The following is a 56,347-nucleotide window of genomic DNA, read 5'->3' as shown; positions in this document are numbered from 1 at the left end:
CCACCAGGACGGCTCGGTCCTGGTCGAGCCCGAGTTGCAGGGTGTGCCGGTCGCGCCAGAGGCGACTGAGCCCGGGGAGCAGGGTGGGACGGGGGGAAGGCGGAGAAGGCGGCATGGGTACGAACAGTGACCGAATCCCTGCGTTGCGTCGATCGTTGTCCACAGGTGGCCAGGGTCAGATCCAGGGCTGTCCACAGGATTTGCCGAGATATCCACAACCGGCGGGTAGCTACAGTCGGTCCTCCGACAGTCACCCACACAGACGAACGGGGGGTGGCCGCTCGGCCACCCCCCGTTCGTCGGGTGCGTACGTCAGACCTTGGCCTTGCCCAGGATGCGGTTCACTGTTGTGCCGCACACCGGACACTTGCCCTTGGCCATGTTCATGCCGGTCTTCGAGACCTCCACGCGGCCCTCGAAATCCCGCTTCTCCTTGCACTTGACGCAGTAACCGTTGTAGCTCTGGGCCTGGTCGGCCACGGTGCCCTCCTCGTCTCGTCCGCCGGTCGATACCGGTCCGGCGGGTTTCCGGCGGCGGTCGCGTACGGCGTCCGGCGCTGGTCTTTGCCGCGGTCACCCACGTGACCGCTGGTTGGCGGACCCTACCCAGGTGTGGGCGGTTCCATGTCAGCTGCGCTTTGCCACTGTGAGCAAGGCGACGTCGAGAGTGTGCACGCCAAATCGGGCCAGATCAGCCAGTTTCGCGGGGACACGCCGACTGGGAGCCCGCAATTGCGCTGGTGGTGCCAGTTGTGGCGGACCCGGGTACCCCCGCTGGGCCGGGACCATGCGATGATCACTCAGCCTGGGCGGGCGGCGACATTACCGCTCAGTCCACCACGAAGCGTGATCGCGACACATGCCCCCGAGTCCGGGCAATTTTTTTTCGGGACTCCTGCCGACCAATCACCATTTTTCGGACGCGTGTCGCGGGTTGACCCTTGCGGACCCCTGGTCACAACGCATTAGCTTGCCTTCGTGACAGCAAACCGAGGCTGCGCGGTCCACTGATGGCTGGGCCGCGGAAGCCGGTCGTCGAGGTACGGCGCAGCCAGCGCCGGCGACGCACGGTGTCCGCCTACCGCGACGGTGAGCGCGTCGTCGTCCTCATCCCGGACCAGTTCTCCCGGGCCGAGGAGAGCGAGTGGGTCGACCGGATGCTCGCCCGGCTCGCCGCCCGGGAGGGCCGCCTGGCCCGCTCCGACGGGGAACTGCTGGCCCGAGCCGACCGGCTGATCAATCTCTATCTGACGGAGTACGGCAGCCAGGCCCTGCCGGCCAGTGTCCGGTGGGTGAGCAACCAGAACGGCCGTTGGGGCTCCTGCACCCCGGCGGACCGGTCCATCCGGTTGTCCCACCGACTCCAGGACATGCCGGACTGGGTCCTCGACTACGTGCTGCTGCACGAACTCGTGCACCTCATCGTGCCCAGCCACAACGCTGACTTCTGGGCCCTGGTCGGCAGGTACGCCAAGACCGAACGCGCCCGAGGCTATCTGGAGGGCGTGGCGGCCGTCTCCGGCGTTCCCTGACACCGGCGGGCACCCCGTTCGGCCCTCGGCGTAGGGTCGGGGAATGCCCCGACGTGTGGTGGTGGCCCTGCTGGCGCCGGTCACCTGGGCGCCGCCCGGCCTCGACCCGACCCAGTGGCGTACGGCCCTCGCCGAGGACGTGGTGGACCTGCTGGCCACCCTCAACGAGGTGGACACCGCAGTGGCGGTCACCCCGGCGGACCGCTGGCTCGCCGACGCGGTGATCTGGCCGGGTACCCGCGTCTACGAGGTCCCCGAACCCACCCCGAACGCAGTCTTCGCCGCCCTGACCGGCACAACCGCGCCACCCGACCCCGCCGACCCGGTCGAGGGTGCTGGGCGGGTCGGTGATGCTGGAGCGGGGGAGGGTTACGAGCGGTCGACGGGCCGGTACGAACAGGTGGCCGTGATCGCCGGGGACGCTCCCGACCTGCCGGGGTTGACCATCGGCAAGCTGTTGCGTCCACTGACCAGCCGACCGGTCGCGGTAGCCCCGGCCGAGGGTGGCGCCGGGCTGCTGGGCGTGGCGGCCCGGCTACCCGTACCGCCCTGGTTGCCGCCGTTGGACCTGGACGCCACCGTGCCCGCGGCCGTGCGCGCGGCGGCGCCCCGCCCAGGCGACCTGGCGGTCACCCCCTCCTGGCACCGGCTGCGCGGTCCGGCGGACCTGGCCCGCCTCGACCCCGCCCTCAGCGGTTGGGAGAACACCCGCGCTCTCCTGGCCGACGCTGGCAAACCCTGACCAACTCGCGCAGCAAGGCGTCCGCCTGACGCGGTGTGAATCCACTCGATGTGGGATCGCGTGGCCTCAGAGTCACGCGAAGCCACTCGATCCCAGATCGAGCGTGATCTTGCCCAGCGGCGGGGAGCGGGAGCGGGACAGCCCACGAGATCCCGTGCAGGGTCAGTGGGGCGGGGGTGGTGCCTGTGGTCAGGAGGGGGTGTCGCCGCCCTTGGGGTCGTCGTCTCGGCGGTTCTGCTCGCCGGGGGCCTTCTCCTCCGGGCCGCCGGGGGCGGTGAAGTCGAAGCTCTCCAGCTCGGCCATCAGGTCGACATCGGCCATGGCGAAGGCCACCGGGTCGGCGAAGTCGTCGTCGGAGGGCAGCAGGTCCGGGTGCCCCCACAGGGCGTCCCGGCCGCCGATGCCCCGGTGCTCGGTGAGCGCCGCCCACAGCGCCGCGGCCTCCCGCAGTCGGCGGGGTCGCAGCTCCAGCCCGACCAGGGCGGCGAAGGTCTGCTCGGCCGGCCCACCGGCGGCCCGGCGCCGACGGAAGGCCTCGCCCAGCGCCACCACGTTCGGCAACCGGCCGGCGGCCGCGCCGTCGACCACGTGGCAGACCCAGCCCTCGACCAGGGCCAGGGCGGTCTCCAGCCGGGCCAGTGACGCCTTCTGAGTGGGACTGTCCTCCGGGGTGAAGATGCCTTCCAACGCGATGGCCTGCATCGACTCCGGATCGGTCGGGTCGACCCGGCCCATCGCCTCTTCGATCGCCTCCCGGTTGACCCGGATGCCGGCGGCGTACGTCTCGACGGCGTTGAGGACATGCCCGCGCAGCCACGGCACATGCTCGAACAGCCGCTGGTGTGCCGCCTCGCGTAGAGCCACGTAGAGGCGTACCTCGTCCTCGGGTAGCTCCAGGCCCTCGCCGTAGCTGCGGATGTTGGCCGGGATCAGGGCGGCCGTGCCGGCCGGGCCGAGGGGCAGGCCGATGTCACCGACGGAGAGCACCTCCGCGGCGAGCGAGCCGAGGGCCTGGCCCAGCTGGCCGCCGAAGAGGGCGCCGCCCAGGGTGGCGACCATCGACTGCATCGGGCCCAGTTGGGCGCGGGCCTCCGGCGGCACCAGGTCACCCATCGCGCCGACCATGCGGCTGGCCACCGGGTCGCACAGCTTGCGCCAGACATCGAGGGTCTTGAAGATCCATTCGTTGCGGTTCCAGGCCACCACGGTCCGGATGCCCGAGGGCAGCGCGGAGGCCGGCTCCAGCCAGAGGTCGGCGATGCGCAGCGCCTCCTCTACGGCGTTGCGTTCGTACGGCGAGACCGCCGGGTCGCCCGACGCGGCCAGTTGGCTGGCCGCGACCTGGCGGGCCAGGTCCCAGTTGACCGGCCCGCTTCCCGGCGCGGAGAGCAGGTGCTGCAACTGCGACATGAACTGCTGCATCTGCGCGGGGTCGTTGGGGTCGGGCGGCTGCCCACCTGGTAGCGCGAAACCGAACGGAATATCAGGCACGACGTCTACGGTACGCGTGCCGCGCCCCAGGTGACCCGCGCCGCTGTTGCGCTGAGGGCGAAGTCGCCCTCATGCCGCCGGACGCCATGGCCCGGATCGGTACGCTCTGCCGCATGAGACGTCGAGGCGTGACCGTCCTGCTCGGTGCTCTGCTCACCGCTCTACTCAGCATCGGGGTGCTCGGTGCGCCCGTCCCGTACGTGGTGCTCGGTCCCGGTCCGACCGTGGACACCCTCGGGCAGGAGGACGGCAAGGAGGTCATCCAGGTTTCCGGACGGGAGACCTCCACCTCGACCGGTCAACTCCGGCTGACCACGGTGGGGGTGCAGCCCAGCGTCAAGCTGCGGACCGCCATCCAGGGGTGGCTGGACGACGATCAGGCGGTGGTGCCGCGCGAGCTGGTCTACCCGCCGGGGGAGAGCCGGGAGCAGGTCGAGCAGCGCAACGCCGAGGACTTCCAGGTCTCCCAGACCAGTGCGGAGACCGCCGCGCTGCGCAAGCTCGGCTACGAGGTCCAGGTCGTCGTCCGGGGGGTCTCCGCCGACGGTCCGGCGGTCGGGTTGCTCCAGGAGGGTGACGTGATCACCTCCGTGGACGGCGAGGCGGTGCCGCTGGCCTCCCGGCTGACCGAACTGATCAGGGCCAAGCCGGCCGGCACCCCGCTGCGGATCGGCTTCACCCGCGAGGGGGTGGCCGACACCGCCACGATCGCCACCCGGGAGATCGACGGTCGCCCCCGCATCGGGGTGGACATCGGGCAGCAGCAGCCGCATCCGTTCACCCTCTCCTTCGACCTCAAGGACATCGGGGGTCCCAGCGCGGGCCTGATGTTCGCCCTGGGGATCATCGACAAGTTGACCCCGGAGGATCTGACCGGCGGCCGGATCATCGCCGGCACCGGCACCATCGACGACTCCGGGCGGGTCGGTCCGATCGGCGGCATCCCGCAGAAGCTGGTCGGGGCCAAGGAGGCCGGTGCCACCGCCTTCCTGGTGCCGGCGGCCAACTGTGCCGAGGCGGTACGCAACCGGCAGCCCGACCTGCCGTTGGTCAAAGTGGGTTCGCTCGATGAGGCCCTGGCGGCGCTGGAGACCCTGCGGGCCGGCGGCGAGCCGACCCACTGCTGAATCCTGCGCTGACCGCACCGCCCGCCTCCGGCCGGTCATCCCGCCTCTGAGCAGGGCGAACGCGCGGGAGGTGGCGATCCGCGAGGGCCGCCGCAGGCGGCTGCCCCGCGACCTTGCTCGGATGCTTCCAGCCACACCCCGTACTCTGGGTGCCTGGTCGGTGCCGATCATATCGAGCGTGCGGAGCCAACAGTGGTCATGCGTAGCAGCAGCCCCCTGCCGAGGATGAGCCGACGTGGACGCGTCACGGTCGGCGTATTGATCGGGGTGTTCGTCCTGTTCACCCTGCTGGGCTGGGGGGTGCAGGCCTGGACAGACTGGCTCTGGTTCTCCGAGGTCGACTACACCCAGGTCTTCACCGGGGTCCTGCTCACCCGGCTGGTGCTCTTCCTGGCCGGCGCGGCAGCGATGGCGGCCATCGTCGGGGGGAACCTCTGGCTGGCCCAACGGCTGCGGCCCCGCAACCGGCCGCATTCGCCGGAACAGGCCACCCTTGAGCGTTACCGGATGCTGCTCGGCCCCCGGCTGGGGATGTGGATCGCGCTGGCCGCGGCGATCGTGGGTCTGTTCGCCGGGCTGTCCGCGCAGAGCCGCTGGAACCAGTGGCTGCTCTTCCGCAACGGCGGCGACTTCGGCGTCAACGATCCCGAGTTCGGTACGGACATCGGCTTCTACATCTTCCAGTTGCCGTTCTGGCGCTTCCTGCTCGGCCTGGGCTTCACCGCCGTGGTGCTGGCCCTGATCGGCTCGCTGGCGGTGCACTACCTGTTCGGCGGGGTGCGGCTGCAGGGCGTGGGCGACCGGATGACCAACGCCGCCCGGGCTCACCTGAGTTCCCTGGTGGCGGTCTTCGTCCTGCTCAAGGCGGTCGCCTACGTGCTGGACCGGCGTTCCATGCTGCTGGAGTACAACGACGGGGTGGGGGTCTACGGCGCCGGGTACGCCGACATCAACGCCCTGCTGCCGGCCAAGGAGATCCTCGCCTACATCTCCGTGGTGGTGGCGATCGCGATCATCGTGTTCTCCAACGCCTGGATGCGCAACCTGGTCTGGCCGGGCATCTCCCTGGCCCTGCTCGGGGTCTCCGCGGTGGCGATCGGCGGCATCTACCCCTGGGCGGTGCAGACCTTCGAGGTCAAGCCGAGCGCCCGGGACAAGGAGGCGCCCTACATCGAGCGCAGCATCCAGGCCACCCGGGCCTCCTTCGGGTTGGACATCGCCCAGCACACCCCGTACGCGGCCAGCAATTTGACCCCACCGGAGAGCCTGGCCACCGACACCTCGGTGGTGTCGAACGTCCGGTTGCTCGACCCGCAACTGGTCAGCGAGACCTACACCCAGTTGCAGCAGGTCCGTGGCTTCTACGACTTCGGCCCGAAGCTGGACATCGACCGGTACACCGTCGAGAACCAGACCCAGGACTACGTGGTCGGCGTACGCGAGATCAACTACGGCGAGCTGACCGCCCAGCAGAGCAACTGGATCAACCGGCACACGGTCTACACCCACGGGTACGGGGTGGTGGCCGCTCCCGCCAACCGGGTGGTCTGCGGTGGTCAGCCGTACTTCGTCTCCGGCTTCCTCGGCGACCGGGCGCAGGAGTCCTGCTCCTCGCCCACCGACCTGATCCCGGCCAGCCAGCCCCGGATCTACTACGGCGAGCGGATGCAGGGCAGCGACTACGCCATCGTCGGCAAGCCCAACCCGGACGCCAACCCGGCCGAGTTCGACCGGCCGGCCGGCGAGACCGGTGAGGGTCGCGAGTCGTACTACACCTACACCGGTTCCGGCGGCGTCGAGATCGGTTCGTTCACCCGGCGCCTGCTCTACGCCATCAAGGAGCAGGAGGCGAACTTCCTGCTCTCCGAGGCGGTCAACGAGAACTCCAAGCTGCTCTACGTGCGTAACGCCCGGGACCGGGTGGAGAAGGTAGCCCCCTTCCTGACCCTGGACGGCGACCCCTACCCGGCGATCGTCGACGGCCGGGTGCAGTGGATCGTGGACGGTTACACCACCGCGGCCACCTACCCGTACGCGGAGCGGGTCAACCTCCAGCAGGAGACCACGGACGAGTTGACCGGCCGGGGCACCATCCAGCTGGCCCGGGAGAACGTCAACTACATCCGCAACTCCGTGAAGGCGACCGTCGACGCGTACGACGGCACGGTCACCCTCTACGAGTTCGACGAGAACGACCCCGTGCTCAAGGCGTGGAACAAGGCCTTCGGCGGTGACCTGATCAAGCCGCGCGCCGAGATCCCGGAGTCCCTGGCGGCCCACTTCCGCTACCCCGCGGACCTGTTCAAGGTGCAGCGCAACCTGCTCACCCGGTTCCATGTCACCACCCCGGGCGACTTCTACTCCGGGCAGGACTTCTGGCAGGTGCCGAACGTGCCGGACGCGCCGGACAGCGAGGTCAAGCAGCCGCCGTACTACCTCTACACCCAGTTCCCCGAGCAGGACGCGCCGACCTTCCAGCTGACCAGCGCGGTCACTCCGAACGGCCGGCAGAACCTGGCGGCGTTGATCTCCGGGTCGTACCAGGACGGGAAGCCCAGGTTGCAGGTGCTGGAGTTGCCCGACCAGACCCGGGTCTCCGGCCCGGTGCAGGTGCACCAGCAGATGACCAACAACGCCAACATCCGGCAGCAGTTGAACCTGCTCTCCTCCAACCAGGCCCAGGTGCAGTACGGCAACCTGCTCTCCCTGCCCTTCGGCAACGGGATGCTGTACGTCGAGCCGGTGTACGTCAAGAGCAACCAGACCGACGCGTACCCGCTGCTGCAGAAGGTGTTGATGTCCTACGGTGACGGCGGTTCCTTCGTGGTCCTGGCCGACAACCCGAGCGACGGCATCAAGCAGTTGGTCGAGCAGGGCAAGCGGGCCGCCGCCGGTAACCCGCCACCGGCCACCGAGCCGCCGGCCGGGGACGAGGAGCCTGGGGCCACCCCGTCGCCGACTCCCTCGGCCACCCCGCCGGCCGGTGACGCGCCGCCGATGACCGGCGACCTGGCGACGGCCGCCAACCGGGTGCAGGCCGCGATCACGGAGGTGCGGGCCGCGCAGACCTCGGGCGACTTCGAGCGGTACGGCCGCGCGTTGAAGGAGTTGGACGAGGCCCTCACCGCCTTCCAGCAGGCCCAACAGACGGCCAATGGGGGCGGGGCCCCCGCGAGCACCCCGTCACCGACCGGCTGATCTGAGTCGAAAAGGGGCCTGCCGTCGGTGATCCGGCGGCAGGCCCCTTTCTGCTGGTGCCGTGCCTACGGCCCGGCGGTTACGGGGTCGTTTTGCGGCGGCCGGGGGTGGTGCGCTACGGTGGATCTAGCGACGCGGGGTGGAGCAGCTCGGTAGCTCGCTGGGCTCATAACCCAGAGGTCGCAGGTTCAAATCCTGTCCCCGCTACTGCCCGACCACGGCCCCGGACTTCAGTCCGGGGCCGTAGTCCTTTTCCGCGCTGCGTCAGGCCCGCTCTGCCGGCTCGTCGGGATTGTGGCGGTGTTCGCGCCGATGGCGGGGGTGGGTGATCGGTGCGGTCACGGGTGCGGTAGGCTGAATCTACCGACGCGGGGTGGAGCAGCTCGGTAGCTCGCTGGGCTCATAACCCAGAGGTCGCAGGTTCAAATCCTGTCCCCGCTACTACCTGGCAACGGCCCCGGACTTCAGTCCGGGGCCGTTGTCGTTGTCCGGGACATCCTCCGGGCCGCTGTGCCGCTCGGCGTCGAGGTCGACACGCAGGTATTGGTCGACGGTGGTTGCGCCCGTCAACGAGGATGACGACATGTCTTCGTTGAGCAAATGGTGGGGCCGGCTCGGCACCCTCGTGAGCGTGGTCGTGCTGTCGGTGTTCGTCCCGGTCGCCGCCTGGGCCTCTACCGGGACCGGGGAACTGGTCGTCGAGGCCGCCCGGCGGCGGCGGGGTGGCGGCTTCATCGGCTTCCTGGGTCTGCTCTGCTGCCTGGTCGTGGTGGTCGTGATCGTGCTGCTGGTGCTCCGGATGACCCGCCGACGGCGCTGACCCGGCCCCGGCCGCACCCCGGCCCGACCCTCCTCGGGGCCCTTGCCTGTCGGCGGCGTGCCCGGCACATGGTCTACTTGTCGCCGTGGAACTTCTGCATTCGGGCAAGGTGAGGGACGTCTACGCCGACGGCGACGACCTGATTCTGGTCGCCTCGGACCGCATCTCCGTCTATGACGTGGTGCTGCCGACCCCCATTCCGGACAAGGGCAAGCTGCTCACCGCACTGTCGCTGTGGTGGTTCGAGCAACTGGCCGACCTGGTGCCCAACCACGTCATCTCGGCCACCGAGGTACCGGCGGAGTTCGCCGGCCGGGCGATCCGGTGTCGTCGGCTGGAGATGGTGCCCATCGAGTGCGTGGCCCGAGGCTTCCTGACCGGTGGGGGTCTGAAGGAGTACGAGCGCACCGGCGCGGTCTCCGGTGTCGAGTTGCCGCGCGGGCTGGTCGAGGCATCCGTCCTGCCCGAGCCGATCTTCACCCCGTCGACGAAGGCGCCGGTGGGTGAGCACGACCAGCCGATGACCTTCGCCGAGGTGGTCGACAAGGTAGGGGCCCAGACCGCCGAACGGTTGCGTCAGTTGACCATCGACGTCTACTGCCGAGGCACCGAGCTGGCCGCGGAGCGGGGCATCCTGGTCGCCGACACCAAGATCGAGCTGGGTTGGGCGGCGGACGGCACCCTGGTCCTCGGCGACGAGGTGCTCACCCCGGATTCCTCCCGGTTCTGGCCGGCCGAGTCGTACCAGCCCGGCCGGACCCAGTTCTCCTACGACAAGCAGTACGTCCGGGACTGGGCCGCCGGTAGCGGTTGGAACAAGCAGGCCCCGGCGCCGGAGGTGCCGCCCGAGGTGGTCGAGGCCACCCGTGCCCGCTATGTGGACGTCTACGAGACCCTCACCGGCAAGCGCTGGGAGTAGCTCACTCCAGCCGGTGCCGTCCGGTGTGCTGCTCGGTGACCGCAGTGGCGGTGATGATGCGTACCGTGGTGCCGGCCGGGCCGGTAGCGACCTCCATGGCGTCGGTCAGCTCGCGGGCCAGCCACAGGCCCCAGCCCCCGGCGGTGTCGGGAGCCGGCCGGTTGCGGTTGTCCAGCCGCTGAACGCTGATGCCCTGGCCGTGGTCGGAGACCTCGCAGAGGATCAGCCCGGGCTCCGCCCACATCCGCAGCCAGCCCCGGCCTCCGCCGTGCCGCACGGCGTTGGTGATCAGCTCGTTGACGGCGAGCACGAAGTCGTCCAGGCGCTCCTCGCGCAGGCCGGCGGCGTGCGCACAGGAGGCGACCGAGTGTCGAAGCTCGGTCACCTGCGCCTGGTCGAAGGCATCGGCGATCAGGAGGGCATGTTCGATGGGCACCACCGTACGCGGTGTAGGCGGTTCTGCGTTTGTCATGGCCCTGTCCCGACAGAAGATCGCGGAGCTTTACGCGGCATTTACCACCGTACGTCAGGGTTCATTCGGTCGCAGCGGCCGAAGTGGGAACCGATCACCTGTGGCATGGTGACCCACGTGCCCACGCCCGGTGGTTTCGAGATCCCACTCTGGCGTGCCGTCGCGGTCTTCCGGGTGGCATCGCTGGCGTACGTCTGTGTGATCGTTGCCCGCGACGCGGACCGGTACGCCCACCCGTTCGCCGCCGGTGCGCTGGTGCTGGCGATGGCGGCCTGGACCCTCGCCACCGCGATCGGCTACGCGGCGCCCAGCCGGCGCGGCTGGCCGTTGCTCCTCGCCGACCTGGGCGTCATCGTGGCCATTCTGCTGGTCACCCCCTGGGTGATGGGCCGGGAGGCGATTGAGGCCGGGCTGCCGACCCTGGCGGTCGCCTGGTTGAGCGGGCCGGTGTTGGCCTGGGCGGTCTCCGGTGGACGGCGTCGTGGGGTGACCGCCGCCCTGGTCATCGGCGGCACCGACCTGCTGACCCGGGGCATGGTCACCCCTACCGCGATCAACGGCGCCATCCTGATGCTGCTGGCCGGGGTGGTGGTCGGGTATGTCGCCCGGCTGGCGGTCCGGGCCGAGCAGCGGTTGCAACAGGCCGTGGAACTGGAGGCGGCCACCCGGGAACGGGAGCGACTGGCCCGCGACATCCACGACTCCGTGCTCCAGGTGCTGGCCCTGGTGTCCCGCCGAGGGGAGCGACTCGACGGGGAGGCCGGTGAGCTCGCCCGGTTGGCCGGCGAGCAGGAGGCGGCCCTGCGGGCGTTGATCTCCGATGCGGGTCCGCGCGTCACCGACGGGCCGATGGACCTGCGGGAACTGCTCGGCCGGTACGCCTCGGCCAGCGTTTCGCTGTCCACCCCGGCCACCCCGGTGCTGCTTGCCCCGCCGGTGGCGCGGGAACTGGCCGCCGCCACCGGGGCCGCTCTGGACAATGTGGCCCGGCACGGCGGGGGACGGGCCTGGGTGCTGGTCGAGGATGAGGGTGCGACCGTGACCGTGTCGATCCGGGACGAGGGGCCGGGTTTCCCTCCGCAGCGGCTCACCGAGGCCGCCGCCCAGGGCCGGCTGGGGGTGGCTCAGGCCATCCGGGGTCGACTGGCCGACCTGGGTGGGACCGCCACGATCAGTTCCGTGCCGGGCAGTGGTACCGAGGTCGAACTCACCGTGTCGAGGAGGAGACCGTGAGCGGAGTACGGGTGATGGTGGTCGACGACCACCCGATGTGGCGCGAAGGGGTGGCCCGGGATCTGGCCGAGGCAGGCCACGAGGTGGTGGCCAGTTGCGGCGAGGGACGCCAGGCGGTCCGGGTGGTGGCCGCCGCCCGCCCCGACGTGGTGGTGCTGGATCTGCAACTGCCGGACATCTCCGGGGTGGAGGTGATCCGTGGGGTCCGTGCGGCCTGGCCGTCGGCCCGGGTGCTGATGCTCTCCGCCAGCGGCGAGCAGCAGGGGGTGCTGGACGCGGTGAAGGCCGGGGCCACCGGCTATCTGCTGAAGTCCGCCGGGCACGCCGAGTTCCTCGACGCGGTACGGCGCACCGCCGCGGGGGAGCCGGTCTTCACCCCCGGTCTGGCCGGGCTGGTGCTCGGCGAGTACCGCCGGTTGGCGGTTGCCGGTGGGCCTCAGTCGCAGCAGGACGACGGCACCCCCCGGCTCACCGAACGGGAGACCGAGGTGCTCCGGCTGGTGGCCAAGGGGATGTCCTACAAGCAGATCGCCGGCCGGCTGGGCCTGTCCCACCGCACAGTCCAGAACCACGTGCAGAACACCCTGGGCAAGTTGCAACTGCACAACCGGGTGGAGCTGACCCGCTACGCGATCGAGCGGGGCCTGGACGACTAGGCGTGCGCCGTTTCGCCGAAACGGCGGGGTCCGGCTCGACGGGATATCGCCACTTCGGCGAAGCGGCGCCAGCCACCGGACGGAGTCAGACCGCCCGGGGCGGCCGGGTCTCGTTGACGGCCAACTCCTCGGCGCTGGCGCCGCCGCCGGCGGCTCCCGCGTCGTACGCGATCGAGTCGGCTTCCTGATCGGTGTGGGTGCCCTCGTCCGGCTGGACCAAGCGGCCCACGTCGTCCTCCGTGGTGCCCAGTTGCCCGTGGTCGTAGAGGGAGACCGGGGAGTTCGGGTCGGAGGTCGGACCGGGCTCCATCACGTCGGCGTCGAGCTGCGCCTGCGCGGCCTGCTCCCGACTGTCCGCCTCGGCCGCGATGTCCGGGTCCACCGGGGCGGCCAGGGGGTCGTCCACCGGCAGCTCGAACTGCTCCCGGCTCAGCTTGTAGTCCAGCGACTCACCGTCGAGCTGCTCGTCGGCGGTGACCCCGAACTCGTCGACGGCCACCGGTACGCGGTCACCGGGCAACTGGGCGGGCGCCGGGCCGTCCGCTTCCCGTCCGGTCAAGACGTCGTCCCCGGCCGTCGAGTCGTCATCGGCGGTGTCGGGCAGACCGTCGGCCTCGGGGTCGGACAGCGGGGCGGGGTACTCGTCTTCGCGCATACCTGCTCCACTACCCGCTGCCGGCGGTGCCGTAACCGGCCGGGCCGGTGCCGATCGGCGGATGGTCCAGGCCCTCAGCGCACCTCACGACGCTGGCGGGCGAACGCCGCCACGGTGTCGACCGCGCTGCGGGCGGCGGCCAGGCCCAGGGCGGCGGTCATCCGGATCAGCTGACGGCGGCGGCCCTGCCAACCACCGACCGGGATGCCCTCCCCGGCCGGGCGGAAGACATTGCCCGCGCTGGGTGGGCGGACGGCCAGGCCCAACTGGGTGCGCCCGGCGTACCAGGCTAGGGCGCGTTCGGCCAACGCCGGGGCCAGCCGCCACTGGAGGCCGATCAACCGGGCCGCGCCCCCGGCGTACGCCTCCCGGCGCGGACGGCGCAGCAGCCGCACGATCGTCTCCGCGACCAGCTCCGGAGGGTAGACCGGTGGCGGCGGGGCCAGGATCCGGCCGGTGTGGTTGGCGGCGTGCCGGAAGAAGGGGGTGTCGATGGCGGCCGGCAGCACCGTGCAGATCGAGATGGCACCCCGACCGGTCAGCCGCAGTTCCTGGCGTACCGTGTCGGTCAGGCCCCGGATGCCGTGTTTGGCGGCGTTGTAGGCGGACTGGTACGGCATGGCCACCTCGGCCAGCACAGAGGCGTTGTTGACCACCACACCCCCGCCGGCCGCGGCCAGGTGCGGCAGGGCGGCCCGCATACCGTAGGCGGTGCCGAGCAGATCCACCTCCAGCACCCGGCGGAACTCCGTCACCGGGATCTCGTCGAAGAGTCCGACCACCCCTACCGCCGCGTTGTTGACCCAGGCGTCGATGCGGCCGAACCGGGCCACCGCGCTGGCGGCCAACCGCTCGACCGCCGCCGGGTCGGTGATGTCCGTCGGTACGACCAGGGCCTGCGCGCCCAGCTCGGCGCAGCCCTGGGCCACCCGCTGCAACGCCGGCTCGGTGCGGGCGGCCAGCACCACCCGGCACCCGCTGCGCGCCAGGGCGTACGCGGTTGCCGTGCCGATGCCGCTGGAGGCGCCGGTGATCACCACCGTGCTGTCGCGGAGCGGTCGGGCCAGAGGCATTTGACACCGATACCCCACCCGGGGACCGGTCATGCCGCCGCTCACATCCCGATCTGCCAGGTTTCGGCTCGTAGAAGGCCGGTTAATGGGACGCTCTGACCGGAGGACCACCGCCTAATCCGCATGGAGGTGACCCATGCGCGTCGGCCTTGTCTGTGCCCACGCCGCTGCGCCGACCTCCGGCGACGGAACCGTCGTCGGCACCTACCAGCACATCGCACGGGTGGCCGCTGAACTTGCCGGTCGAGGGCACGACGTGCGGGTCTACACCCGCCGGGACGATCCGGACCTGGCCGACAGCGACAGCGTGGACGGTTACCGCATCGAACGGGCCCCCATCGGACCGGTGACCCCGATTCCCACCGCCGAACTGGTGCCGTACGTGTCGGAGTTCGGCAGGTGGCTGGCCGACCGGTGGGCGGCCGACTGGGCCCCGGAGGTGGTGCACGGTCACTACTGGATCGGTGGGCTGGCCGCCGCGCACGCGGTCCGGGAGACCGACATCCCGGTGGTGCAGACCTTCCACTCGCTCGGCATGGAGCAACTGCGTCACCTGGGCCCGCAGTACGACGGCCCGGGCACCCGCATCCCCCTGGAGCGGGCGTTGACCCGGGCGGTGGACATCGCGGTGGCCCAGTGCAACGACGAGGTGGAGGAACTGACCCGGATGGGTCTGCAACGGATGTCCGTGGCGATGGTGCCGACCGGAGTGGACACCGGCCGGTTCCACCCCGACGGGGAGGCCGCCCCCCGCGACCAGCGTCCCCGGATCCTCTCGGTGGGCGGACTGGCCCCCGGTCACGGTCAGGAGGACCTGATCCGGGCCATGCGGCTGGTCGGGGAGGCGGAACTGGTGATCGCCGGTGGCCCGCCGGCCAGTCAGTTGGCCGGGCACGCCGAGGCCCGTCGGCTGCGTGAGATGGCCGAGCGGGTGGGGGTGGGGGACCAGGTGCACCTGGTGGGTGCGGTGCCGCACGAGCAGATGCCCACCTGGTACCGCTCGGCCGACGTGGTGGCCTGTACCCCGCACTACTCCTCCGCCGGCCGGGTGTCCCTGGAGGCGATGGCCTGCGGTGTCCCGGTGGTCGGGTACGCCATGGGGGGCATCGCCGACGCCGTGGTCGACGAGGTCACCGGCAAGCTGGTGCCGCCGGGGGACGTCCGCACCCTGGGCATGACCCTGCGCCGGCTGCTCACCGACAACGCGGGCCGGTTCGCGTACGGGCACGCCGCCGTGGACCGGGTCCGGTGCAGCTACACCTGGGAACGGACCGCCACCGCCCTGGAACGGCTCTACGAGCGGGTGATCGGGCGACGTAGACCGGTCGAGGCGGCCTGAGTCGACAGTGGACCCTCCGCCACCCTGGGCGACAGCCTGGGGGTCTGCCGGGGGGCCGGGGCGGGATCCCGTACGGCCCGCGCGGTCTCCTGGGCCACCGCGTGATGATGTTGCGGCTCGGCGTACCGGGTCAGCCCGATGACAGCCGCCAGGGTGACCAGGAAACCCAGACCGGCCAGCCATTCCCGGCCCGGCCAGATCTTGTCGTTGAGCAGCACCAGCCCGATGATCGCGGCGGGCACCGCACCGGCGGCGTCCATCGCGGCCACCGCGGCCGTGGTGGAGCCCCGCTGCATCGCCAGCCCCAGCAGCAGTTGGCCGACGATGGAGTGGCCGATCAGCAGGTAGAGCAGGGGGTCGGCGAGGAAGGCGCTCCAGGTAGAGGCGGAGGCGAGCGGCCGGGCGGCCACCGCGGCGGCGGAGAAGCCCAGGCCGGCCAGGGCACCCAGGGCCACCGAGCCGGGTACGCCCTGCAACCGGGCTGCGGGAACGCCCAGCACCGCGATCGCCCCCAGCGCCCCCAGCAGGGCGATCACCCCCGCCATGCCCAGGGGCTTGGAGGGGGCCGGCTGCGCGGAGAGCACCAGCGCGGTGATCCCGCCGACCAGCAGGAACAGCAGGACCACCTCGGCCACCGGCAGCCGCCACTTCAACAGGATCACCCCGAGTACGGCGGTGACCCCCAGCCCGGCGGCCACACTGGCCTGCACCAGGAACAGGGGCAGGTCCCGGCGGGCCAGGAAGGCCAGCACGAATCCGGCTACCTGACAGCCCAGACCGATCAGGTAGGTGCGGTGTCCGGCCAGGCGCCACAGCAGCCCGGGATCGAAGGTGTGCTGCACGGTGGTGCGAGCGGCGGCGACCGATTGCAACAGGTTGGCGATGCCGTACGCGACGATCATCGCCGCCAGAAAACACCAACTAGCGGTAGCCACCTGGCGAGGATAGAGGCATCCCGGCGTCAGCGCGCGGTCGGCCGACCCAGCCTCCGCAGGATGTTCGAGTGCAGCATGTTGTTGCTGGCCACGGCGCTGGTCTCGGTCCCGGCGGGGGCCGCAGCACCCTCCAGATCGGTCATGATCCCCCCGGCCTCGGTGACGATGGGCACCAATGCGGCCACGTCCCACAGCGACAACTCGGGCTCGATCATGACGTCGAGTGCACCCTCGGCCAACAGCATGTATCCGTAGAAGTCGCCGTAGGCCCGGCTGCGCCAGGTGTCCCGCATCAACTGGAGCACCGGCTCCAGTCGACCGGACTCTTCCCAACCACTCAGCGAGGAGTAGCAGAGGCTGGCGTCGGCCAGTTCGCGTACCTGGGAGACCCGGATGGGCTCGCCACTGTCGACGTCCGGGCCGGCGTACGCCCCGGCACCCTGCGCCGCCCACCAGCGGCGACCCAGCGCCGGTGCGGAGACCACCCCGACGACCGGGCGGCCGTCCTCCAGCAGCGCGATCAGGGTGGCCCAGATGGGTACCCCTCGAACGAAGTTCTTGGTGCCGTCGATCGGGTCCACCACCCACTGTCGGGCCCCGACGGCGGGGGTGACGCCGTACTCCTCGCCGAGCAGGCCGTCCTCGGGTCGCTGCTGCGCCAGCAGGGCGCGGATCTCGCGTTCCACCGCGGTGTCCGCGTCAGAGACCGGGGTCAGGTCCGGCTTGGACTCCACCCGCAGGTCCAGGGCGCGGAACCGGGCCATGGAGATGGCGTCGGCGGCGTCGGCGAGACGGTGGGCCAGAGCTAGGTCCTCGGCGTACCCGGTCATGGGTTGCACCGTAGCGAGGCTCCCGGTGGCCTGCTGGAGCGGGGCCGACCTGGGCTCATTCCGGGCGTCCACGCGGATCGTGCTCGACCTCGTCGCGGGGATTGGTGGCCCCGCGCGGGTCGGTCTCACCGGCCCGGGAGGCCAGCAACCGGTGGTACGAGGCCAGCCGGCGCGGGTCGGCCCGGCCCTCGGCCACCCAGGCGGCCAGGGCGCAGTCGGCCTCCTCGGCGGTGTGGGTGCAGTTCACCGGGCAGTCGACCGTGGCCTCCACCAGATCCGAGAAGCCGTGCAGCAGGCTCTCGGCGGACACATGGGCCAACCCGAAGCTGCGTACCCCCGGGGTGTCCACGATCCACCCCGGGTCCTCCGGTGCCCCGGGGACATGGGGTAGCCGCAGGGCCACCGCACTGGTCGAGGTGTGTCGGCCCCGGCCGATCGCGCTGACCGTGCCGACCGCCCGGGCCGCCTCCGGTACGAGGCGGTTCACCAGGGTCGACTTGCCGACCCCGGAGTGCCCGACCAGGACGGAGACCCGGCCGGCCAGCAGGCTGCGCAGCGCGTCAAGTGTGGAGTCCGGCCGGATCAGCACGTACGGCAGTTCCAGCTCGGTGTAGTAGTCGAGCACGGTCTCCGGGCCGGCCAGGTCGGCCTTGGTCAGGCAGAGCAGCGGCTCGATGTCGGCGTCGTACGCGGCCACCAGGCACCGGTCGATGAAGCCGGTACGCGGTGGCGGATCGGCCAACGCGCTGACGATCACGAGTTGGTCGGCGTTGGCCACCACCACCCGTTCCAGCCGCCCCTCCGCGGTGCTGGCGTCGTCCTCGGCGGTCCGGCGCAGCACCGACCGGCGTGGCTCGATCCGGACGATGCGGGCCAGCGCCCCCGGGGCCCCGGAGGTGTCGCCGACCAGGCCCACCCGGTCACCGACGACGACCGACTTGCGACCCAGTTCACGGGCCCGCATCGCGGTGACCGTGGGGGCCTCCGGGGCGGCTGCGGCCAGCACACAGGTGTACCGCCCCCGGTCCACCGCGATCACGAACCCGTTCAGCGCGTCCGTGTGCTGGGGTCGGGTGCGGGTACGCGGACGGGAGGACTTGCCGGGCCGGACCCGTACGTCGTCCTCGTCGTACTCGCGTCGCTTGGTCGCCAGGACCGCTCCTGTCTGTCCGCTCAGCTCTTGCCGGTCACCATCGCCGACCACAGGGCCGGGAACTCCGGCATGGTCTTGGAGGTGCACGCCACATCGTCCAGCACGATGCCGGGCACGGCCAGGCCGGCCACCGCGGCGGCGTGTGCCATCCGATGGTCATCGTAGGTGCGGAACACCCCACCCCGCAGCGGCCGGGGTCGGATCTCCAGCCCCTCGGCCGACTCGGTGATGTCCGCGCCCAGGGCGGCGAACTCCCGGGCCAGGGCGGCCAGCCGGTCGGTTTCGTGGCCCCGGATGTGGCCCACCCCGGTGAACACCGAGGGGGAGTCCGCCAGCATGGCCAGCCCGGTGAAGGCGGGGGTCAACTCGCTGACGTCGGACAGGTCGGCGTGCAGTCCGCGTACCGTCCCGGTGCCCCGCACGGTGAGTCCCTCCGTGGTCAGGGCCACCTCCGCACCCATCTGGGTCAACAGGGAGCGCAGCCGCTCGACCGGCTGGGCGCTGCTGCGTGGCCAGCCCTGGAGGGTCACCTCGCCGCCGGTGACCAGGGCGGCGGCGAAGAAGGGCACCGCCCCGGACAGGTCGGGCTCGATCTCCCAGCCCCGGCCGGTCAGCGGACCGGGCTCGACCACCCAGACGTCCGGGGTGCTGTCGTCGACGGCCGCTCCGGCGGCCCGCAGCATCCGTACGGTCATCCGCAGGTGGGGTGCCGAGGGCACGGGCGGGCCGACATGCCGGACCACCAGCCCACGGTCGAACCGGGGGGCGGCCAGCAGCAGCCCGGAGACCAGTTGGCTGGAGGCGGAGGCGTCGATCACGACCTCCCCGCCGGTGACCTGGCCGGTGCCCTGCACGGCCAGAGGCAGGCTGCCGGTCGGCGGGGTGTCCACCCGTACCCCCAGCGAGCGCAGCGCCTCGATGAGGGGCCCGAGCGGGCGGGTACGGGCGGCCGGGTCGCCGTCGAAGGTGACCCGCCCCACGGCCAGCCCGGCCACCGGGGGCACGAAACGCATGATCGTGCCGGCCAGCCCGACATCGACATGCGCCGGGCCGACCAGCCGGTGCGGCCGGACCAGCCAGCGCTCGTCGTCGGTGATCGACACATGGGCGCCCAGGGCCCGCAGCCCACCGGCCATCAACTCGGTGTCCCTGGCCCGCAGCGGCTTGGCCAGGGTCGAGGGGCCGGTGGCCAGCGCGCTGAGCACCAGGGCGCGGTTGGTCATGGATTTGGATCCGGGCAGCCGTAGCGAGGCCGTGACCGGATCGGTGGCGGTCGGGGCGGTCCACGGCTGTAGCGGCCGGGTCGCGGTCGGGTTCCCCACGGTTACATTCTGCCGTGTCTCGGGCGGGGGGTCCGTCGGCCGTCGCGGTCGCTCCCGGTGGACGGGACGTCGTAACCGCCGCCGACGCGCTAGCGTGTGCGGCATGTGCGGGAGGTACGCCACGACCCGGAGCTCCGGTGACCTGAGCGGAATCTTCGAGGCCGTCGACGAGACCGCAGGTGACCTGGTGGCCGACTACAACGTCGCGCCGACCGACCGGGTGCCCCTGGTCCGGCTAGACCCGCAGGGGCATCGGGCGCTCTCGGCGGGGCGCTGGGGGTTTCTGCCCGCCTGGTCCCGGTCGCCCGCCAACGCCGCCCGCATGATCAACGCCAGGGCCGAGACGGTGGCCACCAGCCGGGCGTACGCCCCGGCCTTCGCCCGCCGCCGGTGTCTGGTCCCGGCCGACGGCTGGTACGAGTGGGTCCGCCGGCCGGGTGGAGCCAAGCAGCCCTACTACATGACCTCGGTCCAGGAGCCCGTGCTGGCCTTCGCCGGCATCTGGTCGACCTGGGAGGCCCCGAGTGGTCCCCTGCTGACCTTCAGCGTGCTCACCACGGCCGCCCTGGGCGAGCTGGCCGAGGTGCACGACCGGATGCCCCTGTTGCTGCCGCCGCAGCGGTGGGCCACCTGGCTGGGCTCCTCCGAGGAGCCGACCAGCCTGCTGGCCCCACCGCCGCTGGACTGGCTCGCCGGCATCGAGATCCGACCGGTGGGGACGGCCGTGGGCAATGTGCGAAACGACGGCCCGGAGCTGATCGCCCGGGTGCCGTCGGCAAGGGTCGATGACTCCGCCGAGGTCAGGTTGTTCTGAGCGGAGCCCCCGCGCATTGTCGGGTGTGATTTGCCGCGATTACGGGTGAAAGGTCAGCCGATCGTTTAGGCAACTTTCCGGCGAACTCTTGTCTCGATGTCCACAAATGCGATACAACACAGCGCCGGTGATGGCTATCGCTCCCGTCCAGGTGAGTGGTATTCATCGATGTTGCTGGTCCCACGGGGGAGGTGGGTGGATGACCAGGGCGCGTATGCCCCGTCCACATGAGGTAGCCGCTGCGCGGCGTGATCCGCGACTGTTGCGGGCCCTGCGCGAGCGTCGACAGGATGAAGCCTGGCGCACCAGGGGCACCTGTCAGAGTGTTGATCCGGAAACGTTCTTCCCGGCGCCGAACGAGCCGGCGGACGCCGCGGTGGCCCTGTGCCGCTCCTGCGACGTGCAGGGCTCCTGCCTGGCCTGGGCCCTGGAGGTCGGCGACTGCCACGGGGTGTGGGGTGGCACCACCCCGCGGGAGCGGCGGGCGATGCTGGTGGCCTGGCGCGACGAGGTGCAGCCGGATCCCGATGTCGCCAGCGAGGCGGGGCCTCCCGTCCGCGATCGACTACTCACACTCGTCACCTCCCGCTGAGGTGACCGTGGCCGGCGGCGCAGGAGTCTGCTCCGCTTGACGGCGGCGGCCCGCAGAATGAGGCCGTGCCGCAGGAAGACATCATCCAGACACCACGAGGCCCGGCCCGGGTGGACATCGACATCCCCGAGAGGGCGCCCCGGGCGCTGCTGGCCCTGGGCCACGGTGCCGGCGGCGGGGTGGACGCCCCGGATCTGCTGGGGCTGCGCGAGGCCCTGGTGACCGCCGGGGTGATCGTCGCTCGGGTGACCCAGCCGTACCGGGTGGCCGGTCGGCGTGCGCCCGCACCGGCCGGGCACCTCGACGAGGCCTGGCGGGTGGTGCTGGCCGCGCTGCGGGACCGCTGGCCGGGGGTACCCCTGCTGGTGGGTGGCCGGTCCAGCGGAGCCCGGGTGGCCTGTCGTACGGCCGGTGAGGTCGGGGCCGTGGGGGTGGTGGCCCTCGCCTTCCCGCTGCATCCGCCCGGACGGCCGGAGCGCAGCCGGGCGGGGGAGTTGGCGACCGGCCTGCCCACCCTGGTGGTCAACGGCGACCGGGACCCCTTCGGGGTGCCCGAACCCGGTCCGGGGGTGCAGGTGGTGGTGCGGCCAGGGCAGCGGCACGACCTGCGGGTCGATCCCGCCGGAACGGCCGCGGTGGTGCTCGACTGGCTGCGCGGACAGGGCTGGGCCCAGGGCTGACCGGGCCCGGAGCCGATTCGGGTCGGCGGGGCGACGCCGGTCGGGAGGTCTGGCCCGCCGTTTCCGGCTGCCGCGCCGGGTCGTTGCACCCGATGGTGTCGCCTGGATCACGGGCGGTGCCGGGCTCCCAGGCCCTTCCTGGTCCCGGCCGTGGTGCCTGCAGCCACGGTCGGGACCAGGATCGGGAGGAGTCGAGGCGGAATGCCCGGACCTGCGACGGATGTTGCACCCCACGGACGAACACCGTGCGGAGGGGGTGAGTGGTGCCGATCCAGTGCCGGGACCGGGAGCGTGACGAGCGGGAGGCCAAGCAGCTCAGGCAGCTGTTGGCCGGTCCGCAGTGGCCCGCGGCGATGCCGCCGGCTGAGGTGGCGACGGGCACACCCGTCGGAACCCGAACTCCCGGTAGGTCTGGGCGCGTATTCTCGGCGGGGAAGCATCCGACCCGAGGGGATGTGCGGTTGACCACCGAGAAGACGGACGAGCGCAGGGCCCGGTTCGAACGGGACGCGATGCCATTCGTCGACCAGTTGTACGCGGCGGGCCTGCGGATGACCCGCAACCCGGCGGATGCCGAGGATCTGGTCCAGGAGACCTACCTGAAGGCGTACGCGGCTTTCCACCAGTTCGAGCAGGGCACGAACCTGAAGGCCTGGCTGTACCGGATCCTGACCAACACCTACATCAACACCTACCGCAAGCGGCAGCGGCAGCCGGTGCAGGCGCCGACCGACGAGATCACCGACTGGCAGCTGGCCGAGGCGGAGTCGCACACCTCCAGTGGTCTGCGGTCCGCGGAGACCGAGGCGCTGGACCGGTTGCCGGACACCGACGTCAAGGAGGCCCTCCAGCAGTTGCCGGAGGAGTTCCGGCTGGCGGTCTACCTCACCGATGTCGAGGGGTTCTCCTACAAGGAGGTCGCCGACATCATGGGCACCCCGATCGGTACCGTGATGTCACGGTTGCACCGCGGTCGTCGTAATCTGCGCAAGCTGCTTGAGGGCTACGCCGCGGAGCGCGGCTTCTCCGCCGCGCCGTCGGCCCGGAGTTCGGCCGCTGCCAGTGGCCGGGAGGTGTGACGTGAGCTGTGGAGATCCGCACGAGACGGATTGCCGTGAGGTGCTCGCCGAGGTCTACCTCTACCTCGATCTGGAGTGCGCGCAGGAACGCCGGGCGCTGATCCGGCACCACCTGGACGAGTGCGGCCCCTGCCTGCGGGAGTACGGCATCGAGCAGGAGGTCAAGGCGCTGGTGGCCCGTTGCTGCGGCAACGAGTCCGCGCCGGACGAACTGCGCGAGCGGCTGCGGATCCGACTGAGCGAGCTGGTCATCTTCGAGACCACGGAATCGCGCGAACTGGCCGACTGAAGTTTTCGCCCGACACGCCGACGCCGGTGGCCCGACCTGGGCCACCGGCGTTCGTGTGTCCGATCCGCGGTGCGGACCAGCTCAGGAGTTGGGGCGCTTGCCGTGGTTGGCGGCGCTCTTCTTACGGGCCTTCTTCTTACGGGCCTTCTTCGCCATGCTGACCTCCTAGTGATGGTCGGATCGCCTGCGTACGACTTCGGCGCCGATGCACGCACCGGTCCGCGCCGGCGTCCGGGTCCGACCCGTTGATGTTAGAGCCCGTCTCCGAGGGAGGTGGGCGGGGCTGCTGCGGCCCGGGGAAACCGGGCACATGATTGGATACGTCACAGGCAGCCGCGAGGAAGGGGCCCGAACATGGCCGAGGAGATCCGCGCCGAGATGGTGGCGAACGTCTGGAAGGTGGTCGCGTCTACCGGGGACACCGTCTCCGAGGGCGACACCCTGGTGATCCTGGAGTCGATGAAGATGGAGATTCCGGTGGTCGCCGAGTCCGACGGTGTGGTGCAGCAGCTCGCGGTGAACGAGGGCGACGTGGTGCAGGACGGTGACCTGATCGCGGTGATCGGTTGACCGGCACTTCGATCCGTACGGCCGAGCCGGCGGAGTTCCCGGCCGTGGCCCGGCTCACCGTGGCGGCGTACGAGGCGGACGGTCAGCTCAAGGGCGAGACCGGGTACGCCGAGGTGCTGGCCGATGTGGCCGGCCGGGCCGCCCACGGTGAGGTCCTGGTCGCCGTGGACCCGGCCACCGGTCAGCTGCTCGGCTCGGTCACCTTCGTCCTGCCCGGCAGCCCGTACGCCGAGGTGTCCGGCCCGGGGGAGGCCGAGTTCCGGATGCTGGCGGTGGACCCGGCGGCGCAGGGCCGCCGGGTGGGTGCCGCACTGGTCCAGGCCTGCGTCGACCGGGCCACCGGGCGGGGCTGCACCGCCCTGGCCATCTGCGTACGCGAGGGCTACGCCGAATCCGCCCAGCGGCTCTACCGCCGCCGGGGCTTCATCCGCACCCCCGAGCTGGACTGGTCCCCCCTGCCCGGGGTCCACCTGTTGGCCCTGCGCCTGTCCCTGACCCCACCCGCCTAGGCGGGCGGGGAGGGCAGGCGGGGGCGGAAGGGGCGCAGCAGCCGGGCCAGCAGCCCGCGCAGCGGGCCCCGACCGGGCTGGGCGGGGACGCCGGCCAACATGCGGGCCAGGGCGGCGCACTCCGGGTCGAGGTCCGGGGTGGCCAGCGCCAGATGGGCCAGGGAGACGGTCACCGGTAACGGAGCCCTCTGATCACCGGTCGCCGCCGCCAGCCGCTGGGTGACCAGTCGTGCCACATCCGGCCGGACCGAGGGGTCCACCCAGGCGGCCGTCATCAGCGCGAACAGGGCCGCCTCGGTGACCTCGGCCGCCTGCGCCAACTCGACCAGCACCTGGCGTCGGGTGGAGGTGGCCCAGGGTTCGTCGGTGCGGTGGTGCAGCAGACCCAGGCAGGTCCACACCTGCACGCACCGGACCCACAGCGCCGGGTCCTGACCCGAGAGCACCCGTCCCAGCGCGTTGTCCGGGGTCTGGGGAGGATGGGCCAGCAGGCCGAGCAGATCGGTCAGGTCGAGGGTGGCCAGGGCCACCGCGGTGTCGTACGCCGCGGGCGGGTGGGGCCAGGCCAGGTGGGCAACCTGGCGCAGCCGTCGGGCCGCCTCCGTCGAGGGGGGCGGGGTCGACTCGGGCCCGGTCAGGGGCAACGGCGCAGGGCGTACCGTCAGGCTGGTCGTCGGTGGGGTCAACTGCCCCAGCCAGGGACGGCCCCGACAGCACTCGGCCAGATCGGAGTGCTCGTGCGAGTCGTCCGGGTTGTCGCGGATGTAGTCGGCCAGCGCCACCAGGTGGCGTACGTCGCCGTCGCGTTGGAACCGCAGCCGGTGGGCGGTGTGCACCGCGCAGTCGAAGGAGGGGTTGCGCACCAGGGCCTGCTCGATCCAGCTCAGCGCCTCGTCCAGCCGTCCGTGGTCGGCCAGGGTGCCGGCGATGTCGGCGTACACCGCCAGGTCCTCCGGGTCGTGGTCGACCGCCCGTCGGAGCGCGGCCAGGCCCTCCCGGGTCCGGCCGGCGCTGCGCAGGGCGTACCCCAGCCACACCTCGCCCATCTTTGAGGGGGCGGCACGTACCCCCCGGCTGGCCCAGCGGACCGCCAGCGGCACCTCACCGGCCCGCCGGGCCAGCGCGGACGCCGTGCCCAGCAGCAGCGCGTGCTCGGGGTGGACGGTGATGGCGTTGCGGGCCAGGGTCAGGTACGGCGCCAGGGCGGCCCGGTCGGGTCGGGGCACCGGATCGGGGGCGGCGGCGCAGACCTGCATCAGCACCCGAGCCACCCGGTCCGGCCCCAGCTGTTCGACCAACTCGGGTGAGGTGACCCAGGGCACCCCCGCCCAGTCTGTGCGGGGGGCGTGCGCGGCGGCGGCGACCAGCAGGTCCAGACCCTCGGCCGGGCGGCCGGCCGCAGCCAACAGGTGTGCCCGGGCGACCACCGCCCCGACGAAGGTGTGATGGTGCAGCGGGAAGAGGTCCAGTCCGCCGGAACCGCTGGCCGCGGCCAGTCGGGCCAGGGTCTCGTGCACCTCCGGCAGGGTGGGTGCCCGGGCCAGGGCACCCGCGACATGGTCGGCGGCGTGCGTCAGGTCGCCGGCGGCCAGGGCTTCCCGGGCCAGAGCCAGTTCCTCCGTCGCCGGCAACGCCCGATCGTCGGTTCCCTCGGCCACGTCGTCCTCTCACTGGTCGGTACCGGTTGGCGGTGCGGCCGGGTCAGCGTAGGCGACGGCATCGACTTTTGGTGATCGACTGCGCAAACCTGCTCACTAAATTGCCTGTGAGCGTCCAAAGGTGCAAGACTGAACAGGAATCGCGCGGGGATCGCGCACGGGAGGAGTTTTCGTGACACGTCCAGGAAGCGGCATGGCGGCCGACATCGACGAGCAGCCGGCGGGTTACGAACGACTGCTGAGCGCCGAGTACGCCACCCCCATCGCCCGGGTCGCGGCAGCCATCGCCGAACGCCGCCCGCGGCACGTGGTCTTCACCGCCCGGGGCACCTCCGACCACGCCGCCCTGTACGGCGCCTACCTGGCCGAGATCCGGCTGGGCCTGCCGGCCGGTCTGGCCTCCCCGAGCGCGATCACCCTCTTCGGGGCCCGGCCGGACCTGTCCGACGCCCTGGTCGTCGGGGTCAGCCAGAGCGGGGGTTCCCCCGACCTGGCCGAGGTGCTGCGGGTGGCCCGCGAGGCCGGTGCCCTGACCCTGGCGGTCACCAACGCCCCGGACTCCCCGCTGGCCGGCATCGCCGACCTGGGGGTGGACATCGCGGCCGGGCACGAGCGGGCGGTGGCGGCCACCAAGACCTACACGGCCGAACTGCTCGCCCTGCTGATGCTGGTGGAGGGCATCCGGGCCGGTGACGGGGTGCTGCCCGAGGAGGAACGCCGCGCCCTGGCCGACCTGCCCGAGCTGGCCGCCCGTACCCTGGCCGACCCCACCGCCACCCAGTTGGCGCCGCGCTACCGGTTCGCCGGGCAGTTGGTCACCACCGGCCGGGGGTACGCCTACCCGACCGCCCGGGAGGCGGCCCTGAAGCTGATGGAGACCTCCTACCTGCCGGCCCTGGCCTTCTCCGGCGCCGACCTGCTGCACGGCCCCCTGGCCATGACCGACCCGGACGTGCCCGTGCTGGCCGTGGTCGGCTCCGGCCCCGGCGGTCGGGCGATGGGTGAGGTGCTGCCCCGGCTGGGGGAGCGGCGGGCCGACGTGGTCGTGGTCGGTTCCGCCGAGGTCGCCGGGGCCACCCGGGTGGCGGTACCGGAGGTCGACGAGCGGTACGCCCCCCTGCTGGACATCCTGCCCCTGCAACGGTTGGCCCTGGCCCTGGCCCTGGCCCGGGGTGAGGACCCGGACGCGCCACGGGGGTTGAAGAAGGTCACCGCGACGATGTGACCGCCCGCATGGCACGCTGGTCGGCGTGTCCACGCTGCGTGACCTCGCCGAAGAGCACACCCGTCTGCGCCCGGCCGACATCGACCACCTGCACCGCATCGCCGGTGACTGGCAACTGCTGTCCGACCTCTCCTTCGCCGACCTGCTGCTGTGGGTGCCGGTGGACGGGGAGGGCAGCTTCCTCTGCGTGGCCCAGGTCCGGCCGACGACCGCCCCCACCGCCTACCAGGACGACCAGGTGGGGCGGATCGTCGGCGGGCCGGAGGTGGCGCACCTGGAGGTCGCCTACGGGCAGGGGCGGATCTGGCGGGAGGGCGACCCGGTCTGGTACGGCGACGTGCCCGCCCGGCACGAGGCGATCCCGGTCCGGCTGCGGGCCGCCGACGGGGAATCCGGCGAGGTGATCGCCGTGGTGGGCCGGGACACCAACCTGTCCACCGCGCGTACCCCCAGCCAGTTGGAGCTGAACTACCTGACCACGGCGGACGACCTGGCTCAGATGATCGCCGACGGGACCTTCCCGCCGCCCCGGCACCCGGGGGAGACCACCTCGGCGCCCCGGGTCGGCGACGGCCTGGTCCGGCTGGACGCCGGTGGCAAGGTCACCTACGCCAGCCCGAACGCCCAGTCCGCGTACCGGCGGCTGGGCTACGCCTCCCACCTGGTGGGCGAGGATCTGGCGGCGCTGCACCGCCGACTGGCCAACGACCCCCTGGAGGGCACCGAGGCCGCCAACGGCATCCTCGCCGCCCTGCGGGGTGAGGCACCACCCCGGCGGGAGATCGACGCCCGGGGCGCGACCATGCTCACCCGGGCCCTGCCCCTGATGCCCGCCGGAGTGCCGATCGGCGCGCTGGTCCTGGTCCGCGACATCACCGAGGTACGCCGTCGCGACCGCGCCCTGATCACCAAGGACGCCACCATCCGGGAGATCCATCACCGGGTGAAGAACAACCTCCAGACCGTCGCGGCCCTGCTGCGCCTGCAGGCCCGCCGGGTGGCCATGCCGGAGGCGCGGGTGGCGCTGGAGGAGTCCGTACGCCGGGTGGCCTCGATCGCGCTGGTGCACGAGACCCTCTCCATGTCCAGCGACGAGGCGGTGGAGTTCGACGGGATCGTGGACCGGGTGGCCAGCGCGGCGACCGAGGTGGCCGCGACCGAGGTGACCGTCGGGATGCGCCGCGCGGGCAGTTTCGGGGTGCTGCCCGCGGAGATCGCCACCTCCTTGGTGATGGTCCTCAACGAACTGCTGCTCAACGCCGTCGAGCACGGCTTCCCGCCCGCCGAGGAGGCCGACGAGCGGCAGCCGCAGCCGCAGGAGCCGCAGGTGGCGGTCACCGTGCACCGGTCGCGCAAGACCCTGCATGTCACGGTCGCGGACAACGGTCGAGGACTACCGTCCGGGTTCGACTCCGAAGGCGGGGCCAAGCTGGGGCTTCAGATCGTCCGCGCGCTGGTCACCGGGGAACTGCGGGGCAGCATCGAGTTGCGCCCCGGCGCCGCAGGCGGCACCGAGGCCGTCCTCACCGTGCCCCTGGCCCGCGGCGGCGCGGAGCGTCCGGGAGGCTGACCCGCCGGAACAACGTCCGGTTCTGATCGGGATGGGGTGGATCGGTGTCTGCTCTATCACGATCGGTGGCATTGATGCCGGGCCGTGTTGACACCCGCCGGGCTTTCTTGAAAACGTTTCGGGCGACCATCGACGGGCACGGTCGTCCGCCGTGCCCGACTTCCTTGACACCGGCGCACCGATCGCCCACCACCTTTCGGCAAGATCGTGGCTGTCTGGAGAACGGGGATACGGGGATGAGTTCACCGCCGGTTGCGGACCGGCCACCGACCGTGGCTGATCCGACCGCCGAGTTGCGGGTACCACGGCAGCTGACCAGCAGGTGGACCCCGCGCTCGAACGACGAACTTCGCCAGCAGCGGCCGGCGTACGCGCCGGTGCCGTTGCCGCCGACGGACGAGGAGCTCTACTCCTACCGCAAGCGTCGGCTGGCCAGCCTGATGGTGCCGTCGCTGATCAGCTTCGCCTGTCTGATCACCAGCCAGATGCTGTTCGTCCGGCTGACCCCGTGGCTGTGGCTGCTGGCCCCGCTGCTGTTCTTCACGGTCGTCTACTACGTCATCTCGCTGTGGGTGAACGCCTTCACCCCCGGCTTCGACATGGAGCGGCACAAGCGGCTGGTGCGCGAGTGGCGGCCCCAGCGCTATCCGACCGTGGACGTCTTCCTGCCGGTCTGCGGTGAACCGCCGCACGTGCTGCGCAACACCTGGGAGCACGTGCGCGCCATGCAGCGGCACTACCAGGGCAATGTGGTCGTGTACGTGCTGGACGACTCGCCCACCGAGGCCATGGAGCGGATGTCCCTGGCCTTCGGCTTCGTCTACCAGCGGCGGCCCAACCGGGGCTGGTTCAAGAAGGCCGGCAACATGCGGTACGCCTTCGAGCGCACCCTGGGCGACTTCATCCTGGTCCTGGACGCCGACTTCGTCCCGCGCAAGGACATGCTCAACCAGATGCTGCCCTGGTTCGACGCCGAACCGCGCGCCGGCATCGTGCAGTCCCCGCAGTACTTCCGGGTGCACAAGGGGCAGAGCTGGGTGGAACGGGGGGCCGGGGCGGTCCAGGAACTCTTCTACCGCTCCGTCCAGGTCTCCCGGCAGGCACACGACTCGGCGATCTGTGTCGGTAGCTGCGCCATCTACCGTCGGGCGGCCCTCAACTCGATCGGCGGCTCCACCCTGATCGAGCACTCCGAGGACGTACACACCGGTTTCGACCTGCGGATGCAGGGCTGGAACCTGCGTTACATCCCGGTGGTGCTGGCGGCCGGGCTCTGCCCGTCGGATGTCGACTCCTTCTTCACCCAGCAGTACCGCTGGTGCGCCGGCTCGATGAGCCTGATGGGGTCGCGCAAGTTCTGGCGCACCAAGCTGCGCTGGCGGGCCCGGCTCAGCTACATCTCGGGCTTCTGCTACTACCTGCACACCGGGCTGTTCACCTTCGTCGCGCCGATCATCCCGATCCTCATGCTGACCGTCTTCGCCGAGCAGATCGCCCTGGCGAACTACCTGTTGATCCTGCCCAGCGTGATCTACAACCTCATCATCTTCCCGCTGTGGCATCGGGCCTCGTACCGACTGGAAAGCTGGACCGTGAAGATGATCTACGGCTGGGCGCACGCCTACGCCATCATCGACATCATCCGGGGTCGACGGATGGGCTGGCAGCCCACCGGGGGTACCGCCAAGAAGAGCAAGACCAAGCGGCTCTGGACCGGGATGAAGGTCTGGACCGCCGGCAGCGGCCTGATCTGGGTCGGGCTCGCCGGGTGGCGGCTAGTCTCCGGAGCGGACCCGCTGATCTTCCTGCCGGCCTTCCTCAGCGGTGTCTTCTTCCTGCTGGTTGTGGCGCAGGCGCTCATGGTGGAGCCCGAGAAGGACGTTGAGGTGATCAGGTGAAGACCCGCCACCTGATCATTGGAGCTGTGCTGATCGCGCTGGCCGCGATCGAGTACGCCGTGGTGGCGAACCTGAACGTCACCCGCATGCTCGCGGGCGATGCCGCTGTTCGACAGCAGGCCCAGGCGGCGACCAGCGCCGGGCCCTCCGTACTGCCGGTGTACGACCCCACGCACCTGCTCCGCCCCGAGGGCGGCAAATACCTGGGTGTGGCCATCGACGGGGCGCCCCCGAAGATGAAACTGATCGAGACGTTCGCCAAGAAGACCGGCAAGAAGCCCAACGTGGTGACGCTCTACCTGAGCTTCGACGATGGATTCGCGGCCGACGAGGTCAGGCAGATCTACGAGTACGGCGCGCTGCCGGCGGTGCGCTGGGAGCCGTTCGACGCGAATCTGTCGGACATCGCCGCCGGCAGGCACGACGACTACATCAAGGAGTTCGCGGCGGGCGTCCGGAAGGTGAACCTGCCGATCATGCTCACCTTCGCGCACGAGATGAACGGCAACTGGTACTCGTGGGGCATGCGCCGCGCGGGAAACAAGGCCGCCCACTTCGTGGCCGCGTGGAAGCATATCCACGGGCTGTTCGCCGAGGCCGACGCGACAAACGTCATCTGGGCCTGGACGCCGAACGTCATCAATCCCATGCCGGAGGTCAAGCTCAAGCCGCTCTACCCGGGCGACCGGTACGTCGACTGGATCGGCATCGACGGCTACTACACCCACCACGGGGCGAACACCTATGCGGCACTGTTCGGGCCGACGATGAAGCAGGTCCGAGGTTTCACCGACAAGCCCTTCCTGATCGTGGAGACCGCGGCCGAGCCGGGCAACCTACGACCCAGCTGGATTGCCGACCTGTTCACCGGGGCGGCCAAGGACCCTGAAGTCATCGGGTTCGTCTTCTTCAACAACGACGGCTCGGCCAAGTGGAACATCGACCGTGACGAGGCGGCGATCCGGGCGTTCCGGCAGCAGGCGAAGAATGCCACCTACGGCTTCCCGGTCAGGTGAGCGGATGATGTCGAACCAGATTCTCCTCTCCGGCAGACCGACCAGGGACGCTGCCGCCGACAGCCCGGCGCAGGCGCGTGCGGAAAAGGTCTCCCCGGGCCGCCACACCGGATGGCTGGCGCTGCTGCCGGCGCTCGCTGCGCTTACCGTCGGCTATCAAGGTGCCGCCGATCGGCAGATGTGGAACAACGAGTACGCCACCTGGCACGCCGCCGTGCTGGGTACCGCGGACCTGCGGCACCTGCTCTCCAACACCGACCTGGTGCACGTCAGCTACCTCATGATCGTGCGGGGCTGGATCCAACTGGTCGGCGACGAGCCGCTGGCGATGCGGCTGCCCTCGTTGGCGGCGATGGCGATCGCTGCCGCGGCCACCACACTTATCGGTCGCCGGTTGGCGGGCGCCGGTCCGGGGCTGGTGGCCGGTCTGATCTTCGTCCTCATCCCCTCGGTGAGCCGGTACGCGCAGGAGGCCAGGTCGTACGCGCTGGTGACCATGGCGGCCACCGTCGCGACCCTGCTGCTGTTGCGGGCGCTGGAGAAGCCGGTACGCGGTCGCTGGGTGCTCTACCTGTTGGCCGTCGCTCTGATGGGCTGGCTGCACTTCGTGTCGTTCCTGGTGCTCGCCGCCCATCTGCTGATGATGCTGCGCGGCACTGTCGACCGCGACGACAATCGCCGGTACCAGTGGTTCGGTTATGTCGGCGGTGCCGGCCTCCTGGTCCTGCCGTTGCTGACGGTCGCCTCCGGTCAGTCCGCCTCGATCTCGTGGATCAAGGCCGATCTCGACGCGGTGCTGCGCTTTCCGGGCGACCTGTTCCTGTCCACCCGGGGCATGGCGGCGGTGGTCGGGCTCGGCGCGATCGGCGCGCTGGTGGCCTGGCGTACCGGCAACCGCATGCTTCCCGCACTGCTCACCTGGGCGTTGCTGCCGCCGATCTTCGCTTATGTGACCTTCGACGTGCTGCACCTCTTCCTGCCCCGGTACGTGCTGTTCACCCTGCCGGCCTGGGCGATCCTGGCCGCGATCGGCGTCTGTTCCGTGGCGCGGTTGTTGCCCCGGTCCACCAGCGCCTGGAGTTGGCTGCTGCCCGCGATGCTGGTGCTGCCGGGCCTGGCCTACCTGGTCCTACCCGACCATCGGGTGGTGCGGGCGAGTCCGGTCGTCGGCCAGCCGGACTACCAGGGCGCCATCGATGCGATGCGGCGGGGCATGCAGCCGGGTGACGGACTGGCCTACAACGATGTCTTCGGCAAGCTCTCCGACCTCGCCCGGGAGGCGGTCGACTACGAGATGCGTAACGATGTGAAGCCCCGGGATGTCTTCCTCGCCGTCACCTCCGTCGACCGGGGGTCGTACTCCGCCTCGGAGTGTGAGGACAAGGATTCGGCCGCCTGCCTGCGCGACACGGACCGGATCTGGCTGATCAGCACGACCTACTCGTCGGATCCGTTGGAAGGACTTCCGCCGCAGCGCGCCGGACTGCTGCGCAGGTTCGAGGTGATCCAGGACGATCAGTTCGAGGGCGTACGCCTTGTCCTGCTCAGTCGGAAGGACTGAGTAGGGCGACCGTGAGGCCGGAGCGGGACCAGAGCCGCTGGACCGTATAGGCGGTGCGCAGCGCCTCCCCCTTGGCGCCGGTGACGGTGGCCAGCGGGTGGTCGCTGTGCCCGGCGACCACCAGCCAGACCCGGTCCGCCTCGGCCAGGCAGGCGGCCGGGTGGTCGCACTCGGTGGCCCACAGGTCCCCCCGGTCCTGCTGTCCCTGCGCCAGCAGCGCGTCGCGGGGCGCCTGCCCGCGCAGGTGGTAGCGCATGCCCAGGTCGAGGAAGAGCCAGCCGTCGCGGGGGTGGTAGACCACGGCGTCACCGTCCTGTCGACCGGCGGCGATGATCTGGGCCGCCCCCTGGTAGTCGACCGTGGCGGTGCGGGGCCACTCGTGGGTACGCCGCAGGGCCACATGGTCCGGCAGCCCCAGCAGCCCGGCCAGGCCCACCACGACGAGGGCGACCCGAAAACGCGCCGAGGCCAACGCGGCGCCGGCCAGCAGACAACCGAAGGGCACCACGAAGATCAGGTAGCGGGGCACCCACAGCGGGACCATCAACCCGGCGGTGAACAGCAGCAGCACCGGCAACAGCAGGCAGGTCATCGGGATCGAGGCCCGTCGGCCCAGTCGTCCGGCGCCGAGGGCCGCCAGGGCCACCAGCAGGCCGCCCACCGCTGCGGTCTGCGCCAGCCCGCCGGGCAAGGCGGCCAGGTCCCCGAGTCGGGCGGTGTCCACCCAGTTCAGTTGACGCTCCCGCTGTTCCCGGGCGCGCAGGGCCAGCGGGGCGACCAGCAGGACGGTCGGCACCAGGGCCACCGGGAAGGGCCGGAGCTGCGCGAACCAACCTGCCCGACTCCTGCCTTGGCGGGCGGGTTCGGCCCGGCCCGGAGGGTGCTCGGCCTGGCTCGGGGGGTGCTCGGCCCCGGCCGGGGCGGGTTCGGTCCGGGCCGGGGTGGCGGTTCGCGTCCGGTAGGTGAGCACCACGACGGCGTGCGCGGCGATGAGGGTCACGGCGATCAGGTGGGTCAGCCCGAGTGCGGCCGTCACCAGGGCGTACCCCACCCATCGACCCCGGCTGGGCCGGCGCAGGGCGTCGACCAGCAGCAGGGTGCTCCAGACGGCCAGGAAGGTGGCCAGGGCGTACGGCCGGGCCTCCTGGCCGTACCGGGCGGTGGCCGGCAGCACCGCGAACAGCAGGCCGGCCAGGAGGCCGACCCGGGTGTTCCACAGCCGTTGACCGAGTACGGCGGTCAGTCCCGCGGCTGCCGTCATCGCCAACGCGGACGGCAGCCGCAGGGCGGCCACGGTGTCCCCGGCGACCAGCAGCCAGAAGTGCATGAGCAGGTAGTACGGAACGGTGGCGGCGTCGATGCTGGCGGCCAGCCGGAGCAGACCGGGCACCGACCGGGTGGCGGCACTCCAGGTGGCCAACTCGTCCCGCCACAGCTGGGCGGCGTCCAGCCCGGCCAGGGTGACGATCATGGTGAGGGCCGCCGGTAGCAGCCAGACCGGCAGGGAGCGCGGATACCACCCGGTGAGTCCTACGCCCGCCCTGGTGGCCGGGATCGACCTATCGGACAAATCCCCCATGATGTGAGCCTGCCACACCTTGGTGTCTGTCGGTGGCGGCAGCGAACGCCCGTGATGTGGGAACCCGCGCGAGCTCATTGGCCGGCCTGTCGCAGGTGTGGCAGCATGACACTCATGACTGCCGCCGTGGTACGCCGCTTCGTGGCTCGCCGCCACGTCGATTACGGCCGCGTGCGCAGCGCCATCTGTCCGGCCCACTGACGACGCCCGACCATTCTGCCTCGGGTACGCAGCGAGCCGGCCGCCCAAGACACCGTTGTCCACGGCCCTGATGAGAGCCGGGCGTTCCGTTTGCGTACCCGATCGAGGCACCGCAAACAACGGAGGACGCCGCGATGGCGGTCAGCGACATTCCGGCCCGCACGGGGAACCTATCGGCGCGTCCGCCCCGGGCACCGCGCCGTGCCCGCGGTGAGGGCCAGTGGGCACTCGGACACCGCGAGCCGCTCAACCCCAACGAGCGGATCAAAAAGGACGACGACCCGCTGAACGTGCGGGACCGGATCGAGAACATCTACGCCCATCGTGGTTTCGCCTCCATCGATCCGCAGGACCTTCGTGGCCGGTTCCGCTGGTGGGGTCTCTACACCCAGCGTAAGGCAGGAATCGACGGAGGTCGTACCGCTGTCTTGGAACCGCACGAGCTGGAAGACGAATACTTCATGCTCAGGGTGCGTGTCGACGGTGGTCAACTCGACCTGGCCCAGCTGCGGACCATCGCCGAGATCTCCCGGGAATTCGCCCGGGACACCGCCGACATCACCGACCGGCAGAACATCCAGTACCACTGGATCCGGGTCGAGGACATGCCGGAGATCTGGCGGCGGCTGGAGGCCGTGGGCCTGCAGACCACGGAGGCCTGCGGGGACTGCCCCCGCATCGTGCTCGGCAGCCCGGTCGCCGGAGTGGCCGAGGCGGAGCTGGTCGACCCCACCCCCGCTATCGACGAGATCGTCCGGCGGTACGTGGGGGACAAGCAGTACTCCAACCTGCCGCGCAAGTTCAAGTCCTCGATCTCCTGGCTGGTGGACACCCCGTACGAGGCCAACGACATCGCCTTCCTCGGGGTCGACCACCCCGAGCACGGCCCCGGCTTCGACGTGTGGGTCGGCGGAGGACTGTCCACCAACCCGATGCTGGCCCAACGACTCGGGGTGTGGGTGCCGCTCGGCGAGGTGCCGGACGTCTGGGCCGGAGTGGTCGGCATCTTCCGCGACTACGGCTATCGCCGACTGCGCCACCGGGCCCGGTTGAAGTTCCTCGTCGCCGACTGGGGGGTGGCTAAGTTCCGCGAGGTGCTGGAGAAGGAGTACCTGGGCCGGACCCTGCTGGACGGGCCCGCCCCGGTGCTGCCGGACAGGCCGATCGACCACATCGGCGTACACCCCCAGCGGGACGGCCGACACTACGTCGGTGCCGCCCCGGTGGTCGGACGGGTCTCCGGCACCCAGCTGGCCCAACTGGCGGACGTGGTGCAGGCCCACGGCAGCGACCGGGTCCGGCTGACGCCGTACCAGAAGCTGCTGGTGCTCGACGTGCCGCCGGAGCGGACGGAGTCACTGGTCGCGGGCCTGCGGGAGATCGGCCTGGAGGCCCGACCCTCGGCCTGGCGGCGCGGCACCATGGCCTGCACCGGCATCGAATACTGCAAGCTGGCCATCGTCGAGACCAAGGCGCGGGGCGAGGAACTGGTGGCCCGCCTGGAACAGCGACTGCGCGACTTCGACGCGGACATCTCCATCCACATCAACGGCTGCCCGAACGCCTGCGCCCGCACCCAGGTAGCCGACATCGGCCTCAAGGGGCAGTTGGTCACCGGGCCGGACGGCCGCCAGGTGGAGGGCTTCCAGGTGCACCTGGGCGGTGGGCTGGGCATGGCCGAGGGGCAGACCGCCGGCTTCGGACGCAAGCTGCGCGGCCTGAAGACCACCGCGGACGAACTTCCCGAGTACGTCGAGCGACTGGCCCGGCGCTATCTGGCCAGCCGTATCGAGGGCGAAACCTTCGCCAACTGGGTGATCAGGGTCGACGAGGAACAACTGCGATGAGCGAGGTGACGCGATGAGCAGCGAGACCCGTGCCGCACCGTTGTACTGCCCGTACTGCGGGGAGGAGGACCTGCGGCCCAGCGAGACCGGGCACGGCGCCTGGGAGTGCCACGCCTGCGCCCGGGTGTTCACGGTCCGGTTCACCGGCCTGCTCTCCCAGGCGGTGCAACGATGAGCGCCCTGGTCTCCGCCACCGGCCTGGGACTGGTCAACACCGCGCCCACCCCGACCGGTGGCGGGCGACATACTCCCGACCAACTGCGCACCCTGGCCGAGCGTGCCGGGCGAGAGTTGGAGGGCGCGCCCGCCCTGGAGATCGCCCGCTGGGCCGCGGAAACCTTCGGGGACCGGTTCTGCGTGACCAGTTCGATGGCCGACGCGGTGCTGGCCCACCTGGTGTCCCGGGTGGCACCCGGGGTGGATGTGGTCTTCCTCGACACCGGCCTGCACTTCCCGGAGACCCTGGCCGTCCGGGACGCGGTGGCCCGCCGGCTGCCGGTCACCGTCCGCTCCATCCGTCCCCGGCTCACCGTGGGGCAGCAGGACGGCGAGTACGGCCCACGCCTGTTCAACAAGTCGCCGGACGAGTGCTGCCGGTTGCGCAAGGTGGAGCCGTTGGAGCGGGCCCTGGCCGGCTACGACGCCTGGGCCGCCGGGCTGCGGCGGGACGAGTCCCCGACCCGGGCCAACACTCCGGTGGTGACCTTCGACGCCCGCCGGGGGAAGGTCAAGGTCAACCCGATCGCGGCCTGGAGCCAGGCGGACGTCGACGCGTACATCGCCCGATGGAACGTACCGGTCAACGAGCTGTTCCGGCGCGGCTACGGCTCCATCGGCTGCTGGCCGTGCACCCGGCGGACGAAGGCCGGTGAGGATCCGCGAGCCGGCCGCTGGGCGATGTTCGAGAAGACCGAGTGCGGGCTGCACCTCTGACCCGCAAGCCGGAGCCCGCCGACCCGGCGGGTCCTGTCGAGGGGCACCGGTCGGGCGGAGAGCCGGTGCTCCTGGTCGCCCACGGTAGTCGTGACCCCCGGGCTGCCGAGGCGACCCGGGCGCTGGCCCGGGCGGTCTCGGTAGCCCGGCCCGGCGCGCCGGTGCTGGCCAGTTGGCTGGACCACACCCAGCCCGATCCCACCGAGGCGTTACGTGGGTTGGCCGCCGCCGGGCACCCCCGGGCGATCCTGGTACCGCTGCTGCTCACCGCCGCCTACCACCGGCGAGTGGACATCCCCGCCGCGGTGGCGGCCGCCCAGCGCTCCGGGCCGCCGATCCGGGTAGCCATCACCGATGTCCTCGGCCCAGTGGGTGACCAGGTGGATCAGGCGCTGCTGGCCGCGCTGCGACGGCGACTGGAGGAGGCCGATCCGGGCCGGTTCGACGCACTGGTGCTGGCGGCCGCAGGCACCCGAGATCCAGCAGCCCGAGCCTCCGTGGGCCGAGTGGCCCAGGCCCTAGGTGCCTCGCTAGGCACCCCCACCCGAGTCTCGTACGCCTCCGCAGCACCCCCGACCGTCACCACGGCGGTACGGCGACTCCAAGCGCGCGGCGCCCGACGGGTAGCCGTAGCTTCGTACTTCCTGGCCCCCGGCCTGTTCCACGACGCAGTGACAACCGCCGCCCAAGCCGCAGGCGCCGTAGCCACCTCCGCCCCCCTGACCAACACCCCCGACCTGGTCAACCTGATCCTCCACCGCCTAACCCACCCACCCCAAAGCCCGCGCTGAGGCCCCCGTCGAGGCCCGGGTTGATCATGAGGTTGGCGGCAGTCCGGAGATCAACGACTGCCGTCAACCTCATGATCAACGCGGAGATGGGCGGGAGCGCGAGGGGGTGGGTGCAGGACGCCCCGGCGGGCGTGGGCCGGCCGGGGCGTACTGTGTGTGTAGGTCAGGCGGAGTGAGCGCGCAGCACCCGGAGACCACCGCGACGCTTGACGGCGCGACGCTCCTCCTCGCTCATCCCGCCCCAGACGCCAGCGTCCTGACCGGACTCCAGCGCCCACTGCAGGCACTGGTCGGTCACGGAGCAGCGCCGGCAGACGGCCTTGGCCTGCTCGACCTGCAGGAGAGCCGGACCGGACGTCCCGATCGGGAAGAACAGCTCCGGGTCCTCGTCGCGGCAGACAGCATGGTGACGCCAGTCCATGGCGGCAACACTCCTCATTCTGGATGGGTGGCAGATGTTGCTGTTGGTGCTTTTCCTATATGCATCCGCAATGCCAATGGTGACGGTTTGCAACCGTCAATTCGGCATTGCGTGAGCAGGCTGCTAGCCCCAGGACCTGCTGGAACGCTCAGGCTCGCCGAGCGCCTCCAGGCAATGTCCCGGTAACTCAAGTTCGCTTGTGAATACTTTCACGAACTTACGCAATGTCAAGGGTGACGCTCAGAAAAACTCCGCGCGGTGAGCAAGCCCACAACCCTTTTGTCCGAGTTCTGGATCACTCCAGTCACCCGGCTTACCACAGTCAAGAATCAATATAGTACAGTCCGCCGGACAATGCAGGCATTTCCGGCATCGGTTCGGGGTGTCGCGGTCGTCACGCCCTGGTCCGCGCCGGCCAACGTCGCCCGCTGGTGCCGGAGACCTAACAGATTACTCTGAGTGCGGCGGGAACGGAGGTGAATCTGACTTTTTCCCGCTCACCAAGATAGTCGCCATCGAGCTGAAATGCCTGCGGACGGCTCGCGACCAGCGTGAACTCCGCTACATCGTGGCGACGCAAAACTTGGCGGCCACGTGGATTGGGCGTGGCGGACAGCAGCTGCGTCACTGTCCGTGTCGTACTGGCAACGCCAAGCTGACGAAGTGCCAGCACGTCCAGCCCCAGATCGAACGACGCCTCCGGGTTCGGATTGGCCTCCCGGTCCCCGACGTACGTCCAGGGGGCGGTGTTCTGCACGATGATGCTCGCCAGATCACCCTCCGTCACCTCGCCGGGCTGCTCCAGCCGGATCGCCGGGTGGCGCCGCTCGGTGCCGAAGAGGAACTGTGCGGTGAAGGCGCGGAAGTAGAGCCCCGGGGAGGAGACCCGACCCCGGCGGCGGGCCTCCTCGACCCGGTGGATGACCGAGGCGTCTAGCCCGAAACCGGCGCAGAAGGTGAAGTAGCGGTCGTCGGCGCGGCCCAGACCGACCGTCCGGCGCCGCCCCAGCCGCAGCCCTTCCATGATCATGCTGGCGGCCTCGGCCCACTCCCGGGGCAGGCCCAGGGCCCGGGCGAAGACGTTGGTGGAGCCACCCGGCACGGTGGCCAGCGCGGGCAACCGCTCGGCGGTGGGCGGCTGCCCGTCGACACCGGTCGCCGACATCAGCCCGTTGACCACCTCGTTGACCGTGCCGTCACCACCGAGAGTGACCACCACGTCGACCCCCTCGACGGCGGCCTCTCTGGCCAGCATGGTGGCGTGACCACGCTGACGGGTGTACCGCACGGAGAGGTCGACTTCGCTGCGCAGCGCTCGGACCAGTACGTCCCGCGCGCGCTCGCTGGTGGTGGTGGCCTTGGGATTGACCAGCAGGACGGCCCGCATGGGCGGCACTGTACCGCGCGACGGCCCGGGTATCGTGACCGCGTGACCATCGACTCCCACCCGACCCCCGTCACGCTCCGTTGGGCGGTCCGGCTGCTACGTGTCGAGGCGGTCGCGGTCGGGCTGGTCGCCGTCTGGCTGGTCGTGGCCGACCTCACGGCCAGCACCACGGACCTGACCTCGGCGCTGTTGGTCACGGCCTTCGCCATCGGTGCCGCCCTGGCCCTCTGGGCCCTGGGCAGTGCGCTGGCACGTCACCGGGCCGGGGCCCGCGCTCCCGCCATCGTGCTCCAGCTCATGCTGCTGCCGATCGGCTGGTTCATGATCCAGGGAGGGCTGGGCTGGCTCGGGGTGCCGCTGATCGGGCTCGGGCTGGGGGTCACCTGGCTGCTGGTCAGCCCGCCCACGACCCGCGCCCTCGGGTTCGAGTAGCCGCCCCTCACCAACCGGAGGCGCGGCGGGTCAGCAGGGAGATGGTCGCCCGCCCGTCGGCTGCGGTCGCCGAGGCCGAGGTGGTCAGCGCGGTGAGCACCTTCCAGGCGAACGAGGACTCGGCCGGTAGCTTGGCGCCGCGCACGGTGGGCACGGTCACCTCCACGGTCAGCGCATCCTCGGTGACCGCGAAGCGGCAGTCGAGTTCGGCGTCCCCGGGCGCGATGGCCAGCAGCATGGCGCAGGCCTCGTCGACGGCGATGCGGAGATCCTCGATCTCGTCGAGAGCGAACTGCAGACGGGCCGCCAGGCCAGCGGTGGCAGTACGCAGCACGCCGAGGTACCCGCCGTCGGCAGGCACGGTGAGGTGCACGATGTCGTCGTCGGTCGTTGACTGGCCGGTCAGTTGAGTCACCACTCATCCCCCCGGTCGGGGACTCTACCCGCTCAGCGTGCGAGACGGTGGAAACACGTCACCATCGCCGGCTGCGGGACGGCCCGGACGGCCACGCACAACATCCGACGGGCGGTGGCCGCAGCCCCGGCGGCGGAATGGCGCCTGGTCAGAACGACGGCGGCCGACCCGCCCCCGGCAGGGGTGGGTCGGCCGCCGTGTCGGGCACTCAGGCCTGCTTGGTCTCCCAGAAGATCTTCGAGATCTCCTCGATCTTCTGGAGCAGCTCGTCGGCCTTTGCCGGGTCGGTGGCACCCTTGGCCCCGGCCGCACCAGCCAGCTTGGTGGCCTCGTTGAACAACTGGTGCAGGTGCGGGTACTTCTCGAAGTGCGGGGGCTTGAAGTAGTCGGTCCACAGCACCCAGAGGTGGTGCTTGACCAGGTCGGCCCGCTGCTCCTTGATCAGGATGGCGCGGGTGCGGAACTCCGGGTCGGTGTTGGCCTGGTACTTCTCACAGATCATTTTCACCGACTCGGCCTCGATCCGAGCCTGGGCGGGGTCGTAGACCCCACAGGGCAGGTCGCAGTGCGCGCTGACGGTCACGCGGGGCGCGAGGATGCGTGCAAGTCGCATCAGGATCCTCCATAGGACGTTTGCGATGATCCAAGACGACATTACTCCTGGACGGGGTCCCCCAGACCGGTGGAGGTGAAACAGGGTGTCCGTGCCGCAGCTGCGGTGGCCGCTGTCACCCGTACTCGTGACCGGTCCCTCCATGTCGCCGACCCTGCGGCACGGCGACGCGGTGCTGGTCCGCCGCGGCGGCCGGGAGATCCGCCCCGGCGACGTGGTGATCGCGGTCTTCCGTAGCCGCCCGGAGTTGCTGGTGGTCAAGCGCGCGGTCCGTCCGACCGACGGCGGTTGGTGGGTGTACGGCGACAACGACCTGGTCACGGACGACTCCCGGGCGTACGGGGTGGCCGACGTGATCGGTCGGGTGGTGGCCCGGTACTGGCCCCGCCCCGGACGGATACCACCCCGACCGTTATGACCCTGCCCACATACTGGGCCGGTAATCCGCACTATGCTCGGAAGCGCCCGGGTGACCCCCCGCACCACGCGCCGCCGCTCGTCGCTTCACCGTGTGTACGACCGGCTGGCCTCTGCTCGCCAGATTCCCTGGAGTCACCATGCCTTCGCCCACCGTGGACCCCGCTGATCCCGTCTTCCAACTGCACCGGGGCGGCAAAATGTCCATCGCCTCGACCGTCCCGCTGACCACCCGGGACGACCTCTCCCTCGCGTACACCCCGGGTGTGGCCCGGGTCTGTGAGGCCATCGCCGCGGACCCGACCCTCACCCACGACTACACCTGGGTGTCGAACACCGTGGCGGTCGTCACCGACGGCTCCGCCGTACTCGGCCTCGGCAACATCGGCCCGCGCGCCGCGATGCCGGTGATGGAGGGCAAGGCCGTGCTGTTCAAGCAGTTCGGCGGGGTCGACGCGGTACCGGTCTGCCTGGACACCCAGGATGTCGACGAGATCGTCGCCGTGGTCAAGGCCCTGGCACCCTCGTTCGGCGGGATCAACCTGGAGGACATCAGCGCACCCCGGTGCTTCGAGGTGGAACGCCGTCTCGACGAGGCACTGGACATCCCGGTCTTCCACGACGACCAGCATGGTACGGCGATCGTCGTGCTGGCCGCCCTGCGCAACGCGGCCACCCTGCTCGACCGCAAGCTCGGCGACCTGCGGGTGGCGGTCAGCGGGGCGGGCGCGGCCGGGGTGGCGGTGACCAAGATGCTGGTGGCCGGGGGAGTGGACCCCGACCAGGTGGTGGTCTGCGACTCCCAGGGCATCATCTCCGCGTACCGCACCGGGCTGAGCGGCACCAAGGCGGAGCTGGCCGAGCTGACCAACGCCGACGGGCGGCAGGGCGACATCGCCGAGGCCCTGCGCGACGCCGATGTGCTGATCGGGGTCTCCGGCGGGCAGATCCCCGAGCACGCGGTGGCCGCCATGGCACCCGGCGGGATCGTCTTCGCGCTGGCCAACCCCACCCCGGAGGTGCACCCGGAGGTGGCCGCCCGCCATGTGGCGGTGGTCGCCACCGGTCGCAGCGACTTCCCGAACCAGATCAACAACGTGCTGGCCTTCCCGGGGGTGTTCCGGGGGGCACTAGAGGCCCGGGCCACCCGGGTCACCGACGCGATGAAGGTCGCCGCGGCGGACGCCATCGCCTCGGTGGTGGCCGAGTCGCTGACCCCGGAGGCGATCGTGCCCTCCCCGCTGGACCCGCGGGTCGCCCCCGCGGTGGCCGAGGCGGTCGCCGAAGCCGCCCGCCGCGACGGCGTCGCCCGCGCCTGAAGTGCAAGGAAGGGGCCCTTCTTAACGCCTGGGGTAGCGGAAGGGCCCCTTCTTAACAGGCCAGCGGCTTGTTACCGTGCCGATCATGCGTGCCGCCTTCGCCTCCCGTTTCGACGACGCCGACCCCCTGGCCGCCCTCACCGTCGGTGAGCAGCCCGAGCCGAGCCTGCCCGACGAGGGCTGGGTGACCCTGCAGGTCACCGCCAGCTCGCTCAACCACCACGATCTGTGGTCGCTGCGCGGGGTGGGGCTACGCGCCGAACAACTGCCGATGATCCTCGGCTGCGACGCGGTGGGCATCGACCCGGACGGCAACGAGATGGTGGTCTACCCGGTCGTCGCCACCCCGGGGGATCCGCGTGGCGTCTCCATCCTCTCCGAGCACTTCCCGGGCACCCTCGCCGAGCGGGTGGCCGTACCCCGGTCGAATCTGCTGCCGCTGCCGGCGGGGCTGACGGCCCTCGACGCGGCCTGCCTGCCGACGGCCTGGCTGACCGCGTGGCGGATGCTGACCACCAAGGGCCGCGTCGACGAGGCCGAGGCCGTGCTGGTCCAGGGCGCCGGGGGTGGCGTGGCCACCGCGGCCATCGCGCTCGCCACCGCCATGGGCAAACGGGTGTACGCGACCAGCCGCGACGCCGCCAAGCGGGAGCGGGTCGCCGGCCTGGGCGCCACCGCTGTCGAGCCCGGTGCACGACTGCCCGAGCGGGTCGACGTGGTGATCGAGACCGTAGGGGCGGCGACCTTCGACCACTCCCTGAAGTCGGCCGCTGTCGGGGCCAGGATCGTGGTCTGCGGCGCTACCGCCGGACACGAGCCGAAGGTCAACCTGCGGCGGGTCTTCGCCATGCAACTGGAGATCCTGGGCACCTCGATGGGTACGCCGACCGACCTGGCCGACCTGCTCACCTTCTGCGCCGAACGCAACGTTCGCCCGGTGGTCGACAGCGTGGTGCCGTTCAGCCGGGTCGCCGACGCCTTCGCCCGCCTGCACTCCAGCGAGGTCTTCGGCAAGGTCGTCATCGACCACACCCGGTGATGCGCGGCGGGTGACCGGGTGTTGGGTCCTGCAACGCTTCCGGCGTGGCAGGGCCCCTTCGGTCACAGGTGGTCGTCGAGGGTGGCGATGTCGTCGCGGGCGGCGGCGGTGGCGATGCGCTCCTTGGCCTCGGTGTCGCCGTAGAGGGTCCAGCGCAGGAACTCGATGGTGGTGTCGGCGACCACCCGCAGGGAGGTGCCGTCGCCCAGCAGGGACCGGCCGTGGTCGCCGTCGGGCAGACTCAGCATCGCCTTCGGCCAGGGCACCTTGTCGTACACCGCCTTGCCGGCCGCGTACTCCACCACCTCGTCGGCCTCACCGTGCACGAACAGTTGCGGTGCCGCCGCACCCGCGAAGGCGGTACCCACCCCCAGCGCGGTGCCCGCGAAGACGATCCCGGCGGCCAGCCGCTCGTCCCTGCCGGTGGTGAACAGGCCGATCGTGGTCACCCCGCCGGCGGAGTGACCGGCGGCGGCCACCCGGTCGGTGGCCAGCCGGCCCCGCAGCGGATCGCCGTCGCGGCTGCTCAGGGCCAGGACCTCGGTCAGCGCGTACGACACGTCGGCCGGCTGGTTGAGCACGTCGAGCACGTTGGGCCGCTCCGAACCGGAGGTGTGCGGAAAGGTCGGTGCTGCCACCACGAAACCGGCCGCCGCCCATCGGGTCAGCAACGCCTGATAGTCCTTGGGCAGGCCGCCCAGGCCATGGCTGAACATGATCACGGGGAAGGGCCCCTCGGCCGCGCGGGCCGAGTTCGTCGGCTTTCCACCCGCCCGGCCGGTCGCCGGGTACCAGATGGTGATCGGCAGGGGTCGCTCGCCGTCCCGGTTGCGCTTCAACTGTCGTACGCCCACCGCGAAGCTGCCGGACGGCGCGGTCCCGGCGGGAATCGCCGGCGCCGAGGCACTGACCGACGGCGCCGGAGCAGCCGACGGAGTGACGGTCGTGTTCACCCCCGCTGCCGACTCCGTATCGCCGGAACACCCCACCCCCAGACTGCCAACCAGCACCCCAACAACCAAGACCGAGACCCCACGCCGCAACATGCCCCCCATCCTCCCTCCCCCGCCCACCCCCAACCCCTCCCACCCACCCCACCCCGGTCTTGCTACCCCCGTTGATCATGAGGTTGGCGGCACTCTGAAGATCGACAACTGCCGCTAACCTCATGATCAACGGGGCGTTGGTAGAGGGCGGGTTTCTAGGGTGGCGAGGGTGGGGGGGTGGGCGTGGGTGGGGAGGCGGCGGGCGGCTTGTTGGTCGTCGTAGAGGGTCCAGCGGAGGAAGTCCGTGGTGGTGCCGAGGAACTGGGTGAAGCCGGGGCGGCCGGGGGTCAGGTACTCGCCGTGTCCCTGGCCGAGCAGGCTGAGGAAGCTGGCCGGTCCGGTCGTACGGCGGTAGGCGGCCCGGCCGACGCTCAGGGCCACTACCGGGTCGGCGGTGCCGTGCACGAAGAGCATCGGCGCGGGTGGCCCGGCGAAACTCCCCGCCATCCCACCACCGGCGATCACGATGCCGGCCCGCAGTCGGGCCGGGCGGCCACTGGTGAACATGCCCGAGGTGGTGAAGCCGCCCGCCGAATGGCCCGCCGCGGCGATCCGCTGCACGTCGAGGTGACCGGCCAGGGGGTCGGCGGCCCGGCGGTCGAGCCGGACCAGGTGCCGGATCACCCGCCACCCGTCCGCAGGCTGATGGCGTACGTCGGCACGGGAGAACTCGGGGGCACCCCGTCGGGTGTGGGGGTACGCCGGGGCGGCCACCACGAAACCGGCCGCCGCCCACCTGGAGGTCAGCCCGGCATGCAACTCCGGCAGGCTGGCCAGGCCGTGGCTGTAGAGCACCACCGGGAACCGTCCCTCGGCTACCCGGGAGCCCTGGGTCGGGTACCACAGGGTCACCGGCAGCGGGCGGGCCGAGCCCGGGTCGAGCACGAAGGTCCGGACCCCGACGGCGTACTGCACCTGGGGTGCCGCCCCGGGTGATGTGCCTCGCGCGGGCGGGCCGCCGGGTGCGGCGCAACCGGTCAGCCACACCAACAGCAGAGCCACCGTCGACGCGGCGAACCGCCGCCTGATCCCCACGGCATCACGGTAGATCCGGCGATCACCCCGCCGGGTCCGGTTGCCCGGTGCTCTACCCGAGCCGTTCGGCCGATCGGCGCGGGCCCATTCGACCGGGCCGATTTCGCTAAGGTTCCGGCATGGCTGAGAACTACACCGACCCCAGCGGCAACACCCAGGCCTTCCGGGCCTTCGCCGCCAACACCGCCGAGACACCGGCCGAGTCGCCCTCCCGCACCGGACTGTTCGTCGGGGGTGCCCTGCTCGCGGTGCTGCTGATCGCCGTGGCCGGCTGGATCGCCCTCGGCTGACCGGCGGTCACGATCCCTGACCCCGGCGGTCATGACCCCCGAATCAAGCGGTCACGACCTGTCAGGCGGCGCCGATCACCTCTCTGGCCTCGCGGGCGATCTCCAGTTCCTCGTCGGTGCCGATCACACAGACCGCCACCTCCGCGCCCTCCGGTGAGATCAGCCGGTCGCCGCTGCCGGCGTTACGTTCGGGGTCGACCGTGATGCCGAGCCGGATCAGCCCGGCCAGAGCGGCGGCCCGTACCGGTGCGGCGTGCTCACCTACCCCGGCGGTGAAGGTGATCGCGTCCACCCGGCCCAGCAGGGCGTAGTAGGCCCCGACGTATTCGGTGATCCGGCGGCAGTAGACGTCGAAGGCCAGGGCTGCCGCCGGGTCTCCGGCCGACCGTCGGGCCAGCACCTCGCGCATGTCGTTGACCCCGGCCAGGCCCAGCAGGCCGCTGCGGTAGTTGAGCAGGTCGTCGATCTCGTCGACCCCCAGCCCGCCCTCTCGGCGCAGATGGAACACGATGGTCGGGTCCAGGTCGCCGCTGCGGGTACCCATCACCAGGCCCTCCAGCGGGGACATCCCCATCGAGGTGGCGATGCTGCGTCCACCGGCGACCGCGCACGCGCTGGCCCCGTTGCCCAGGTGCAGGCTGATGGTGTTGATCTCGGAGTACGGGCGGTCCAGCAGTTCGGCGGTGCGCCGGGAGACGTACGCGTGCGAGGTGCCGTGGAAGCCGTACCGGCGTACGCCGTACCGCTCGGCGGTGTCCAGGTCGATCGCGTACGTGGCGGCGGAGTCGGGCAGGGTGTGGTGGAAGGCCGTGTCGAAGACGGCCACCTGCGGCACCTGCGGCAGGGCCTCGCGGGCCATCGTGATGCCGGCCAGGTTTGCCGGGTTGTGCAGGGGAGCCAGCGGCACCAGATCGGCGATGGCGGCCAGCACCGCGTCGTTCACCAGCACCGGAGCGCTGAATCGTCGACCGCCGTGCACCACCCGGTGCCCGATCACGGTGAGCCCGCTAAGGTCCAGCTCGGACAGGATCTGCCGGACCGCCGCGCCGTGGTCGGGTGGGCCACCGTCCGGTTCGCCGACCCGCTCGACCGTGCCCTTGGTGAGGACCCGTTCCCCCTCGTACAGCCGGTATTTGACCGACGACGACCCGCAGTTGAGCACCAGGACCTTGCTCACGACGCCGCCCCGTCCTCGGTCAGCGCGGCGGCCTGGATGGCGGTGATCGCCACGGTGTTGACGATGTCCGGCACGGTAGCCCCTCGGGAGAGATCGTTGACCGGGCGGCGGAGACCCTGCATGACCGGCCCGACGGCGACCGCCCCGGCCGAGCGCTGCACCGCCTTGTAGGTGTTGTTGCCGGTGTTCAGGTCGGGAAAGATGAACACGGTGGCCCGACCGGCGACCGTGCTGTCCGGCAGCTTCGTCGCCGCCACGGCCGGGTCGATCGCGGCGTCGTACTGGATCGGCCCCTCCACGGCCAGGTCGGGTCGGCGCTCGCGGACCAGCGCGGTGGCTGCCGCCACCTTCTCCACGTCCGCCCCTGCCCCGGAACTGCCGGTCGAGTACGACAGCATGGCCACCCGGGGTTCGATGCCGAACCGGGCCGCCGTGTCGGCCGAGGAGATCGCGATGTCGGCGAGCTGGGCGGCGTCCGGATCGGGGTTGACCGCGCAGTCGCCGTAGACCAGCACCCGGTCGGCGAGCAGCATGAAGAAGACACTGGAGGCGACGGAGACCTCCGGCATGGTCTTCACGATCTCGAACGCCGGCCGGATGGTCGCCGCCGTGGTGTGGGTGGCCCCGGAGACCATGCCGTCGGCGTACCCGGCCCACACCATCATGGTGCCGAAGTAGTTCGGCTGGGCCACGATGTCGTACGCCAGCTCGGTGGTCACCCCCCGATGGGCCCGCAGCTTCGCGTACGCCTCGGCGAACTCGTCCCGCCACTGGCTGGTGGTCGGATCCACCACCCGGGCCGCGCCGATGTCCACGCCCAGCTCGCGGGCCCGGCGGGCGACCTCCTCGGGGCGGCCCAGCAGGGTCAGGTCGGCCACCCCCCGGCGCAGCAGGATCTCCGTGGCGCGCAGGATGCGTTCCTCGGTCCCCTCCGGCAGGACCACCTGCCGGCGGCGACTGCGAGCCCGGTCGATCAGGTCGTACTCGAACATCAACGGGGTGACCCGGGTGGAACGGCTGACCCGCAGCCGCCCGGCCAACTCGGTCGTGTCCACGTACGCCTCGAAGGCGCCCAGGGCGGCCTCGACCTTGCGCGGGTTGGCGGCACTGGGTCGGCCCTCGATGCGGCTGGAGGCGGAGACGGTGTGGTAGCTGTCGGTGGGCACGGAGAGCACCGCCAGGCGGGCGTTGAGCGCCTCGACCAGCTGCATCGCCCGGGGATCGGGCGCCACCCCTAGGGTCAGCACCAGCCCGGCCAGGGACACCTGACCGGCCACGTGCGCCGCGCTCGCGGCCACCAGCAGGTCGTCCCGGTCCCCCGGCATGATCAGCAGGGCACCCTCGGTCAGGTGTTCCAGCACGGTGGGCACATGTGCCGCCCCGACCACGTAGTCGAGCACGTCGCGGGCGAGGGCGGTGTCGTCGCCGGCCAGCAGGGTGGCGCCGAGCGCCGCGGCCACCTCGGCCACCGTCGGCGCGGAGACGCTGGGCACCTCCGGAATCGCGTACGCGGGGACCGGCAGGCGGGGCAGTTGCATGTCCCCCGGGACCCGGTTGGCCAGTACGGCCAGCACCGTCCCGCCGAGGTCGACCACGTCGTGGTACGCCCCCCGGCTGGCTGCGGTGATCGCCGCCGGCTGCTGCCCCAGCCCGTCGACCACCGGCACCACGACACTGCCGAACTCCGTGGCCAGCCGGGTGTTGAAGGCCAGCTCGCGGGGGCCGGCACCGTCACCGGCGTCGGCGAAGTCGCTGCCTACCACGACCATGGCGGGGAACCGTCGTTCCACCTCCCGGTAGCGTTCGACGATTCGGGTGATCAGTTCTTCCCGCCGACCGTCCGCGACGAGGGCGGTCGCCTCGGCGTAGCTGGTGCCGTACAGGTCGGCAACCGGCAGTCCCACCCGGTACCGCTCGCTGAGCAGGGCGAGGATCGGATCGGGTCGGTCCGGCCTGACCAGCGGACGGAACACGCCGATCTGGCCGACCTGTCGGGACAGCAACTCGGCCAGGCCGAGGGCGATGGTCGACTTTCCCCCGCCCGAGCCGACACTTGTCAGGTAAACGCTCCGGGCCACGGAACTCACGCTACAAGATCGAGGTGGCTCCCGCCCGGGTCCTGCTACCCGGTCATCCGGGCCCTACGCCGCTGTCGCATCCTGCTGGCGCGTGGGCGACGGACGGAGCCGGTCAGCGATCCTGCCGTGACGATTCGTGAACGGTCGGCAAGGTGGTCATCGTCCTGGTGCACCACACGCACCGCGATCAGTCGTCGTCTTCGTCGTCGAGACGGGCCAGCCAGGTGGCGAAACGTTCGATCGGCGTCTCGAACTCCGGGTTCAGGTCGACGAAGTCCCGCAGCCGCTCACCCAGCCACTCCAGGCTCACCTGCTCGTCGCCCCGTCGCTCGACCAGTTCCTCGATGCCCCGGTCGGTGAAGTACATCCGCCTACTCGCTTCCTCACCGGTGTCGTACCGGCGAAAACCGGCCGGTCCCGTCCCACCCGAGGGTGGGACGGGACCGGGATGGGTCTGTCGTCAGGGTCGGGGCAGTGCCGCCTCGATGAGGGCGACCTGCTCGACCTCGTGCATCTTCGCCGAACCGACGGCCGGGGCGGCCGCGGCCGGACGGGAGATGCGGCGCAGTCGCACCCCGTCGAGGTGCTCCAGCAGGTTGAGCGCCACGAACGACCAGGCGCCCTGGTTGGCCGGCTCCTCCTGCACCCAGGCGAAGTCCTCGGCGTTGGGGTACTGGGCCAGCGCGGCCCGGATCTCCTCCACCGGCATGGGGTAGAGCTGCTCCAGGCGGATGATCGCGGTGTCGGTGACCCCGCGCTCCTGCCGGGCCTGGAACAGGTCGTAGTAGACCTTGCCCGAGCAGAGCAGCACCCGCTTGACCTGCTCCGGTGCCGGAGCCGCCTGGTCGGCGAGCACCGGGGCGAAGGTGCCGGTGGTGAAGTCCGCCACCGAGGAGACACAGAGCTTGTGCCGCAGCAGCGACTTCGGGGTGAACACCACCAGCGGCTTGCGCTTGGGCGACAACGCCTGACGCCGCAGCAGGTGGAAGTAGTTCGCCGGGGTGGTCGGGATGGCCACCCGCATGTTGTCCTCCGCGCAGAGCTGGAGGAACCGCTCCGGGCGACCGGAGGTGTGGTCCGGGCCCTGTCCCTCGTGGCCGTGCGGCAGCAGCAGGGTCACCGCGGAGCGCTGACCCCACTTCACCTCACCGGAGGAGATGAACTCGTCGATCACCGACTGGGCGCCGTTGACGAAGTCGCCGAACTGCGCCTCCCAGCAGACCAGGGCGTTGAGGTTCTCCACCGAGTAGCCGTACTCGAAGCCCATCGCGGCGTACTCGGACAGCAGCGAGTCGTGCACGAAGAACCGGGACCGCTCCCCGTCGCCGGTGAGCGACTGCAACGGCAGGTAGTCGTCGCCGGTCTGGGCGTCGACGACCGCCGCGTGCCGCTGCACGAAGGTGCCGCGACGCGAGTCCTGCCCGGCCAGCCGGACGGTGACCCCGTCGTGCAGCAGCGAACCGAAGGCGATGATCTCGCCGAAGCCCCAGTCGATGCCGCCCTCGACGGCCATCTTGGCCCGCCGGTCGAGCAGCTGCTGGATCCGCTTGTGCGGGGTGAAGCCCTCCGGCAGGTTGACGTGCGCCTCGCCGACGGCCTTGACGACCGAGGCCTCCGTAGCCGTGTCCACCTGCGGCTCCGGCTCGTCCTGGCGGGGCGGCCGGCTGAGCTGGCGGGGGGTGGTGGCCGCGTCACGGGTGGCCTTGAAGACCCGCTCCAGCTGGGACTGGTAGTCGCGCAGCAGTTCCTCCGCGTCCTCCACGGTGATGTCACCGCGGCCGATCAGCTCCTCGGTGTAGAGCTTGCGGACGGAACGCTTCGAGTCGATGATCTTGTACATCTGGGGGTTGGACATCGAGGGGTCGTCGCCCTCGTTGTGCCCGCGCCGCCGGTAGCAGACCATGTCGATCACGACATCCTTGTTGAAGGTCTGCCGGTACTCGAAGGCCAGCCGGGCCACCCGGACCACGGCCTCGGGGTCGTCGCCGTTGACGTGGAAGATCGGCGCCTGGATCATCCGGGCCACGTCGGTGCTGTAGAGGCTGGAGCGGCTGTACTCCGGGGCGGTGGTGAAGCCGACCTGGTTGTTGACCACCACGTGCACCGTGCCACCGGTGCGGTAGCCGCGCAGCTGGGAGAGGTTGAGGGTCTCGGCCACCACGCCCTGACCGGCGAAGGCGGCGTCGCCGTGCACCGCCAGCGGCAGCACGGTGTAGCCCTCCAGCTTGAGGTCTATCCGGTCCTGCTTGGCCCGGACGATGCCCTCCAGCACCGGGTCCACCGCCTCCAGGTGCGACGGGTTCGCCACCACGGAGACCTTGACCGAGTGGTCGCCGTCCGGGGTGGTGAACTTGCCGTTCTGGCCGAGGTGGTACTTCACGTCGCCGGAGCCCTGGGTGGAACGCGGGTCCAGGTGCCCCTCGAACTCCGAGAAGATCTTCTCGTACGGCTTGCCGACGATGTTGGCCAGCACGTTGAGCCGACCCCGGTGGGCCATGCCGATGACGACCTCGTCCAGGTCGTTCTCGGCGGCGGACTCCAGGATCTCGCCGAGCAGCGGGATCAGGGACTCGCCGCCCTCCAGCGAGAAACGCTTCTGACCGACGTACTTGGTCTGCAGGAAGGTCTCGAAGGCCTCGGCCGCGTTGAGCCGGTTGAGCACGTGCTTCTGCTCGTCGGCCGACGGCTTCTCGTACTTGCGCTCGACCCGCTCCTGGATCCAGCGGCGCTCGGCCGGGTCCTGGATGTGCATGTACTCGATGCCGACCCGCCGGCAGTACGAGTCGCGCAGCACGCCCAGGATCTCCCGCAGCTTCATCCGCTGCTTGCCGGCGAAGCCGTTGACCGGGAAGGTGCGGTCCAGGTCCCACAGGGTCAGCCCGTGCTGGAGCACGTCCAGATCCGGGTGCTTGCGGATCTTGAACTCCAGCGGGTCGGTGTCGGCCATCAGGTGGCCGCGGACCCGGTAGGAGTGGATCAGCTCGTGCACCCGGGCGGTCTTGTTGATCTGGCCTTCGCTGTCGACCGCGACGTCGCGCACCCAGCGCACCGGCTCGTACGGGATGCGCAGCGAGGTGAAGATCTGGTCGTAGAAGCCGTGCTCGCCGAGCAGCAGCTCGTGCATGACCTTGAGGAACTCGCCGGACTGGGCGCCCTGGATGATCCGGTGGTCGTAGGTGCTGGTCAGGGTGATGACCTTGCTGACCGCCAACTCGGCCAGGGTGGCCTCGCTCATGCCCTGGTACGGCGCCGGGTACTCCATCGCGCCGACCCCGATGATCGCGCTCTGCCCCTGCATCAGGCGGGGCATCGAGTGCACCGTGCCGATGCCGCCCGGGTTGGTCAGCGAGATGGTGGTGCCGGAGTAGTCGTCCATGGTCAGCTCGTTGCGGCGGGCGCGCCGGACGACGTCCTCGTACGCCTGCCAGAACTGCCGGAAGTCCATCTGCTCGCAGCCCTTGATGGAGGGGACCACCAGGTTGCGGCTGCCGTCCGGCTTGGCCAGGTCGATCGCGATGCCCAGGTTGACGTGCTCCGGGCGGACCATGGTCGGCTTACCGTCGACCTGGGCGTACGAGTTGTTCATCTCCGGGTGCGCCACCAGCGCCCGGACCAGGGCGTACCCGACCAGGTGGGTGAAGCTGACCTTGCCACCCCGGCCGCGGGCCAGGTGGTTGTTGATCACGATCCGGTTGTCCACCAGCAGCTTCGCCGGGACGGCGCGCACGCTGGTCGCGGTGGGTACGGCCAGCGAGGCGTCCATGTTCTGGACGATCTTGGCGGCGACACCGCGCAACGGGGTGTTCTGCGGGCCGGAGGCGGTCGGGGCGGTCTTCGCCGACGCGGCCCTGGCCGGGGCCTTCGCGGTCTCGGTCTTGGCGGGCTGGGCCTTCGCGGCCGGCGCCTTGGCCGGCTCGGTCCTGGCCTTCGCCGGAGCCGCTGCGGCGCGCGGTGCCGACTTGTCAGCGGCCTCGGTCTTGGCCGGGGTGGATGCCTTGCTGGCCGGCTCGGGGGTGCTGGTCTTCGACCGGTCGGCGCCCTCGCCGCCGGTCGCGCCCGGCCCGGGGCGGTAGTCGGCGAAGAAGTCGTGCCAGGCCGGATCGACGCTGCCGGGGTCGGCGAGGTAGCGCTGATACATCTCCTCGACGACCCACTCGTTCGGGCCGAAACCCGCCAGTGGGTTCTCCTGCGAAGTCTGCTGGGTCGACACGGCCGGTAATCGCCTCTTTCACGCGGGTTTGTGTGTCACGCGGGGCTCATCTGCGCCGTGACCGGCGCAGAGAACGGATCCCAGGCTACGCCGTGCCGATCGCCAAGGCATTTCCGCCTCCGCAGGGTGGTCCGATTCACAGATGATGTTAGAAGTTCAGTACCGTCCGCGTGTCCAGTTGCTACTGGTAGCAACCCGATGGGCCCGGTTGTCCGGCCGTCAGCCGGGCACCGGGCCCATCGTGCAGCGGATGACCTACGCCACCGGCGCGATTCAGGAGATGTCGCGCCGACGGGTGAGCAGCAGCCCGACGATGCCGCTGGCCAGCGCGTACCCGACCAGCACGAGCGCGCCCACCCACCAGGGCGGGTACATCTCGCTCTCACCCGGCGCGATCATGATCTGGGAGGCGGCCGCCGGCCAGATCACCTGCCACTTGAGCACGGCCATGCTGTCCAGCCAGCTCGACAGCAGCAGGAAGAGCACCCCGATCACCTGGGTGCCGATCAGGTAGAGCACCGAGGCGGTGATCACCGCACCGAGCTGGTTGGTGATCAGGGTGCCGATGCCGACCCCGAGCACGGTCCAGATGGCGTACGCCATCAGGTTGAGCAGCAGGGCCCGCTGGACCTCCCACTCGCCGAGCAGGGTGCCGTGGTCGTTCAGGGTCAGGAAGGCTGCTCCCGCACCCAGGTCGATCACCGTGGTGACCAGCCAGAAGGCGAACCCGAGCAGGCTCGCCGCGATCAGCTTGCTGACGATCACCGCGCTGCGCCGCGGGGTGGCCAGGAAGGTCGTGGTCGCGGTCTGGTGGAAGAACTCGTTGGTGACCATCAGGATGCCGATCAGCATCACGAACATCAGGCCCAGGTACTGCCCGGAGGTGTAGAGGTTGGCCGCCTGGGCCGGGGCGGACGCGGCGTCACCGACGACTCCGATTTCCTCGCCGCCGCCGTCGATCGTCGTGTTGAACAGCCAGGCGTTGAGCGGGAAGGCCATCGCGATCGACAGGAACGCCCCGATGGCCAGCCACCACCAGGTGCTGGTCGTACGGATCTTCAACAGTTCGGAGCGGACCAGGTTGCTCATCGAATGCCCGCCTTTCCAGCCGTCAGCTCCAGGAACACGCGTTCCAGGTCGGGTCGTTCGGTGGTCAGCTCGTGCAGTTCGACACCGGCGGTCAGCGCCGCCCGGCCCACCGTCGGGGCGTCCACCCCGCCGATCAGCAGCGCGCCGTGCTCGTCGGTCTGCACCGTGGCCGGCCCCTCGGCCAGGGCGCTGGTCAGCTCCTCCGCCTGCGGGGTGCGGACCCGGACCCGGACGCCCTGCGCCATCGAACCGATCACCTGCTCGACCGGACCCTGCCGGACCAGCTGCCCCGCTGCGATGATCACCACATCGTCGGCCAGCAACTGCATCTCCGACAGCAGGTGGCTGGAGACCAGCACGGTACGGCCCTCGGCGGCCAGCCCTTTGAGGAACCCGCGCATCCACCGGATGCCCTCCGGGTCCAGCCCGTTGGCCGGCTCGTCGAGGATCAGCACCCGCGGGTCGCCGAGCATCGCGGCGGCGATGCCCAGGCGCTGCTTCATGCCGAGTGAGTAGCCCTTGAACTTGCGCTTCGCCGCCGGAGTCAGGCCGACCAGGGCCAGGGCCTCGTCGGCCCGCTGCGGCGGCAGCCCGGCCGCCGCGCAGATCACCCGCAGGTGGTTGATCCCGGTGCGGCCCTTGTGTGCGCTGGACGCCTCCAGCACCGCGCCGACGTGCCGCAGCGGCTCGGTCAACTCAGGGTACCGGCGTCCGCCGATGGTCGCCGTGCCGGCGGTCGGGGTCACCAGGTTCAGCAGCATGCGCAGCGTAGTGGTCTTGCCCGCGCCGTTGGGGCCGAGGAAGCCGGTGACCCGGCCGGGCTGGACCGTGAACGACAGATTGTTCACCGCGAGTACGTTGCGGTACTGCTTGGTCAGGCCGGAAACCACGATCTGCGCGTCATTGGGGCGTGACTGCCCGTCGGACATCATTCTCCTCCCGTGGCGCCGGGAAGCGCCGTTGCACAGCGTGGCGGTAACTGTCAACCAAATCAATCAGGCGCGCTCCGGAGATCGTTGTCCGCCCCAGGCAGGAGCCGTCTCCTCCCCAGGTAGGATACGATCGACGGT

Annotated in this window: 54 protein-coding genes, 2 tRNA genes and 1 pseudogene (1 of these 57 running past the window's edge); 32 read left to right on the top strand and 25 right to left on the bottom strand. The window is 70.9% G+C overall.

Translation table 11 applies throughout. The annotated features are described in order from the left end of the window. Both ACGFIK_RS23750 and ACGFIK_RS23745 read right to left on the bottom strand, forming a co-directional pair. Window positions 1–115, bottom strand: the beginning of a protein-coding gene (locus ACGFIK_RS23750) for a hypothetical protein (RefSeq protein ID WP_393341370.1). The gene continues 980 nt to the left of window position 1, outside the view; 115 of the gene's 1,095 nt are visible here — the first part of the coding sequence; its start codon is at window positions 113–115; its stop codon lies beyond the left edge, outside the window. A gap of 197 nt (window positions 116–312) precedes the next feature. Then, complete coding sequence (locus ACGFIK_RS23745; protein WP_199714804.1) at window positions 313–480, bottom strand: DUF5679 domain-containing protein; 168 nt, start codon at window positions 478–480, stop codon at window positions 313–315. A 530-nt stretch (window positions 481–1,010) separates the two neighbouring features. Between ACGFIK_RS23745 and ACGFIK_RS23740 the strand changes: the two genes are divergently transcribed. Both ACGFIK_RS23740 and ACGFIK_RS23735 read left to right on the top strand, forming a co-directional pair. Then, entirely contained in the window at window positions 1,011–1,532 is a 522-nt protein-coding gene (locus ACGFIK_RS23740; protein ID WP_327024202.1) for a M48 family metallopeptidase, read from the top strand. 43 nt (window positions 1,533–1,575) lie between these two features. Continuing rightward, window positions 1,576–2,274: a hypothetical protein gene (locus ACGFIK_RS23735; RefSeq protein WP_393341367.1), complete on the top strand. Its 699-nt coding sequence runs from the start codon at window positions 1,576–1,578 to the stop codon at window positions 2,272–2,274. 189 nt (window positions 2,275–2,463) lie between these two features. Here ACGFIK_RS23735 and ACGFIK_RS23730 read toward each other — a convergent pair whose 3' ends face one another. Beyond that, window positions 2,464–3,765 carry a zinc-dependent metalloprotease gene (locus tag ACGFIK_RS23730; RefSeq protein ID WP_393341364.1) on the bottom strand — a complete coding sequence of 434 codons (1,302 nt, stop codon included), beginning with the start codon at window positions 3,763–3,765 and terminating at the stop codon, window positions 2,464–2,466. 113 nt (window positions 3,766–3,878) lie between these two features. Between ACGFIK_RS23730 and ACGFIK_RS23725 the strand changes: the two genes are divergently transcribed. The 6 genes from ACGFIK_RS23725 (at window position 3,879) to ACGFIK_RS23700 (ending at window position 9,829) form a co-directional block, all read left to right on the top strand. Continuing rightward, the gene (locus ACGFIK_RS23725; RefSeq protein WP_327024205.1) at window positions 3,879–4,892 is read left to right on the top strand and encodes a PDZ domain-containing protein; all 1,014 of its coding nucleotides are present in this window, start codon (window positions 3,879–3,881) and stop codon (window positions 4,890–4,892) included. A gap of 198 nt (window positions 4,893–5,090) precedes the next feature. Next, entirely contained in the window at window positions 5,091–8,090 is a 3,000-nt protein-coding gene (locus tag ACGFIK_RS23720; protein ID WP_327024206.1) for a UPF0182 family protein, read from the top strand. A gap of 133 nt (window positions 8,091–8,223) precedes the next feature. Continuing rightward, a tRNA-Met gene (locus ACGFIK_RS23715) sits at window positions 8,224–8,297 on the top strand. Window positions 8,298–8,457: 160 nt separating this feature from the next. Further along, window positions 8,458–8,531, top strand: a tRNA-Met gene (locus ACGFIK_RS23710). A 142-nt stretch (window positions 8,532–8,673) separates the two neighbouring features. Beyond that, a complete protein-coding gene (locus tag ACGFIK_RS23705; protein ID WP_327024207.1) occupies window positions 8,674–8,910 on the top strand; it encodes a hypothetical protein in 237 nt (78 codons plus the stop codon). Between the two features lie 85 nt (window positions 8,911–8,995). Further along, window positions 8,996–9,829 carry a phosphoribosylaminoimidazolesuccinocarboxamide synthase gene (locus ACGFIK_RS23700; RefSeq protein ID WP_327024208.1) on the top strand — a complete coding sequence of 278 codons (834 nt, stop codon included), beginning with the start codon at window positions 8,996–8,998 and terminating at the stop codon, window positions 9,827–9,829. A gap of 18 nt (window positions 9,830–9,847) precedes the next feature. Here the strand turns inward: ACGFIK_RS23700 and ACGFIK_RS23695 are convergent. Continuing rightward, a pseudogene (locus ACGFIK_RS23695) lies at window positions 9,848–10,301 on the bottom strand (ATP-binding protein); the annotation flags it as partial. A 117-nt stretch (window positions 10,302–10,418) separates the two neighbouring features. Between ACGFIK_RS23695 and macS the strand changes: the two are divergent. After that, entirely contained in the window at window positions 10,419–11,534 is a 1,116-nt protein-coding gene (gene macS, locus ACGFIK_RS23690; RefSeq protein ID WP_393341360.1) for a MacS family sensor histidine kinase, read from the top strand. A gap of 14 nt (window positions 11,535–11,548) precedes the next feature. Beyond that, on the top strand, window positions 11,549–12,190 hold the full coding sequence (locus tag ACGFIK_RS23685) for a response regulator (protein WP_393341412.1): 642 nt from the start codon (window positions 11,549–11,551) through the stop codon (window positions 12,188–12,190). Between the two features lie 85 nt (window positions 12,191–12,275). Here ACGFIK_RS23685 and ACGFIK_RS23680 read toward each other — a convergent pair whose 3' ends face one another. Both ACGFIK_RS23680 and ACGFIK_RS23675 read right to left on the bottom strand, forming a co-directional pair. Then, window positions 12,276–12,845: a DUF5709 domain-containing protein gene (locus tag ACGFIK_RS23680; protein WP_327024211.1), complete on the bottom strand. Its 570-nt coding sequence runs from the start codon at window positions 12,843–12,845 to the stop codon at window positions 12,276–12,278. A gap of 74 nt (window positions 12,846–12,919) precedes the next feature. Beyond that, window positions 12,920–13,918, bottom strand: a complete 999-nt coding sequence (locus ACGFIK_RS23675; RefSeq protein WP_327024212.1) for an SDR family oxidoreductase — start codon at window positions 13,916–13,918, stop codon at window positions 12,920–12,922. 136 nt (window positions 13,919–14,054) lie between these two features. On the opposite strand from ACGFIK_RS23675, the gene ACGFIK_RS23670 reads away from it, so the two are divergent. After that, window positions 14,055–15,257, top strand: a complete 1,203-nt coding sequence (locus ACGFIK_RS23670) for a glycosyltransferase (protein WP_327024213.1) — start codon at window positions 14,055–14,057, stop codon at window positions 15,255–15,257. Here ACGFIK_RS23670 and ACGFIK_RS23665 read toward each other — a convergent pair. From ACGFIK_RS23665 to aroA, 4 genes are read right to left on the bottom strand one after another with little or no spacing between them, the layout of a single operon-like run. Further along, entirely contained in the window at window positions 15,212–16,159 is a 948-nt protein-coding gene (locus ACGFIK_RS23665) for a hypothetical protein (RefSeq protein WP_327027438.1), read from the bottom strand. The two genes, ACGFIK_RS23670 and ACGFIK_RS23665, sit on opposite strands and share 46 nt — an antisense overlap. Window positions 16,160–16,218: 59 nt before the next feature. Further along, window positions 16,219–17,022 (bottom strand): histidinol-phosphatase, encoded by an 804-nt coding sequence (gene hisN / locus ACGFIK_RS23660; RefSeq protein WP_327024214.1) that lies wholly within the window; start codon window positions 17,020–17,022, stop codon window positions 16,219–16,221. A 55-nt stretch (window positions 17,023–17,077) separates the two neighbouring features. Continuing rightward, entirely contained in the window at window positions 17,078–18,226 is a 1,149-nt protein-coding gene (gene rsgA, locus ACGFIK_RS23655; RefSeq protein ID WP_393341357.1) for a ribosome small subunit-dependent GTPase A, read from the bottom strand. Further along, window positions 18,196–19,497: a 3-phosphoshikimate 1-carboxyvinyltransferase gene (gene aroA / locus ACGFIK_RS23650; protein ID WP_327024216.1), complete on the bottom strand. Its 1,302-nt coding sequence runs from the start codon at window positions 19,495–19,497 to the stop codon at window positions 18,196–18,198. The genes rsgA and aroA overlap by 31 nt, the downstream gene beginning before the upstream one ends. Before the next feature lie 103 nt (window positions 19,498–19,600). On the opposite strand from aroA, the gene ACGFIK_RS23645 reads away from it, so the two are divergent. The 5 genes from ACGFIK_RS23645 (at window position 19,601) to rsrA (ending at window position 22,951) form a co-directional block, all read left to right on the top strand. After that, window positions 19,601–20,311: an SOS response-associated peptidase gene (locus ACGFIK_RS23645; RefSeq protein ID WP_393341354.1), complete on the top strand. Its 711-nt coding sequence runs from the start codon at window positions 19,601–19,603 to the stop codon at window positions 20,309–20,311. Between the two features lie 199 nt (window positions 20,312–20,510). Next, window positions 20,511–20,903, top strand: a complete 393-nt coding sequence (locus ACGFIK_RS23640; protein ID WP_327024218.1) for a WhiB family transcriptional regulator — start codon at window positions 20,511–20,513, stop codon at window positions 20,901–20,903. 65 nt (window positions 20,904–20,968) lie between these two features. Beyond that, window positions 20,969–21,583 carry an alpha/beta family hydrolase gene (locus ACGFIK_RS23635; protein ID WP_327024219.1) on the top strand — a complete coding sequence of 205 codons (615 nt, stop codon included), beginning with the start codon at window positions 20,969–20,971 and terminating at the stop codon, window positions 21,581–21,583. A gap of 263 nt (window positions 21,584–21,846) precedes the next feature. Next, window positions 21,847–22,662, top strand: a complete 816-nt coding sequence (locus ACGFIK_RS23630) for a sigma-70 family RNA polymerase sigma factor (protein WP_393341409.1) — start codon at window positions 21,847–21,849, stop codon at window positions 22,660–22,662. A gap of 1 nt (window position 22,663) precedes the next feature. Then, the gene (rsrA, locus tag ACGFIK_RS23625; protein WP_327024220.1) at window positions 22,664–22,951 is read left to right on the top strand and encodes a mycothiol system anti-sigma-R factor; all 288 of its coding nucleotides are present in this window, start codon (window positions 22,664–22,666) and stop codon (window positions 22,949–22,951) included. A gap of 81 nt (window positions 22,952–23,032) precedes the next feature. Here rsrA and ACGFIK_RS23620 read toward each other — a convergent pair whose 3' ends face one another. Beyond that, window positions 23,033–23,107, bottom strand: a complete 75-nt coding sequence (locus tag ACGFIK_RS23620; protein WP_370461611.1) for a 50S ribosomal protein bL37 — start codon at window positions 23,105–23,107, stop codon at window positions 23,033–23,035. A 198-nt stretch (window positions 23,108–23,305) separates the two neighbouring features. On the opposite strand from ACGFIK_RS23620, the gene ACGFIK_RS23615 reads away from it, so the two are divergent. Beyond that, window positions 23,306–23,521 carry a biotin/lipoyl-binding carrier protein gene (locus ACGFIK_RS23615; protein WP_091447276.1) on the top strand — a complete coding sequence of 72 codons (216 nt, stop codon included), beginning with the start codon at window positions 23,306–23,308 and terminating at the stop codon, window positions 23,519–23,521. Beyond that, complete coding sequence (locus ACGFIK_RS23610) at window positions 23,518–24,030, top strand: GNAT family N-acetyltransferase (RefSeq protein ID WP_327024221.1); 513 nt, start codon at window positions 23,518–23,520, stop codon at window positions 24,028–24,030. The genes ACGFIK_RS23615 and ACGFIK_RS23610 overlap by 4 nt, the downstream gene beginning before the upstream one ends. On the opposite strand, the gene ACGFIK_RS23605 is transcribed toward ACGFIK_RS23610, so the two are convergent. Then, window positions 24,027–25,688 carry a tetratricopeptide repeat protein gene (locus ACGFIK_RS23605; RefSeq protein ID WP_327024222.1) on the bottom strand — a complete coding sequence of 554 codons (1,662 nt, stop codon included), beginning with the start codon at window positions 25,686–25,688 and terminating at the stop codon, window positions 24,027–24,029. The two genes, ACGFIK_RS23610 and ACGFIK_RS23605, sit on opposite strands and share 4 nt — an antisense overlap. 193 nt (window positions 25,689–25,881) lie before the next feature. On the opposite strand from ACGFIK_RS23605, the gene ACGFIK_RS23600 reads away from it, so the two are divergent. The 5 genes from ACGFIK_RS23600 to ACGFIK_RS23580 all read left to right on the top strand — a co-directional run bounded on the left by ACGFIK_RS23600 (window position 25,882) and on the right by ACGFIK_RS23580 (window position 32,958). Continuing rightward, the gene (locus ACGFIK_RS23600) at window positions 25,882–26,913 is read left to right on the top strand and encodes an SIS domain-containing protein (RefSeq protein ID WP_327027440.1); all 1,032 of its coding nucleotides are present in this window, start codon (window positions 25,882–25,884) and stop codon (window positions 26,911–26,913) included. 25 nt (window positions 26,914–26,938) lie between these two features. Next, window positions 26,939–28,483 carry a histidine kinase N-terminal domain-containing protein gene (locus ACGFIK_RS23595; protein ID WP_327024223.1) on the top strand — a complete coding sequence of 515 codons (1,545 nt, stop codon included), beginning with the start codon at window positions 26,939–26,941 and terminating at the stop codon, window positions 28,481–28,483. 236 nt (window positions 28,484–28,719) lie between these two features. Continuing rightward, window positions 28,720–30,381: a glycosyltransferase family 2 protein gene (locus ACGFIK_RS23590; RefSeq protein WP_327024224.1), complete on the top strand. Its 1,662-nt coding sequence runs from the start codon at window positions 28,720–28,722 to the stop codon at window positions 30,379–30,381. Then, window positions 30,378–31,397, top strand: coding sequence for a glycoside hydrolase family 26 protein (locus tag ACGFIK_RS23585; protein ID WP_393341348.1), 1,020 nt, complete (start codon window positions 30,378–30,380; stop codon window positions 31,395–31,397). The genes ACGFIK_RS23590 and ACGFIK_RS23585 overlap by 4 nt, the downstream gene beginning before the upstream one ends. Window positions 31,398–31,401: 4 nt before the next feature. Beyond that, window positions 31,402–32,958, top strand: a complete 1,557-nt coding sequence (locus ACGFIK_RS23580; protein WP_393341345.1) for a glycosyltransferase family 39 protein — start codon at window positions 31,402–31,404, stop codon at window positions 32,956–32,958. On the opposite strand, the gene ACGFIK_RS23575 is transcribed toward ACGFIK_RS23580, so the two are convergent. Continuing rightward, the gene (locus tag ACGFIK_RS23575; protein WP_357530023.1) at window positions 32,942–34,429 is read right to left on the bottom strand and encodes a glycosyltransferase family 39 protein; all 1,488 of its coding nucleotides are present in this window, start codon (window positions 34,427–34,429) and stop codon (window positions 32,942–32,944) included. The genes ACGFIK_RS23580 and ACGFIK_RS23575 overlap by 17 nt on opposite strands. A gap of 443 nt (window positions 34,430–34,872) precedes the next feature. On the opposite strand from ACGFIK_RS23575, the gene ACGFIK_RS23570 reads away from it, so the two are divergent. From ACGFIK_RS23570 to ACGFIK_RS23555, 4 genes are read left to right on the top strand one after another with little or no spacing between them, the layout of a single operon-like run. After that, entirely contained in the window at window positions 34,873–36,585 is a 1,713-nt protein-coding gene (locus ACGFIK_RS23570) for a nitrite/sulfite reductase (RefSeq protein ID WP_327024227.1), read from the top strand. A gap of 13 nt (window positions 36,586–36,598) precedes the next feature. Then, window positions 36,599–36,760, top strand: a complete 162-nt coding sequence (locus tag ACGFIK_RS23565) for a hypothetical protein (protein ID WP_327024228.1) — start codon at window positions 36,599–36,601, stop codon at window positions 36,758–36,760. Continuing rightward, a complete protein-coding gene (locus ACGFIK_RS23560) occupies window positions 36,757–37,518 on the top strand; it encodes a phosphoadenylyl-sulfate reductase (protein ID WP_327024229.1) in 762 nt (253 codons plus the stop codon). The genes ACGFIK_RS23565 and ACGFIK_RS23560 overlap by 4 nt, the downstream gene beginning before the upstream one ends. Beyond that, window positions 37,515–38,309 (top strand): sirohydrochlorin chelatase, encoded by a 795-nt coding sequence (locus tag ACGFIK_RS23555; protein WP_393341404.1) that lies wholly within the window; start codon window positions 37,515–37,517, stop codon window positions 38,307–38,309. The genes ACGFIK_RS23560 and ACGFIK_RS23555 overlap by 4 nt, the downstream gene beginning before the upstream one ends. A gap of 163 nt (window positions 38,310–38,472) precedes the next feature. Here the strand turns inward: ACGFIK_RS23555 and ACGFIK_RS23550 are convergent, their stop codons facing one another. Then, window positions 38,473–38,730 (bottom strand): WhiB family transcriptional regulator, encoded by a 258-nt coding sequence (locus tag ACGFIK_RS23550; protein ID WP_007072794.1) that lies wholly within the window; start codon window positions 38,728–38,730, stop codon window positions 38,473–38,475. 442 nt (window positions 38,731–39,172) lie between these two features. After that, window positions 39,173–40,117, bottom strand: coding sequence for a diacylglycerol kinase family protein (locus tag ACGFIK_RS23545; protein ID WP_327024230.1), 945 nt, complete (start codon window positions 40,115–40,117; stop codon window positions 39,173–39,175). A gap of 42 nt (window positions 40,118–40,159) precedes the next feature. Between ACGFIK_RS23545 and ACGFIK_RS23540 the strand changes: the two genes are divergently transcribed. Further along, on the top strand, window positions 40,160–40,549 hold the full coding sequence (locus ACGFIK_RS23540) for a hypothetical protein (RefSeq protein ID WP_327024231.1): 390 nt from the start codon (window positions 40,160–40,162) through the stop codon (window positions 40,547–40,549). Window positions 40,550–40,556: 7 nt separating this feature from the next. Here ACGFIK_RS23540 and ACGFIK_RS23535 read toward each other — a convergent pair whose 3' ends face one another. Together ACGFIK_RS23535 and sodN are read right to left on the bottom strand one after the other, a co-directional pair. Next, a complete protein-coding gene (locus tag ACGFIK_RS23535) occupies window positions 40,557–40,964 on the bottom strand; it encodes an anti-sigma regulatory factor (protein ID WP_327024232.1) in 408 nt (135 codons plus the stop codon). 208 nt (window positions 40,965–41,172) lie between these two features. Next, window positions 41,173–41,577, bottom strand: a complete 405-nt coding sequence (gene sodN / locus ACGFIK_RS23530) for a superoxide dismutase, Ni (protein ID WP_327024233.1) — start codon at window positions 41,575–41,577, stop codon at window positions 41,173–41,175. 85 nt (window positions 41,578–41,662) lie between these two features. On the opposite strand from sodN, the gene ACGFIK_RS23525 reads away from it, so the two are divergent. The 3 genes from ACGFIK_RS23525 (at window position 41,663) to ACGFIK_RS23515 (ending at window position 44,352) form a co-directional block, all read left to right on the top strand. Further along, a complete protein-coding gene (locus ACGFIK_RS23525) occupies window positions 41,663–41,995 on the top strand; it encodes a S26 family signal peptidase (protein ID WP_327024234.1) in 333 nt (110 codons plus the stop codon). 139 nt (window positions 41,996–42,134) lie between these two features. Further along, window positions 42,135–43,313, top strand: a complete 1,179-nt coding sequence (locus ACGFIK_RS23520) for an NADP-dependent malic enzyme (RefSeq protein ID WP_327024235.1) — start codon at window positions 42,135–42,137, stop codon at window positions 43,311–43,313. A gap of 76 nt (window positions 43,314–43,389) precedes the next feature. Then, window positions 43,390–44,352 (top strand): zinc-binding dehydrogenase, encoded by a 963-nt coding sequence (locus tag ACGFIK_RS23515; RefSeq protein ID WP_327024236.1) that lies wholly within the window; start codon window positions 43,390–43,392, stop codon window positions 44,350–44,352. Between the two features lie 62 nt (window positions 44,353–44,414). Here the strand turns inward: ACGFIK_RS23515 and ACGFIK_RS23510 are convergent, their stop codons facing one another. Together ACGFIK_RS23510 and ACGFIK_RS23505 are read right to left on the bottom strand one after the other, a co-directional pair. After that, on the bottom strand, window positions 44,415–45,305 hold the full coding sequence (locus ACGFIK_RS23510) for a chlorophyllase (RefSeq protein ID WP_327024237.1): 891 nt from the start codon (window positions 45,303–45,305) through the stop codon (window positions 44,415–44,417). Window positions 45,306–45,524: 219 nt separating this feature from the next. After that, a complete protein-coding gene (locus ACGFIK_RS23505; protein ID WP_393341402.1) occupies window positions 45,525–46,427 on the bottom strand; it encodes an alpha/beta hydrolase family protein in 903 nt (300 codons plus the stop codon). A 125-nt stretch (window positions 46,428–46,552) separates the two neighbouring features. Here ACGFIK_RS23505 and ACGFIK_RS23500 point away from each other — a divergent pair, with 125 nt between their 5' ends. Further along, window positions 46,553–46,723, top strand: coding sequence for a hypothetical protein (locus ACGFIK_RS23500; RefSeq protein ID WP_327024239.1), 171 nt, complete (start codon window positions 46,553–46,555; stop codon window positions 46,721–46,723). Between the two features lie 61 nt (window positions 46,724–46,784). Here the strand turns inward: ACGFIK_RS23500 and ACGFIK_RS23495 are convergent, their stop codons facing one another. The 6 genes from ACGFIK_RS23495 to ACGFIK_RS23470 form a co-directional block, all read right to left on the bottom strand. Further along, window positions 46,785–47,900, bottom strand: a complete 1,116-nt coding sequence (locus tag ACGFIK_RS23495; RefSeq protein ID WP_393341339.1) for an acetate/propionate family kinase — start codon at window positions 47,898–47,900, stop codon at window positions 46,785–46,787. Then, a complete protein-coding gene (gene pta / locus ACGFIK_RS23490; protein ID WP_393341337.1) occupies window positions 47,897–49,987 on the bottom strand; it encodes a phosphate acetyltransferase in 2,091 nt (696 codons plus the stop codon). Before pta ends, ACGFIK_RS23495 begins: the two co-directional genes overlap by 4 nt. Window positions 49,988–50,165: 178 nt before the next feature. Further along, on the bottom strand, window positions 50,166–50,345 hold the full coding sequence (locus ACGFIK_RS23485) for a DUF6104 family protein (protein WP_131303737.1): 180 nt from the start codon (window positions 50,343–50,345) through the stop codon (window positions 50,166–50,168). 93 nt (window positions 50,346–50,438) lie between these two features. Beyond that, a complete protein-coding gene (locus ACGFIK_RS23480) occupies window positions 50,439–54,188 on the bottom strand; it encodes a multifunctional oxoglutarate decarboxylase/oxoglutarate dehydrogenase thiamine pyrophosphate-binding subunit/dihydrolipoyllysine-residue succinyltransferase subunit (protein ID WP_327024242.1) in 3,750 nt (1,249 codons plus the stop codon). Between the two features lie 273 nt (window positions 54,189–54,461). Beyond that, a complete protein-coding gene (locus tag ACGFIK_RS23475; RefSeq protein WP_327024243.1) occupies window positions 54,462–55,277 on the bottom strand; it encodes an ABC transporter permease in 816 nt (271 codons plus the stop codon). Next, the gene (locus ACGFIK_RS23470) at window positions 55,274–56,206 is read right to left on the bottom strand and encodes an ATP-binding cassette domain-containing protein (protein ID WP_327024244.1); all 933 of its coding nucleotides are present in this window, start codon (window positions 56,204–56,206) and stop codon (window positions 55,274–55,276) included. Before ACGFIK_RS23470 ends, ACGFIK_RS23475 begins: the two co-directional genes overlap by 4 nt. Between the last annotated feature and the right edge of the window lie 141 nt (window positions 56,207–56,347).

It is taken from the genome of Micromonospora sp. NPDC048871 (assembly GCF_043198155.1).
Lineage (GTDB): Bacteria > Actinomycetota > Actinomycetes > Mycobacteriales > Micromonosporaceae > Micromonospora.
This window is presented reverse-complemented; position numbering and strand designations above follow the sequence as displayed.

Coding starts and splice junctions, on each gene's coding strand:
- ACGFIK_RS23740 (WP_327024202.1), top strand. CDS start 1,011: ATGGCTGGGCCGCGGAAGCCGGTCGTCGAGGTACGGCGCAGCCAGCGC.
- ACGFIK_RS23645 (WP_393341354.1), top strand. CDS start 19,601: ATGTGCGGGAGGTACGCCACGACCCGGAGCTCCGGTGACCTGAGCGGA.
- ACGFIK_RS23590 (WP_327024224.1), top strand. CDS start 28,720: ATGAGTTCACCGCCGGTTGCGGACCGGCCACCGACCGTGGCTGATCCG.
- ACGFIK_RS23735 (WP_393341367.1), top strand. CDS start 1,576: ATGCCCCGACGTGTGGTGGTGGCCCTGCTGGCGCCGGTCACCTGGGCG.
- ACGFIK_RS23615 (WP_091447276.1), top strand. CDS start 23,306: ATGGCCGAGGAGATCCGCGCCGAGATGGTGGCGAACGTCTGGAAGGTG.
- ACGFIK_RS23680 (WP_327024211.1), bottom strand. CDS start 12,845: ATGCGCGAAGACGAGTACCCCGCCCCGCTGTCCGACCCCGAGGCCGAC.
- ACGFIK_RS23725 (WP_327024205.1), top strand. CDS start 3,879: ATGAGACGTCGAGGCGTGACCGTCCTGCTCGGTGCTCTGCTCACCGCT.
- ACGFIK_RS23560 (WP_327024229.1), top strand. CDS start 36,757: ATGAGCGCCCTGGTCTCCGCCACCGGCCTGGGACTGGTCAACACCGCG.
- ACGFIK_RS23545 (WP_327024230.1), bottom strand. CDS start 40,117: ATGCGGGCCGTCCTGCTGGTCAATCCCAAGGCCACCACCACCAGCGAG.
- ACGFIK_RS23475 (WP_327024243.1), bottom strand. CDS start 55,277: ATGAGCAACCTGGTCCGCTCCGAACTGTTGAAGATCCGTACGACCAGC.
- ACGFIK_RS23570 (WP_327024227.1), top strand. CDS start 34,873: ATGGCGGTCAGCGACATTCCGGCCCGCACGGGGAACCTATCGGCGCGT.
- ACGFIK_RS23600 (WP_327027440.1), top strand. CDS start 25,882: ATGGCGGCCGACATCGACGAGCAGCCGGCGGGTTACGAACGACTGCTG.
- ACGFIK_RS23670 (WP_327024213.1), top strand. CDS start 14,055: ATGCGCGTCGGCCTTGTCTGTGCCCACGCCGCTGCGCCGACCTCCGGC.
- ACGFIK_RS23470 (WP_327024244.1), bottom strand. CDS start 56,206: ATGTCCGACGGGCAGTCACGCCCCAATGACGCGCAGATCGTGGTTTCC.
- ACGFIK_RS23720 (WP_327024206.1), top strand. CDS start 5,091: ATGCGTAGCAGCAGCCCCCTGCCGAGGATGAGCCGACGTGGACGCGTC.
- ACGFIK_RS23550 (WP_007072794.1), bottom strand. CDS start 38,730: ATGGACTGGCGTCACCATGCTGTCTGCCGCGACGAGGACCCGGAGCTG.
- ACGFIK_RS23685 (WP_393341412.1), top strand. CDS start 11,549: ATGGTGGTCGACGACCACCCGATGTGGCGCGAAGGGGTGGCCCGGGAT.
- ACGFIK_RS23520 (WP_327024235.1), top strand. CDS start 42,135: ATGCCTTCGCCCACCGTGGACCCCGCTGATCCCGTCTTCCAACTGCAC.
- sodN (WP_327024233.1), bottom strand. CDS start 41,577: ATGCGACTTGCACGCATCCTCGCGCCCCGCGTGACCGTCAGCGCGCAC.
- ACGFIK_RS23640 (WP_327024218.1), top strand. CDS start 20,511: ATGACCAGGGCGCGTATGCCCCGTCCACATGAGGTAGCCGCTGCGCGG.
- ACGFIK_RS23500 (WP_327024239.1), top strand. CDS start 46,553: ATGGCTGAGAACTACACCGACCCCAGCGGCAACACCCAGGCCTTCCGG.
- ACGFIK_RS23575 (WP_357530023.1), bottom strand. CDS start 34,429: ATGATCGTCACCCTGGCCGGGCTGGACGCCGCCCAGCTGTGGCGGGAC.
- hisN (WP_327024214.1), bottom strand. CDS start 17,022: ATGACCGGGTACGCCGAGGACCTAGCTCTGGCCCACCGTCTCGCCGAC.
- ACGFIK_RS23665 (WP_327027438.1), bottom strand. CDS start 16,159: ATGATCGTCGCGTACGGCATCGCCAACCTGTTGCAATCGGTCGCCGCC.
- ACGFIK_RS23705 (WP_327024207.1), top strand. CDS start 8,674: ATGTCTTCGTTGAGCAAATGGTGGGGCCGGCTCGGCACCCTCGTGAGC.
- ACGFIK_RS23565 (WP_327024228.1), top strand. CDS start 36,599: ATGAGCAGCGAGACCCGTGCCGCACCGTTGTACTGCCCGTACTGCGGG.
- ACGFIK_RS23675 (WP_327024212.1), bottom strand. CDS start 13,918: ATGCCTCTGGCCCGACCGCTCCGCGACAGCACGGTGGTGATCACCGGC.
- ACGFIK_RS23580 (WP_393341345.1), top strand. CDS start 31,402: ATGATGTCGAACCAGATTCTCCTCTCCGGCAGACCGACCAGGGACGCT.
- ACGFIK_RS23485 (WP_131303737.1), bottom strand. CDS start 50,345: ATGTACTTCACCGACCGGGGCATCGAGGAACTGGTCGAGCGACGGGGC.